Origin of the sequence: Emticicia sp. TH156 (assembly GCF_002855535.1) — a bacterium.
In the GTDB taxonomy this organism is placed as follows: Bacteria; Bacteroidota; Bacteroidia; order Cytophagales; family Spirosomataceae; genus Emticicia; species Emticicia fluvialis.
On the sequence record NZ_PKRS01000001.1, the window covers coordinates 57,672 to 115,342 of the forward strand.

The window sequence follows — 57,671 nt, forward strand, 5'->3', positions numbered from 1 at the left end:
AAAGAAGCCTCAATAGCCAATGCCACTGCACAAATGCCATAAAAATAGTTCCCGAAGAAAACTGCTTTGATAATAGACTGAAACATTAGACCGGCTAAATAATAAAACAGATAACAAATGCCTGTGCGCAATTCTGTTTCTGACCCAAACAAATGGAATACCCAGGTAAAGATAGTTGCTTTTGTAAGAAAACAAATGCCATAAACTTATAAATTGCCCATACGCTCTGTTTGCTGCTGAGGCAAACCCTTAAACCTATAACCCTGCTTCAACGGGTTTTGCTAAAGGCTTACAACAAATTATTAACCAAAAAGAGCGCACCCGAAAGCACGCTCTTTAAAACCAATTAACCCCATTGAATGCAGAAATAACTTAAGATACCGGATACTTCTTCATTATCTTGGCTACTCCTTTTTCAATCTGTCTGTCAAGTTTTTGGTTATTGATAGCAGACGAAATACTACCCTGCCATACCAGCTTATTGGTTTTGGCATCAATGGCATCAATTACCAGTGTACCCTCGGTATAGGTATATGGCGATGAATACCCACCACCCCAATACCCCATGTTATATGGCACAATGAAACGGCCAATACGGGTGTATCCTATCATTGGGTAGGCTGCGCCATAACTAAAGCCACGGTTGGTTTCTTTCTCGGCATTCGTATGAAACCTCAACAACAAATCCGGTTGGCTGGTATCAATACTCAAGCCTTTGCTTAGCAAAGCCTGGTCAACATCCGTCTGAATTTTCTTGCTAACCAGTTCATTATTATATAATGGATTATTCGTCCGTATATCCGGCTCAACCCAGGCAAAAGTTCTGAACTTACTAAAATCGGCCGAAGGGTCTTTATGTGTAATAACCTGTGCGTTGGCACCTGAGATGCCCAGCCCAATCATCCCGATCAGCAGGGCTTTGTTCAATAGGCTTTTCATCAATTTATAAATTGTTTGTTCTGAATTATTGAAAACAACTTTTAGACAGCCCACGGTAAAAAAAGTAAATTACTACCTGCATTAAAATTCGTTAAAAAAAATAAGCAGTCTCAAACATAAAAAAACAACAGATTAAACCAGTAAAATTGTTTTTGAATATACCATTTAATCAAAAATTCAGGGTGAAAGATATAAACTCAATGAATTTTTATTAGTTTTGGTTATAGTTGCCAAACCAGAACTTATATGATTTTTAAAATTCAAATTAGCACTGATTTTGATAATCATCTTGAAAAGAGCTTCACCTATAGCCGTGAGCTTTTAACTTTCGACCTCCACACTGGGCCGATTGTCAAATCCACACTAGATTCAGACACCACATTGAGTAATTACCCCGAATACGTTTCGTATAACCACACCCTTGAAGGCCAAAGGCCTTACCAGTATTCTTAAGTGATATTCCATACAACCAAAGTTAAAAATTTAAATCTGGTTTATTTTTAATTCAATTACTATGGAAAACATCTACCTTAATCACTGGGCAGTGCTGGCTTGTGCTGTCTTAAGCCTTGCCTTGGGCGCCTTATGGTATTCACCACTTATGTTTCTAAACGGGTGGAAAACAGCTAATAATCTGACAGATGAGCAACTGAGAGCTAACAATCCGGCAAAAACTTTCGGTATTACTTTTGTGCTGGCGCTGATAACGAGCTATAATCTGGCGTTTTTTCTGGGAGACGACAAAACCGATATGGCATGGGGCGCTACAGCAGGCTTTTTAACCGGTTTTGGTTTCTGTAGTGCCATTTTTACAATTGTTGCTTTGTTCGAACTACGTTCGCTTAAATACATCCTCATTAATGGTGGCTACATAACTGTTTACTACACCCTGGCCGGCCTTATTCTGGGTGCCTGGAGGGGCTAAGCATCGTTTTAAATAAGCATATTCAAAAAACACCATCGCGCAATGCAAGGGGCAAACCCAATTCAGTAATAACTTAAACCCCTTGCCTTGCGCTAAGAAACAATAACCCGGGTCTACCAAAAGCACTATGCTGGTGATTGTTAAAACCAATACTCAGCGGTACTCAAAAATTATATAAATTCCTTCCACCGATATTCCTTTCTTTTTCTGTACAAAACCACATTTTTTATAGAATGCAATAGCCGCCTGGTTGGCCTGCAGGCATTTCAACGTAATTGGGGTCTTTAATTGCTGAAGCATGGCATCAACCATCAATTTTCCAACTCCCATTTTCTGATATGACAAATGCACATAAATATGGTGTATAAAGTTATCTGGTTCATAGGCAGAAATAAACCCAACAATTACGTCACCAATAAATGCAACAAGGGTGTATTCGCCCTGGGTATCGGTGTCGTAAGATTCTAAATGATAATGGCTGGTATTTAACCAGGTAAAGGTAGCCTTTCGTACCTGCAGGTATAATTCTCTTAAAGCAGGTAAATCTTTCAATTGAAATGCTTCTATTCTTACTTTCAAGGTCTTCTAATTTTTTATTTCGGGATTCTCTCCAAAACTATTACGGTTTTCTGAATTTGCCAAACATCGCTTTCCAGTATCTAGAATATTTAATACCTGTGCAATGGCGTAGGCATAATTTTTATTAATTTAGCTTTATAACAACAGCACAACAGATATGAACGAAGAACTACTGAAAGAAATAGCAGCCCAACTGCGCCAGCCGCATGGCGAAATGGGCAATGAAATGGGCGACAGAATGAACCAGAGTAATGCCCTGATGAACCGCTTTGCCATGAAAAACCTTAATGCGGTTCCCGGCGATGCCGTTCTTGAAATAGGCATGGGGAACGGCTTTTTTGTAAATGAAATACTCAAAAATAACCACACGATTGTCTACACCGGTTGCGACTTCTCTGAAGCCATGGTTACAAGGGCTATACAACTCAATGAAACTTTGATAAACCAAGGGCAGGCGACATTCAAATTAGCCAGCGCCAACGATTTACCTTTTGATGCTGAAAGCTTTGATAAGGTTTTTACCGTAAACACCATCTATTTCTGGGATAACCCAACAAGTGTATTGAATGAAGTAAAGCGTGTAATGAAACCAACTGCCCAATTGCTGATAGCGCTGAGGCCAAGGTCTGTAATGGAACAATATCCGTTTACCAGATTCGGCTTTACTATGTATAGTGCTGATGAACTAACGGCTTTGCTACTGGCAAACGGTCTTTCGGTAATGCATATACTGGAAGAAAACGAACCAGATCAGGAAATGGCAGGAGAAGTGATTAAGTCTTCTTCAATGATTGTCTGTGCACAAAAAAACCATTGATTTACCTGTCAGCTAACCATCCATCCGACTTGCTGCATGAATGGCTAAAGCCGAAAAATTATCTGACCGATAGCCTTACAAAAACAATTATTTACCTTTGATGTAAATTTGAAGGTTTAAGCAAAAAAATATGATTCTTTACTTATTAATATCGTTACTACTTATTCACGCCGGCGAGCATCCGACTGTAAACAATTTAATAAATGTAAAGGCAAATGCAACCAGTGTGGCTATACTCCATCGGCATGCACTTCAAGACACCACCTTTACCCTTAAAATTGAAAACGATAAGCGAGTAGTTGACAATGCTCTGAAGGCCCGACTAACAAAAGAAATAAAGGCAGCTATTATGACCAATAAGCTTAAAAAACCATACAAACTGGCTATGGGCTTTACTCGAGGCGCCCGGGATGTGGAGACCTTTCTGTTTGGCGAGCAGCTTTTCTACTCTCTGGCCGAGAGTGGCTTTACAATTAATGGCAAACCCATTGAGTTACCAGATGCAAACCCAAACCCCATACCGCAGATAAAGGTCATAGACAATATAATATACGTGGTGCTGTCTAAAATGTAACCTGTCTGATACTTTACTATTTATTATCGTATATGAGAATTCTAAAAATCCTGATTTTAATGTGCCTGCCTATTGGTCTGCTGGCGCAGTCAGAAACCAGCACCCTTAAACCTTTTGTATTAGGGTACATTGATGAAATCAACTCAGTGCAACTGGGAGAGAAAAGGATTTTGAATATTTACCTGCCAGAAGGATATTCTATGACAGACACTACCCGCTACCCTGTTGTTTATCTGCTTGATGGCTCTTATGATGAAGATTTTATTCATGTAACAGGCCTTTATCAGTTCAATAACTTCTCATGGATTAACCGCGTACCAAAATCAATTATCGTAGGCATAGCCAATGTAGACAGGAGAAGAGATTTTACATACCCAACTACGATTCAGAAAGAAAAAGAAAGTTTTAAAACCGCCGGAAAGTCCGCCCGGTTTATAGGTTTCATAGAAAAAGAACTGCAACCTTATATTACAAAAAAATATAATGCCGGTGGGTCAAAAACCATTATCGGGCAATCGCTGGGTGGTTTGCTGGCAACAGAAATTCTTCTTAAGAAACCTGCCCTGTTTAATCAGTATATCATTATCAGCCCAAGTATATGGTGGGACAACGGCTCATTGCTTGAACTGGACTCAGACATTCTGAAACCTAACTTTAACCAGCCGATAAAGGTATATATCGGCGTTGGTAAAGAGGGGCTGGCGCCGTCTGAAACCCCAAGGGTAATGGAAGTAGATGCCAACCTGCTGGTTGAAAAACTAAAAAAAGCGACAAACAAAAATCTGCATGTATATTTTGATTATCTGCCACAAGAAGACCACGCCACTATTACGCACCAGGCCGTTTTTAACGCTTTACGCTTGTTTAATCCGGTTACTGATAAAAACTGAATTTTAAATCGTTGATTAATCTCTTACCTTATTTTAATCGGCAAGGAAGGTCATTAAATAGCTTATGATTTCTTTGCGCTGTGGCTCGGTTGCATCCTCGTCCATATCGTTATGAATAGTAGCCGGCAGTTTAATAACCGTTATTTTGTATTTCTTTTGTTCATCTGCTGTTGGTAAAACACCCTCATCGGCAGGTTGGTCGCTTGACCGTAATGAATAAACCCCGGGCTTTTTTGTCCGCGGCAGTTCCATTCTGCGGTTATCCAGAGTAACAATCTTGCTAATTAAATGTGGGTACTTGTGCGCAAACAAAGCTGTCATGTCTCCACCGTTAGAATGCCCCACTAAAATCACGTGCTTAAAGTCAAGATGCGGACTCCTTTTTTTAAGTTCACTTAACACAAAAAGTAGGTTAGCTGCACCCCTCTCCCAATTAGAACGTCTTACCACTTGTGGTTTACCGGTTAGTGGCAAAAGGCTGTCGGTAGGTAGTTCATGCTGTACACTAGCTACCAGGTAACCCTCTGATGCCAGATGATGAGTCAGGTAATTATACGCCAGATTAGCGCCGCCTTTGTTTTGGCCGTAACCATGGCTGAAAATAACCAATTTCTGATGTTTAACCTTAACAGAAGGCTTAAAAAATGCTATAGGAATTACCCTGCTACGGGCAGTATCAAACCATCTGACGGTGTCAATCTTTACCTCAAAATTCTTTTAAGCCAGTAAAACAGAAGAAAATGCGAAAAAAAAGAAAGCCAGGATAAATGCCACAAATCTTTGGTGATGGTTGTTTTTCATTAAGCACGTTTTTCGTGCAATTTATTAATTATCCAAAGAGTCTGCCAGAGTGCTTCAAAGAAAATTGCTAGGCAGAAACCTTGTCATTCTCCTTTCAATCTTAAATGGGCATCCATAACCGTTCAAATAATTTAACGGCACAAAAACTATTGCATGATATAGTTTTGCCAGATATTTTAATCATAAAAGTTTCACCCTATTGTTATGAAATTTCTTAGTTCGTCATTAATGCTCTGCCTTTTTGTTTTGCAGGCCATTTGCCAGCCTTTAAATACCAATAAGCTGGATAGCCTCTTCAATACACTTGCCAACAAGAAATTGGCTATGGGTAGCCTGGCCATCAGTATAAATGGCAAAGCGCAATACAAAAAAGCAGTTGGTTATGCTGATCTTAACAACCAAATTGCTGCCAATACGGGTACAAGATATAGAGTCGGTTCGGTATCAAAAATGTTTACTGCTGTAATGGTGTTCCAACTGATTGAAGAAAAAAAGCTCTCATTAACTGATAAACTAAGCCATTTTTATGGTGATGTTCCTGATGCTGAGAATATTACGATAAGCCACTTGCTCAATCACAGAAGCGGATTGCACAGTTATACAGAAGATACCGACTACTCTACATGGATGAGCAGCGCTCAATCACACGCCCAGATGCTGGCAATCATCAGAAAACTAAAACCTGACTTTGCGCCCGGTACAAAAGCCGCTTATTCTAACACCAATTATTTATTGCTCAGCTACATAATTGAGCAAATAGACCAAAAGCCTTATTCAGAAGCTCTCAAGCAGCGCATCACCTTAAAAACAGGCTTGAAAGACACATACTTCGGGGATTTAACTGATATCTCCAAAAATGAAAGCTGTTCATATAAATATAATGAAGGAAACTGGTATCAAATAAAAGAAACAGATTTGTCTATACACAGCGGAGCAGGCTCAATCGTATCAACCCCAACAGACCTGGTCAAATTTATTGAAGCGCTTTACGAGGGCAAATTAATTGGCAGTGCAAGCCTTAATGAAATGCAAACCATGAAAGACGGCTATGGAATGGGGATGTTTCCTTTCAGTTTTGAAGACAAAACTGCCTTTGGACACAATGGGCGGATAGAAGAGTTTTATGCGGCAGTCAGGTATTTTCCTGAAGAAAAAATGGCAATGGCCTATTGCACAAATGGTATTCTTTACCCCAGAGCAGATATTCTTACAGGTATTCAGCGTATATGCTTTAATAAGCCTTATGCTATTCCGTTTACTAATCTTACTCCGTTGGGTTCTCATGATTTAGACCAGTACACAGGTATGTACACTTCAGACAACAGGGCAATAGTAGTGAATGTAGGCAAAAACCAATCAGAATTGCTTATAGAAACCAGAGGTAAAGCATTTGAGGTGCAACCCATTGGAAAACACTACTTCATGCAGCAAGGTTTGGGTTATTTCTTTGAATTTGAACCTAAAAAAAACACACTCCTGATTAAAGAAACAGATAATATTTACTACCTGAAACGTCAATAGAAATTTAATGACAACAGGAACGTTTTCATTAGCAATAACAGAATCCTGTGGCATAACACCACGGGATTCTGTTAGCGGACTTCAAAATTATGCCTTTTTACGGCAGGTATTTATACCGAATATTGAATAAAGCGGACAATAGTTTATCAAAGCAGTAATCAGGAAAATACCTCCTGCTACTAATGCCACTATGCCCCAAACCCCCGTTAGTACTTTTGTAAAATAGAGTATCAGGGCCAGAAGTGCAACCAGGAATCTGGCGATACGGTCGGTGCTGCCGATGTTCTTCATGGTAAAAGAGTTTAAAGATGATATTGTACTATTGAAACTGATTATCTCCGCCGGGTTTTTCCGGTTGCTTATTGAGAAAGTCTTTCAGTAAATCGCCGAAAAAAAACCCGAAATAGCCCCCGATTGGAATCATGGTCTGCCACTGCGATTTAAGCGGGCAGGTACCTGTCAGGCAGCCTATTTCTTTCCAGTACAAGTAACCGCCCAGGGCGCCGATGGCTGTAAATACCCAGACAATGAATCTTTTGTTTTTCATACAATTTTATGTTCTGCGTCTATACCTTCGGTTATCAGGGATATTGCAGCCACCGGGGCCGCAACCAAAATTCATTACGGCCTGCACCACCAACAGCAACCCGATAACACCGAGAAGCAACTGGTTTTCAATAAAGGCCATGATAATAATACCCATGCCAGCTACCAGCCTTATGATGCGAACGGCGTTCCAGTATTTCAATAAAGTTTTCATATTACCTTTGTTTATCGCGGATAGCTTCCTATACCACCTGAAAGGTTATAAACATTTTTAAACCCCTTACCTGCCAGAATATGACAGGCCTGCGCACTTCTGGCGCCACTTCTGCAATAAAGCAGATAGGTTTTCTGAGGGTCCAGCCCATCCAGCCGCTTTTGAAAATCGCCGCTCATGATATCTGCATTAATGGCCCCTTTAATAGACCCCTGTCTGTATTCCATGGGTGTGCGTACATCCAGCAATACAGCCTCTTTATTTTCGTTCAGCAGTTGCTTGAAGGCCTGCCCTGACACATCCTGATACTGCTTTTTGGTTTTAAAGAAATCGAACATTTTCTAACTGTTTATAAATTAATTATAAATCAAATGTCCGCAAAAAATGATACACTTGCAGTGATTTTTATCACACAGAGATAATTTATTTCAGAGCAGGGTTGTTGGACAAACATAGTCTGTTACAGCTACCCTTCCGGTTTGTTTAATTGCTGCAAAACCGCCGGCCACGTCAATCAGGTTATGAAATCCTCGTGCTTTAAGAATAGAAATGGCTATCATAGACCTGTATCCTCCGGCGCAATGTACATAATAAGTGGTGCCAGGATTTACCTGAGCCATGTAATCATTCAGAAAATCAAGCGGCATATTTTCGGCACCCAAAATATGTTCCGAGTCATACTCACTTTTCTTTCTTACATCTATTATGGGTAAGGTTGTTGTAGTATTTATTAAATCCGCAAACTTTTCAGCGTCTACCTGCTGTACGCTATCGGTCTCATGGCCTGCATTTATCCATTCCTTAACACCGCCTTTTAGGTATCCAATGCAATTATCATATCCTACACGAGCCAATCTGGTAATGGTTTCTTCTTCTTTGCCTTCTTCTGCAACCAGTAGAACCGGCTGTTTTAAATCTTTGATTAGCGTACCTACCCAGGATGCAAACTGCCCGTTAAGACCAATATTTACTGACCCCGGAATAAAGGCCGTGGCAAATTCTGCCGCACTTCTTACATCCAGTATCAGGGCATCTGTTTCTTTTGCGGCAGCCTCAAACTCTCGCACATTCAATGCCCGCATGCCACGGCTCAACACATTGTCTAGGCTTTCGTAGCCTTTCAGGTTCATTAACACATTAAACGGAAAATAGGCCGGAGGCGGTACAAGGCCTGTCAATAAATCTTTAATAAACTGCTCTTCAGTAAGCGACGGGTTCAACGCATAGTTTACCTTTTTCTGATGCCCCAGAGTATCAAAAGTGTCTTTGCTCATGTTTTTACCACAGGCACTACCCGCACCATGGTTTGGATAAACGATGAGTGCGTCGCTTAATGGCATGATTTTGTTCCGAAGCGAATGATACAGATGCGAGGCCAGTTTTTCTTGTGTCAGCTCTGCTATAACGTGCTGAGCCAGGTCTGGCCGGCCAACGTCATTAATAAATAAGGTATCGCCTGAAAAAAGCGCGGTCTCTTTGCCATTTTCATCAATCAGCAAATAGCACGAAGACTCCATCGTATGCCCTGGCGTGTGCAGTAGTTTTATCTTTATGTTACCTAATGTAAATACTTCGCCGTCGTGGGCTACGTGTGCATCATAGCCCGGCTTTGCCGTAGGCCCGAATACAATGGTGGCTCCGGTTTTACTGGCCAGCTCAAGATGACCCGATACGAAATCGGCATGAAAGTGGGTCTCAAAAACATACTTTATCTGGGCATTGTCTTTCAAGGCTTTGTTCAGGTAAGTACTACTGTCTCGAAGAGGGTCAATCACTGCGGCCTCACCCGCCGACTCTATGTAATAGGCTGCCTCTGCCAGGCATCCGGTGTAAATCTGCTCTATTTTCATTGTTATTGTGTTTAAGTTTAAAATTTTAAGCTGCTGCAAATGTATTTGCCTGCCAATTACTTGTCAGTAACATTTCTCACACTTGTTATACCTTATCTTAAAGCACCTAAAATTATGAAGCTTAAACACTACAATTAATGACGGATGTCATAACGGCACAAAAAGAACGGAAACCGCCAGAGGCAATTCCCGTACAAAAAACGTATTCTTTTAACGGTATGTCAGAGTAATTCAATCCTGTTTCTGGACAGCTTTACTTTTCCGAGTTTTTCTAATTGTTTCAGCAGTCTGGACACCACCTCTCTTGACGTGGCCAGTTCATTGGCCAGTTCTTCGTGGGTTGTCAAAAAAACCTTACAATTACAGGCTTTGGCTTTCCGTTTCAGCAGCATCAGCAGGCGGTCGTCCAGCTTATGAAAAGCTATCTGGTCAATGGTGTTGAGCAAATCTTCAAAGCGTCGTTGATAAGTCATAAAAACAAATTGCTTCCACGAGTTATACCGGGTCATCCACTCTTCCACCTTTTCAATAGGTATGCTTATCAATGTGGTTGCCTCGTCAGTAACAGCAAGTATTTCGCTTTGTTTATGGCCAAGGCAACAGGTTAACGACATAGCGCAGGAGTCCATGCCCCCCAGGTAGTACAAAAGTGCCTCACGGCCGTCGTGATCAGGCCGGAGTATCTTTACAGAACCTTTTAATATAATAGGTACAAACCTGATGTAACCGCCGGGCTGCATAAGTACGTGCCCTTCTTCAAGCACAACGTAGTTACCCACAAGAGCTAATTCCTGCAATAATTCGTATTCAAAAATACCTGTGAATTTTTCCTGAAGCAATGATATACCGGGCTTCATAGTATTTGCTTTTTTGTTTTAAATTCAAAAATAAGCATATACTTTAACCGGCTATGTAACAAATGTCACATTTGTTTCTGGGAGGCAGTTTATTGTAGTTGATTATTTCTTGAAAACGGAAATATTCATAATGCCCACTTTGGGCGAGAAGGAAGAATTGTATCTTAATTTAAGCTTATCGAGTATTAAAATGAAATATTTAAGTCTGTCAAATATCTGGTCACCGTAAATCTTAATTATAAGACAAACCCTGCAGTTGCTTCTTACGATTTCCTGCGGACTGAGCTCGCTCTTTTGAATGGCTTCAAGCACCCTGGCCTGAAAAGCCTCGTTTGATTCTTCTTTGTTCATGAGAGTAATTTCCTGATGGCTATTAATATTGTTTTCCCGATTAATAATAAAGTTAGTGATTATATCAGGTAAAAACTACTCATTTGTGAATAAGAATTAAATATTGTTTATTTTCTAAGGCTATTCTAAGCAAATAAATTAAACAAACACTTCAAAAAGCCAGTATTTCTTTGGCAGCCCTTTCCCCAGACCTGATGGCGCCGTCAATATACCCATTCCAGACATCAGCCGTTTCAGTACCAGCCCAATGGATATTTCCTACGGGTTCTCTTAAAGCTTTGCCGACGGAGGTCCAGGCACCTGTAGGCATTAATCCGGCATAACAGCCGCGGGTAAACTCTTCTTCTGCCCAGCTATGGTCCAGGTACTGAACAGGTTGCCGGGCTTTTTCGCCATAAAAGCGGGCAAAGGTATTCAGCACAGTTGCTTTTCTTTCTTCGGGTGTTAGTCTCGCAAAAGCTTTGGCCTGATTGCCCAGCACAAAACCCATCATAATTCCTTTACTGGCATCTTTGGGCGAGTTATCGAAAGTTACTGTAACGTAGCCATCATTAGTGGCCGCCAAACCGTTCAGTCCATCTTCCCGCCAGAAGGGTTTGTCATATATGGCGTAGGTTTTCCAGACATTGCCCATTGGCATACGCTGCGTAAGCTGCTCTCTGTTGGCAGGCATAAGCGGGGCGTACTGTATCCTTCCGGCAAGCATGGGTGGCAATGCTACTATCACTTTTGAAGCTGCCAGCTCAAAACCATCACCCTTCACAGTTACTACTTCACCCTCCTGGCTGATGCTTCTGACAATACTGTTTAAACGAATATATTCCTTAAAAGTATCTGCAAGCCGTAATGCCGGTTGCGCGGCCCCTCCTACCAGTCGTTCTTCCTGTGCTCCGTTCTTTACATTCATCAGCTTATCTAAATCTCCGCCTGACCTGGTGTAAAAAAGTGCGTGCAGCATTGATATTTCGTTGGGGTCTGCTGCCCAGATGGCCTCTGCCGCCAGCTTAAACATAACTTTTGCCGTTTTGAACGACATCTGTTTGTCCATCCAGGCAGCCAGAGTCAGCGAGTCATAATAGGCCGCATTAGGCGTTTTCCAGGGGTTTTGCAGGTCTACTGTTTTAGACAGCTTATTCATACGCTTAATGGCCATATCCAGACTTAGGAGCGCGCCTATGGGCAGGGGCGGAATTATCCCTTTATAATATTTCAGTTTATTGTTAAAGTAAAGGGTGCTTTTCCCTTCGTCAAAAGTCGGAAAAGTCTGCACGCCAAACTCCTTTGCCAGGGCATAGATTTTGTCTTGAGTGGGCCCTACCCATGCAGCGCCCAGGTCTACGTAGCTGCCGTCTTCAAAATATTGGGTATGCACCCTGCCGCCTACGCGGTCGCGGGCTTCCAGTAAAATTACTTTTTTCCCGGCTCTGAGTAGTTCGCGGGTAGCGGTTAGTCCGGCATATCCGGCACCGACAACAATGGCATCGTAGGTTTGCATAAGAAGGTTAAAGATTAGGGAATCCTAATTTGAATATTTTATTTGTAAAAAACCAACATCTTTTATGGAAAAACTACTTTGCCTGCATCTATACTACAAAACTTAAAAACCTGATACTATGAAGGCAACTTTTCAACTCAATGTAGATAATCCGTGCCACGAGCGATGGGAATCATTTTTGCCCACCGCCACAGGTGGTTTTTGTGCTTCATGCGCTAAAAATGTAATTGATTTCAGTCAGATGTCTGAAAGCCAATTGATGGCTTTTTTCAGAGACAGGCAGGGTTCTTCAGATAAACTCTGCGGGCGTTTTAGAGATGACCAGTTGAAAAAGAATTATGCTATTAAAGAGTGGTTTCCAGAATGGAGCGAAGGAACCAGGTACGCTTCTATCGAAATTCCGCTTAAGATATTAAGTAATCAGGAAAGTTCCGGTTTGATTAAGCTGCCACACATGAAGCACACCAAGCTTATCAGGAATGTAGCTGCAGCCATAATGACTTTCTTTTGCATTGAAGATGGCATCGCTCAAAACCGATTGATTTCCGGAAGAGTAGTAGATGCAGATACAGGTGATTCCTTGTCTCACGTTTCTATTACCGTAAAAGGAACTAAACGGGGTGCAATATCTGACCTTAATGGTAGATACCAGATTTCAGCTAGTGAAAGCGATACGCTCATTTTTACCTTTATCGGTTATGCAAGTGAAAAAAGACCTGTCATTGAATCATCAGAAGTATTCATGTACCCTACCATGACTGTGCTTTCAGGCGCGGTTTCTGTAAAAGGCATAGCGCCGGAACGGCACAATATGAGTACCGGAGGCATTTCAATCAGCAAAAGTTATTGCAGTACTGAAATAGCAGCCCCACTCCCAAAATTTGCCTCAAAAGTAACCGTATGGGGCAATGCAGTTCAAAACGGAGAACTTACATTGGTACCGCAACTGTCAGCATCGCCCGATTCTGCAGGTACATCTTATGAGAGGTCGGTACATGAACAATGGTTTCAGCAAAACGGCTTTCAGGAAGTACAGAGTGTTCAGATATATGATAATTCGGGCCGGGTATTAACAGAGAGTTTTTCAAAAGTATCTGATGGCATGGTTCGGGTAGATGTAAGACATATTCCCCGGGGCTCCTATATTGTCAGAATAGTTTACCGTAACGAAAGAAGTATTGCAGAACATGAGGTTTCAACAGTACGGATTATTATTGAGAGATAAGTCAGAACCAAATTTACTTGGCACGCCCAAAGATGCAGGCAGGCTTATGGTAGCAAATGAAACAGTTAACATGGTAGTATCTTTACCCCCCTGATTCAAACCGGAACAACCGATTGCGCTTCAGCTGAAGTTGGCAAAGGTTAACTTTATAAGATTTATTCTCAGATTTCAGAGACTATTTGCCTTTCTTCCCTTGAACCAGAGATTCCAGAATTTGTGTACGCATTTCCTGGCCTAATGTAGTAAGCTACTGCCTGCAGGCAAGAAATATTTACAAAAAACAAAACCTTTTTGATTTTCTCAAAAAGTATTCATAATTTTGCACCCCGAAATACAATTCTAATATTAGCTTGGAATAAAAGTTTCTCAACAATATTGTCTGATAAGCAGACTCTTAAAAAACATTTTTTCAAAAATCTAAAAAAATGGCACGCGATTTAAAATTTACAAGAAACATCGGTATTGCTGCCCACATTGACGCAGGTAAAACAACTACCACTGAGCGTATCCTTTATTATGCCGGCGTGAGCCACAAAATCGGTGAGGTACACGATGGAGCTGCTACGATGGACTGGATGGAGCAAGAGCAGGAAAGAGGTATTACCATCACATCAGCTGCAACCACCGTTGGTTGGAATTACAGAGACCAAAAATATCATATCAATATAATTGATACTCCAGGTCACGTTGACTTTACTGTAGAGGTAAACCGTTCACTACGTGTATTAGACGGCTTGGTGTTCTTATTTAGTGCGGTTGATGGTGTTGAGCCTCAATCTGAAACTAACTGGCGTTTGGCCAACAACTATAACGTAGCTCGTTTGGGCTTCGTTAACAAAATGGACCGCTCAGGTGCCGACTTCCTTAACGTGTGTAAGCAAGTAAAAGAGATGTTGGGCAGCAACGCAGTGCCTCTTCAATTGCCAATCGGCGCTGAAGACAACTTTAAAGGTGTGGTTGACCTGGTGAACTTCCGCGGTATTGTTTGGAACGAGCATGACAAAGGGATGACTTTCACTGAAGTACCGATTCCTGACGACATGATGGAAGAGGCTACTGAATACCGTGAGAAATTGTTGGAAGCTGTAGCTGAATTTGATGATACTTTGATGGAGAAATACTTCGAAGACCCGAATTCAATCACAGAAGACGAAATCCTTGCAGCGCTTCGCCAGGCAGTTATCGCCATGAAGATTGTTCCGATGCTTTGCGGTTCTTCATTCAAAAACAAAGGTGTGCAAACCATGCTCGACTACGTGATGGCTCTATTGCCTTCACCATTGGATAAAGAAGCCATTAAAGGAACTGATCCTAATACAGGTAACGAAATTTTCCGTAAACCAACTGAAAGCGATCCTTTCGCGGCTCTTGCCTTTAAAATCGCTACTGACCCTTACGTTGGCCGTCTTTGTTTCATCCGCGCTTATTCGGGTGGTTTAGATGCCGGTTCTTATGTATTGAACAACCGTTCGGGCAACAAAGAGCGTATCTCTCGTATCTTCCAGATGCACGCCAACAAACAAAACTCAATTGAGCGTTTGGGTGCCGGTGACATCGGTGCGGTAGTAGGTTTCAAAGATATTAAAACCGGTGATACACTTTCTGATGAGAAAAACCCAATCATTCTTGAATCAATGGTATTCCCTGATCCGGTTATCGGGTATGCTATCGAGCCTAAGAAAACAGCCGATCAGGATAACTTCTCTAAAGCAATCACTAAATTGATTGAAGAAGACCCAACCCTACAGGTTGAGTCTAACGAAGAAACAGGTCAGACCATCATCCGTGGTATGGGTGAGCTTCACCTTGAAATCATCATCGACCGTATGCGTCGTGAGTTCAAAGTAGAAGTGAACCAGGGTGCACCACAGGTAGCTTATAAAGAAACCATCACCAAGTCTATCGAACACCGTGAGGTTTACAAGAAACAATCGGGTGGTCGTGGTAAATTTGCCGACATCGTATTTGAAATCGGACCACGTACAGACGAGAAAACAGGTCTTGAGTTCGTAAACAACATTGTGGGTGGTATTATTCCAAAAGAGTTTATCCCTGCCATTCAGAAAGGTTTCGAATCAGCCATGTCAAATGGTCCGTTAGCAGGTTTCCCTGTTGACTCAATGAAAGTGCGTTTGTTCCACGGTTCATTCCACGACGTTGACTCTGACTCATTGTCTTTCGAGCTAGCTGCTCGTATGGGCTTCAAAGAAGCTGCACGTCAGGCTGGCCCTAAATTGCTAGAACCAATCATGGCAGTTGAGGTTGTTACTCCTGACGAGTACACAGGTCCTATCACTGGTGACTTGAACCGTCGTCGTGGTGTGATGAGAGGTATGGATACTAAAGCTGGTTCGCAAGTAATCAAAGCTGATGTACCTCTTTCAGAATTGTTCGGTTATGTAACAGACCTACGTACAATGTCGTCTGGTCGTGCTACTGCTAACTTGACATTCTCACATTACGAAATCGTTCCGCAAAACATTGCAGATGGCGTAATTGCAAAATCAAAAGCTTAATAATAGCTTTAAGTATATTTAAAACACCTGCTTCGGTTTCGAGGCAGGTGTTTTTGTTTAATACTTACAATCATAATCTTTTCAACATCGCTCGCCTGTATTTTTACAATTATTTGTTGCGCCTTCTCTGAATCACTCCTTAACCCATTTTAGCGCCCTTAATCATCAGAATGGTTTTTACCGATTCTTCTTTTAAAGGCAAAAATTTCATGCGGCCGTCGTCTTTCATAAAGCCCAGCAAGTCGCTTTCGTGTTCAAAAGAAACAATATGAATTTCATAGGGTTTTTCTTCTTCACCAGCTATATAGGCGGTAGCATCAGGCCTTATCCGGTACAACAACTTGCCGTTATATTTCTCCATCAAGGGTATGGCAAAATTCTCAAACTCATGAAAAACTTCTTCTTTCCCCTCTTTAATAAAAATAAGCTGAGTAATGTAAATCATAGTAAATATTGATTCAGGTTCTATTTTCTGATTTTGTTTTAGCCGCAATAGGTAGTCTTGCAAGAAGTAATTTTAATGATGCTCCAGACTTGAACCAGATTTGGTATCGGTTTGAACAGGTAACACCTTTTCTTTTCTACAAATTTGCCAAAAAATAACCAGCCTATTGGCAAAACCCCATTTTTAATATTTACAAAACCAGCCTATTTATGAAAAAACGACTCATTGTCTTCTTCTTTCTTATTTCTCTGATTGCGCACCCGCAAGGCAAGCTACTGAGAGCAGACTTTAAAAATCCATCTCTCTGGCTTATTTACAACAAGCCCACACCGGTATGGAAAGATACTATAGAACTAGACAAAACAGATAACGACGGCATGATGGTGCTTAAAGATTTTGAAATGACCAACGGCACGATTGAATTTGACGTAAAAGGGGCAAACCTCTTACAACAAAGTTTTGTAGGCGTAGCCTTTAATGTGCAGGATAGCCAGACCTATGAACACGTTTATTTCAGACCATTTAATTTCATGAACGCCGACACGGCCCGCCGGAGCAGAGCCGTGCAATATGCCTCACTGCCTGATGCTCCCTGGTTTAAACTGCGAGGTGATTTCCCCGGAAAATACGAAAACAAAGTGAAGCCTGTACCAGACCCGGACGACTGGTTTCATGCCAGAGTAGTTGTAGACCGGCCGTTTATCAGGGTGTATGTCAATAATCATCCTGTTCCCTGCCTTGAAGTGAAGAGTCTTGCCCCTGCAAGGCCGGGCAAAATTGCAATTTGGGCCGGGCCGGCTACATACGCTAAATTTAAAAATCTGGTAGTAACACCAAGCTTTAATCATTAATACAAATTCCTATCGGCAAGCATACCAATCAGGGCTGGTTTCCTTTCCACCACCAGGTTGGTATCCTCAAAACACCTCAGACTTATAAATACTAACCATACCGGGGGGCAGTCTTCTACTGCTTCATAAATACTTACCAGGCCAGGGTATTACTATTCTTAGATATTTTATTACTAATCCGGCATACTTTTTTATTCCATTCAGCAGCCTGGCCAGCCGCCTGTAAACCTCACAGCAACTACCTGTAATTCAATTAAGACACTCATCGGTTAATATCAAGTATTCATCATCCTAAATGATACACTTATCCATTTTTGGTTTCAGTATTAGCTTTTCTGAACCAACTTTGTAACGTTAAAAACTAAATCATGAAAAAAAGTAATTTACTAATCATTCTAATCGCATCTGTTTTCACCTCATTTACGGCAGCTCAGGCTCAGTTCCCGATGGGCGGTGCACCAGCCGCCAAAGCATTGCCGGGTACAGCAGGAGACCAGACACCCAAAGGTAATAGCAAAATTTCGGGTATTGTGGTAGACTCAACTACCAGTAAAACTGTTGAATTTGCCAGTGTTGCCCTTCTTGATAAAACCACCGGCAAACCTGTAGATGGCACGATGGCCGACGAAAAAGGGAAATTTACCCTCAGCAAAGTGGCTGCCGGTTCGTTTAAATTACAAATTACATTTATTGGTTATACTACCAAAGATATCAATGTAACCCTAAGCAAAGGACAAGAACTTGACCTGGGCAACATTCTGATAGCCAGCAGTGCCAAATTGCTGAATGAAGTTACCGTAACCGGCCAGTCTGCCCTGATTGAAGAAAAAGTTGACCGTCTGGTTTACAATGCAGAAAAAGACATTGCAGCCAAAGGCGGCGATGCCTCAGACGTATTGCGTAAAGTACCTCTATTGACAGTAGACCTTGACGGTAACGTTTCGTTGAGAGGTAGCCAGAACATCAGGGTTTTAATTAACAATAAACCCAGCACCATTGTTGCCAGCAGCGTAGCCGATGCCTTGAAGCAAATACCGGCCGACCAGATTAAAACCGTCGAGGTTATCACCAGTCCATCTGCTAAGTATGATGCTGAAGGTTCTGGTGGTATAATTAATATTATTACTAAAAAGAACAGCCTGCAAGGTTTAAGTCTGAATGTAGACGGCGGCGTTGGTAACAGGGGCTCATTACTTAGCCTGAACGGCAGCTACAGAAAAGGTAAAGGCGGTGTAACGCTGGGTGGTTTTGGCCGTGGGATGTATAACACTATTACCAAAACTTCTCTCGACCAGACAAGTATCGTAAATGGAGTTTCTACGCTTACCAAACAAACGGGTGATGGTTCAAGTCACGGGTTGTTTGGCCAGTATAACCTGGGATTCGATTATGACCTGGCCAAAAACCAAAGCCTGACAGCCGGTGTACGTTATGGCGTTCGTAACTTCAGCACGCAGCAAGACCTTGTAACCAGGTTATTCCGTAATGGCAGCCTTGACGCCGACGCCAGCTCAAGAAGAGACGTTGACGCCGACAACCTGTCAGGAACAGTTGATATGAACATTGATTACCTGCACACTTATAAAAAGCCCCAACAGGAATGGAGTATTTCTACACTTTATAGCCGTAATGACCTTAAAAATAACTTTGACGCCAACCTGATGACCCAAAGCGGTGAGTTATTGAACCGTCAGCGTAATATTAACTCAAATCTGAATCAGGAATTTACCCTGCAAAGTGATTACCAGACCCCAATCAGAAAAAACCAGATGCTTGAATTTGGCGGAAAGGGTATCTTCCGTGAAGTAACCAGCGATTACAAGTTTCTGATTGCAGGGCCAACCGGCAATTTCTCAACTGAAATCAATCAGCCTCAGGGCGCGCTTACCTACCATCAGAATATAGCAGCAGCTTATAGCTCATATACTTATACCACCAAAAAACGTTATACCTTTAAAGGTGGTTTGCGCTACGAGCATACATTTATAGATGCCAGCACAAAAGAAGGCGGGCAGATTGGCGTAGCAGATTACGGGGTATTGGTGCCAAGTGTAAATGCCTCAAAAACCATTAAAGGTACTACCTTTAAGCTGGCTTACAACAAGCGCATTCAACGCCCGGGTTTGCAACAGTTGAACCCGAACTTTAACTCGGCTAACCCTCAGAATATCACCGTGGGTGACCCTACTCTGAAACCAGAGATAACCGACAACTTTGAATTAACATTGAGCAAGAACATTAAGAAAACCTTTGTGAATGCTTCGTTTTTTGGTAGAGTAACCAATAATGCCATATCGCAGGTTCGTATTCCTTCAGATACCCTGCCCGGTGCAATTGTTACTACTTACAAAAATATCGGGCGCCAACATGCGTATGGTTCCAACATTTTTGCTAATGTTGCAGCAACATCGAAAATTAACGTAGGTTTGTTTGCCAATATCATCTATAATACACTTGAAGGACAAGTATTGGGCATAAACAATGTGTCAGAAACCATAACTAACTCAGGCTGGAATATCAGTGGTGGTTTGTTCTCTCAGGCTACCTTTAAAAACGGATGGGGTGCGCAGGCCTTCGGGTTTCTACAAGGAAACCAGGTTCAATTACAGGGTAACCAGGGTGGATTCGGCTTCTATACCATTGGTATCAAAAAAGACTTTAAAAACAAAAAAGGAAGCCTTGGCCTTGCCGGCGAAAACTTCCTGAACAAAAGTTTCAATATTCGTAGCGAGTTGAAATCGGCGCAGTTCAATCAGGTAAACAATATTTATATGTATAACAGAGGTGTGCGCCTTACATTCAGCTACAAAATAGGTAAAATGACAGTAGATGCACCTAAGAAAAAAGCCCGCTCAGTAAACAACGACGACGTAAAAAGCGATGGCCAAAGCGGCGGACAAACCACAGGTGGCACTACAGGCGGCGGGCAACCAAGACAATAACCAGCCCCTCCGGCTTTAAAACCTGAAGTATTTACAGATAAGCCCCTTAATAAACTAACGAATAAACTTAATTCAAATCGAACAATGAAAATGAACAAACTTTTTGCAACAGCATTTGCAGCTTTTGTTTCAATAAGCAGCTTTGCCCAGACTGTCGATGAAATAGTAGACAAGCACATTGCAGCCCTTGGCGGAGCAGACAAATTGAAATCGGTAAATACCCTTTACATTGAGCGCTCGTTGTCTGTACAAGGCATGGAAATACCAAGCACCAGCACAATGGTAGTAAACAAAGCGGTACGCTCTGAGTCAACCGTGATGGGTAACTCTATGGTTCAGGCTTATGATGGTACATCAGCCTGGATGGTTCGCCCGACAATGATGGGTGGTACAGGCGAGCCGGAAGATATGCCAGCTGAACAGGCAAAACAATTAAAAGGCCAGCTAGACCCTTTCGGTCCGCTTTTCAATTATAAAGAAAAAGGCAATAAAGTTGAGCTGGTGGGCAAAGAAAAAGTAGACAAAAAAGACAACTATCATCTGAAAGTAACTTCAGCAACAGGTGATGTGGTTGATCAGTATATAGACGCCACCACCTACTTATTGACCAAAACAAAGGCTTCAGCCAATGGTGTGGAAGTGGAAATCAGTTTCTCTGATTACAAAGATGTAGACGGCATTAAGTTTGCCTATTCTATGGACATGGTAAATCAGATGGGTAATCTGGCATTTATAACCAACAAAATCAAAATTAACCCTCCGGTTGATGCTGCGGTTTTCAAAAAACCTAAATGATAGTCATTCGCATCTAATTGAACAAAGAGGCGCGCCTGCAGGCGCGCCTCTTCTGTTTTACAGGTACCGGTAAATAATTTTTTTTGCTACATTAAAAAAAAAAAATAAAATTGCAGCACGACTGCTACTATGTATTCAATAAACTAAACCAAGCTGTGACTCACCGAATGAAAAAGACAATCGCTTTTGCCTTATCTGCTATATGCCTGGGCCTGGTTGTTGCTTACTTTATCGGGTTATATCCATTTTTTATTTTCGATAAAAACCCCATCTCTCAGGCCTCAATTGTAGCAATCAAAGACGAAAACAAGCCTTTTCAGCAATTTAATTTTCAGGAGGGCAACTATACTGCCTACGTAATTATAAGTGTTACCGACCTCATGAACTCCTGGGCCGGTATACCGCGCAACAGGGTATTAAAATCATCTGATAAACAAATACTAAGCCAGCTGAAAAACTGCGAGTTTATAAGCAATGGCAGCGACTCACTTAAAATTGAAAGCCGTATATATCTGCTAAAAAACGACTCGCTTATTTATCAGAGTGGGCTGGTGCTTGATCAGGACTTTGAGGGAATCCATAATAATGATTCTGGCTGGGCCGAAAGCAAACAAAAAGGGCAGTTACTGCGTATTCTTCGGCAGTTTGAAGCCGAAACAAAGCCGGTAGTATTCATACAGTAAATGACCGGGCCGGGCATACCGGCCACGCCTTAAACCATTATCTGGCCATATCTGCCAAGCCAGCTACAAAGCCCCAATTCTGATGCTGTTTTCTTCCCATTGCATTAAAGCCTTCACCCAAAAAAGAGGCATCGCCCTCAATAATAAATACAAGCTCATTATCACCTTTTTTCAGTTCAAGGGCTGTGCAGTTCTGATAAAGCTCCAGCCTTTCCAACTTAAATCTGGCGTAATTATAAACCTCTTTTCCGTTCAGAAAAACTTTTAGCTTACCAGTAAAATCAAAGTACATCAATTTGGGCTTATCAGCTTCAGAAACTATGTTACATCTGGCAAAAACCGTTCCGTTAGGGTATTCATAATATCTTTTCAGATTCACCACTTCATCTCTTCTTTCGTTAATTTTTGTCCAGTTCTTAATTTTCTTCATATCTGTATATTCGTAAGTCTTGTCTCTAACCAATTGCTCTGATACAGACCATTCATAAAGTATTTTTGGTAACTCCTGAATGTAAACATTGGCAAAGTAGGATTCTCCGAACATACTTCTCAATAAAATACTTCCATTGTCAGTATCAGTATCCAGCAGGCTCACAATTAAATCGGGTTCTTTTTTATAGTTCACAAACACTTTCATAATGCTGCCGCGTACCTCAATAGTGGCATGAAACCACTCCAGTTGCGAGATGGCTGCTTTGGCCTCATAAATTGGATAATGGTACATTACCCAACTTAAGCCCCCATTATAAATAGGTACATACTGAATTGCTTCCTGCGTGCCACCATAGCCGGGTCTGAAATACAGAAACTGGTAGTTCTGTTCGTTCTTTACATGGAAGCCGATTCCGCCCATCACACGGCTGGCGATATCGAGGTCTATTCTGAAATTTTCATATTTTTTATCCTTTTTAATAATGATAGCCTCATTTTTACCATCTAATTTTATGCAGCTTTTATCTTTATAAGTTTGCTCGGTTAAAACGGCTGGCGTGTTGTTTTCAGAGAATCCCTGCCAGTCTTTAAAAGCGTTCTGTGCCGAAAGACTATAAGAAAGGCCAAGAAAAAAAGTAACCATTAAAGATATGATTCTGAGCATTTTCATGATAATTTGTTTTAAATTTTGAGTAATGATTTGAGGCAGCAATATGCCATACACCCGGATAATTATCTTGTGCAAGATTGAACTGTTTTACAACTGTTTTGCGATTGTTTTTTAACCCATCTGATTATGAACGACATCAACCCTATCGATAAAGAACTTCTGGATAGGCTAAAGCAACAAATTGAGGAAATGGCAGGGCTTAGCCTGCACGAAAGCCGGGGGCAAAAAGATTATGAGTTTCTTACATTTTTTATTGAAGAGAAATCGGGTGTAAAAATCAGCCTTACCACAATTAAAAGAATCTGGCGCAATGAGTTCAACCGTTTACCGCATTTGTCAACACTTGATGCCCTCAGCAAAATTGCTTATCATAAAGACTGGCTCACACTCAAACTTGACCTGGCCCAAATACTTACAGGTAAAACCGTACCGCCTACTGAGCGTTTTTTACCTTACCCCGATAAACCCTTTGAAAAAATCAGACCTCGGTCTACCCATACAAGACTTTTCGCCATTACCGGGATTATTCTGGTTCTGGCCTTACTGGTGTTTAAAAACAAACTTTTCAAAAATGGTATTCGTACAGGAGACGTTCAGTTTTCTGCCAAAACCTCTGTTTCTAATACCGTACCTAACACAGTTGTTTTTACTTACAATATCGATTCTGTTAATGCCAGGAAGTTTTATATTCAGCAATCGTGGGATAAAAAACGAAGAGTAGAAATTACCAAAGGCAATTATCAGCAAACGGATATTTATTACCTGCCCGGCTACTACATGGCCAAAATCATTGCAGACGACTCTATCATCAGAGAGATTCCGGTACATATCAAGACCGACAACTGGGTAATAGCGGCACACCAGCCACCAATAGAGAATAAAATACTACCGCAGACCGATTGGGTATCAAAAGACATCATCGGCGTAAAGCCCGATATTTTGGTCAGTAACAAGCTGGATACCAAAGAACCCTTTATGCTCACTTTTCATAATAGCCGTGATTTTAATATTGATGGAAACAGATTTGTTTTCAGAACTGATTTCAGAATGGATTCAACAGGCGTAGTTTGCCCTGCAGTGGCAGTACTGATTAAAGGAGAATATGAATATATGTATGTTAACCTGGCCCATAAAGGCTGTGAAAGTAACATAAACGTGAGTATCAGTAACCGGAGGTTTGACGGCAAAAAAACAGATTTAACCGCTTTTGGTACTCAAATGTACGGGTGGCAGCATGTGAGCATAATCAACAGAAACAAATTTGTGAGTATTGCATTAAACAATCAAACGATTTTTGAAACACCCTATAAAAAGCATCTGGGTAAACTCAAAGAAATTGGCTTTATTTTCAGGGGGAATGGTATCATAAAAAATACACAGATCAACAGACTTTAAGCGCGGTCGCTATTTTTAACATTTTCGACAACCTAAATAATGATACATATTACCACGCCAGAAGCATTTAGTTATCAGGAATTGCTGAGGTTTTTATCGCGTAATGAAAAAGAGTGCCTGCATACCATAAAGGGAGATACTATCTACAAGGTTTTAGACATGGGCAATAATCTGGTGCTGTTTTCTATTGCATATCACAACGGCCTTGCCGTTCATATCCATACCGGAAACGCCACGCCAGAAGTGCAGCAGCGCATAAAAAACTATATTGAAAACTGGTTTGACCTGACCGCCGACCTGAACGTATTTTATAAAGCCGTGCAGGCTGACCCTATAATGCAGCAGCTTTGCCAGAAATACTATGGCCTGCGCATGGTAGGTATGCCCGATTTATTCGAGTCGCTGGTTTGGTCGGTTATCGGGCAACAGATCAATCTTAACTTTGCTTACGCGCTTAAACAAAGGCTGGTGCACAACTTTGGTAAAAGTGTAACTTTTGATGGTGAAGCATTTTATGCACTACCCACACCACAAACACTGGCGGCACTTAAGGTAGAAGACTTCCAGCCATTTCAGTTCAGCAGAAGTAAGGCACAATATATTATAAATATTTCACAGGCATTTGCAGAGGGTATTCTGGCGCAGGAGAAACTATCCCGGTTAGGGTATGAAGAAATCAAGCAGCAATTAACTGCCATTAAAGGAGTAGGAAACTGGACAGCCAACTACTCAATGATGAAAAGCCTCAAAAGCTACGATGCGTTTCCGGTTGAAGATGTAGGCCTTCATCATGCGGTAAAAAACCAATATAAATTACCGGCCAAACCCACTATTGCCGAATTGCACCAGATGGCTACCCTGTGGCCGGGCTGGCGTGGTTATGCTACATTTTATTTCTGGCACTCATTGCTGGAATAAAAAAATAGCAGATGCTTCAGGCAACTGCTATTTTTTTGTAGTCAATAGTTAGCACTATAAAAGTTCTACCGGCTCAGCCTCTTTCTTTTCTTCCGGCAGAATAAACTTCATGGCATTGGCAACTTTGCCGGGCAATAATGCTATTTCCAGCACTTCCTGCACGTAGTCAACATAATGGAAAGTGAGGCCTTCTGTATACGTGGCACCTACCTCCTCTACATCCTTGCGGTTTTTGTAGCACATTACAATCTCTTTTATACCCGCACGCTTGGCAGCCAGAATTTTCTCTTTTATACCGCCCACAGGCAGTACTTTTCCGCGAAGGGTAATCTCGCCTGTCATGGCCAGATTCGGCTTCAGTTGTCTTTGGGTATAGATAGAGGCCATTGATGTAACCATGGTAATACCTGCAGACGGGCCATCTTTTGGCACAGCCCCCTGTGGCACGTGAACGTGCAAATCGTAATTCTGAAAAATGCGGTAATCAATACCTATTTCATCGGCATGCGATTTAAGGTAAGAAAGCGCCGTAACGGCCGATTCTTTCATGACGTCTCCCAGTTGGCCTGACAACGTCAGCTGGCCTTTACCCCTACTCAGGCTCGACTCTATGAAAAGTATATCTCCACCTACCGAAGTCCAGGCCAATCCGGTTACCACACCCGGCAACTCATTGCCTTCATATAGGTCATGGTCAAATATAGCTCCGCCCAATAGTTTCTCAACGTGTTCAACTTTTATCAGTTTCGGATATTCCTCCTGCATGGCAATAGACTTGGCAACTTTTCTTATCAAAGTTCCAATCTGCTGTTCAAGACGACGAACCCCAGATTCTCTGGTGTAGCCTTCAATTACCCGTTGAATAGCCTTATCTTCTATTTTCAGGTCTTTTACCTTTATACCGTGTTGCTCTAACTGCTTAGGCACCAGGTGTTTTTTAGCGATTTCTATTTTCTCCTCAACCGTATAACCTGAAATCTCAATTATCTCCATGCGGTCTCTTAACGGCGCCTGAATAGTATCTAAAGAATTAGCAGTGGCAATGAACAGCACCTTAGATAAATCATAGTCAACCTCCAGGTAATTGTCTTTGAAGGACGAGTTTTGTTCGGGGTCCAGAACTTCCAGCAGAGCCGATGAAGGGTCACCTCTGAAATCGCGGGAAACCTTATCTATTTCGTCTAAAACAAATACCGGGTTTGACGATCTGGCTTTTTGCAGATTCTGAATCACCTTGCCCGGCATGGCACCGATATAAGTTTTTCTGTGGCCGCGTATTTCTGCCTCATCATGTAGTCCACCTAACGCCATCCGTATGTAATTACGACCCAGCGATTTGGCAATTGAGCGCCCCAATGATGTTTTACCAACACCCGGAGGCCCATAGAGGCACAGAATAGGTGCTTTCATATCGCTTCGTAATTTTAATACGGCCAGATACTCAATAATACGCTCTTTTACTTTCTCAAGACCCGAGTGGTCGGCATCCAGTATTTTTTTAGCCCTTTTCAGGTCAAAATTATCTTTTGTGTATTCTGCCCAGGGCAGCTCAATCATGGTTTCGGCATAGGTTAATGAAACCCCATATTCCGGCGCCATTGAGTTCATGCGCAGAATTTTGTTCAGTTCTTTATGAAAATGCTCGTTGGCCTCTTTAGACCACTTCTTTTTGGCGCCTTTGGCACGCAGCTTTTCTACCTCCTGATCAGGCGTTTCCATGCCCAGTTCTTCCTGCAACACCTTTATCTGCTGGCGCAGGTAATATTCTCTTTGTTGCTGGTCAATATCAAGGCTGGCTTTGCTCTGTATATCTCTTTTGATTTCGAGCACCTGAATCTCTTTCATCATGTGTTCCAGCAGTTTGTGTGCCTGCTCGCTACCGTCGTAAGTCTCCAGAAGCAATTGTTTCTCGCTAATCTCAATATTCAGGTTAGAAGACAAAAAGTGGGTCAGGAAACTAGGGCTGTCAATATTACTGATAGCCATCTGCGCATCTTTCGGTATCTCCGGATTCAGGCTCAGAATTTTATAAGCCGCCTCTTTCAGGCTCTGTATCAGGGCTTTCACCTCTTTTTTCCGTACACTCGGAAAATTATCAGCTATATACTTAACCGTAGCGCTAAGGTGCGGTTCGGTCTGAGTATAGTTAACAACCTCAAAACGGCGGCGCCCCTGAATAATAACCGTCACATTTCCATCAGGCAGCACAATCATTTTAAGAATGGTTGCAATCGTACCAATTTTATATAAATCTTCGGGTGTAGGTTCGTTGGGCGTATGGCGTATCTGTGCAACCACACCAATGGTTTTATCAGTGCGATAAGCCTTTTTTACCATTTTAATAAATTTGGCCCTTGTAACAGTAACAGGTATAACAATACCCGGAAACAGAACGGTATTTCGAAGCGGAAGAAGCGCTAGTTCGGTTGGAAGATTATTCTCATTCTCCATCACTTCATCCGGTGAAGCGATTTCAATCATTTCCACATTTTCTACGTCTTGGCGTCCCATCATAAGGCTGGAGATTAGTTCACGATTCATGTACCACAAATTTAGGTTCTTCTATCAGGCTTTTTCTTAAAAAACCCGTTTTATTTAACAGCAAACATTAGTTAATTATCTGGTAAAAACCTGCTGAACACCCTTCTAAAAAACCATTAATGACTCGTATTTATCTGCCAGAATGTCAGAGTGAATGTACAAAACGTTTTGTATAATTAAAATATTTCTGTGCTTTTTTTATTGTTCAAACCAAGTGCCAATTTTACATACATGGCATAGTGGCAGTAAAATCATTAAATATGCTCAGGTTTTTGAAACCATACCGATTTATTGTCTATTTTTGATTTCTGTTCCGACAAAATCTTAAACTCATGAAAAAAGTATTCCTGCTCTGTTTTCTGTTTTTCAGTCTGCTATCTTCCTTTGCTCAAAAAAGCCCCGATTTCCTCAATAACTATAACCAACGCTGGGTAGATTCTGTTTTCGCGACCCTGTCGTTAGACGAGAAAATCGGTCAGTTATTGATGCCACGGGGAAATACTTCAGGCCAGGGATATAACGTTGAAAAACTCAAAAAATGGGTACAGGATTACAAAGTGGGCGGTATGGTATTCTTTGCAGGCCAGCCAACCACACAGGCTCGCATTGTAAATGAGCTGCAGGGGATGTCTAAAGTACCCATGCTGATAGGAATGGATTTAGAATGGGGATTAGCCATGAGGCTGGATAGTACCGTTCGGTTCCCTTATCAGATGACCCTCGGCGCCATCAGAGGTAAAGAAGCAGATATACGTGAGATGGGTGCTGAAATAGCCCGTCAATGTCGCAGAATGGGCGTGCACATCAATTATGCCCCTGTAGTAGATGTCAATAATAACCCCAATAACCCGGTTATCAATTTCCGCTCGTTTGGTGAAAACAAATACGATGTGGCCTCTAAGGCCATTGCTTATATGCAGGGCATGAACAGCGAGCGTATTCTGACGTCGGCCAAGCACTTTCCGGGGCATGGTGATACAGGCGTAGACTCTCACTATGATTTACCCCTGATAAGCCACGACAAAAAACGGCTGGACTATATTGAGCTTTACCCTTACCGTATGCTCATGAACAGCGGCCTCAGCGGTGTCATGACAGCCCACCTGAGTATTCCGGCTTTAGACAGCACCAAAAATCTGGCCTCTACGCTCTCAAAAAATATAGTTACTGATTTGCTCCGTAATGATTTGAAATTTAAAGGTCTTGTATTTACTGATGCCATGGATATGCAGGGAGCAGTAAAATACTTCCCTAACGGGCAAGCCAATGTAAAAGCTATTCTGGCAGGCAATGATATCCTTGAAACCTTTGAAGATGTGCCGGCAGCCATAGCAGCCATTAAAGCAGCCGTTGCCAATAAGGAAATAACCCAGGAAGAAATTGATTTCAGGGTTAAGAAAATCCTGATGGCTAAATCATGGGTAGGTTTAGATAAATATAAGCCAATAGAAATTAATAATCTGATACAAGACCTGAACACCACGAAGTCAGACGTGCTGAACCGTCAGTTTGCAGAAGCAGCCCTTACGCTCATAAAAAATGAAGAAAGTGTTTTACCCGTTAAAGACCTGACAGCCAAAATTGCCGTGGTTTCTGTTGATGCTGTTCAGCCAACGGCTTTTCAGAAAATGGCGGCTAACTATACTGCTGTTGATAATTTCAATTTACCGGCCAATGCCACCAATGCCGACATCAGCAAAATGCTGGAGCAAGTCTCAGGATATGACCTTATACTGGTGGGTGTACACCTGAATAATATCCGTCCGGCTGCTAAATATGGTGTTACCGATGCCAATAAAAAGGCTGTAAAAGCCCTGGTAAATACCGGCAAAGCCGTAGTAACGCTCTTTGGCAACCCTTATTCGTTGGATAAATTTGAAGACCTTGACAAAGCTAAAGCCGTTGTAATGGCCTATCAGCTAACCCCCTACATGGAAGAGGCCTCGGCACAAGCCATTTTCGGGGCTATTCCGTTTATTGGCAAGCTACCTGTTACAGTTAATGAAAATTATCGCCTGGAATCTGGCAAACAAACCCAGTCAATCGGTCGGTTAGCTTATGGTGTACCCGAAATGGTTGGGCTTGACAGTAAGGTTTTCAACGCCAGGATGGACTCGGTAGTAAATCTGGGTCTGAAAGAAAAAGCATACCCCGGTGCGGTACTTGAGGTAGCCAAAGACGGAAGGGTTATTTACCAAAAAGCATTTGGATACCATACTTACGAAGCCGCCAAAGCAGGCCTGAATACAGCCAATGAAATGGTATTAAGCGCCGGTAATAAAAATGATGTGATGGACGAAAAAGTAAAAAGCGCGGCTTCTATACAGGCAGGGCCGGCACAAACCAATGCGGTATCAAACGGCAAGGTAAAATTAACCGACCTCTATGACCTGGCCTCAGTTACCAAAGTAAGTACATCATTACTGGCTGTAATGCAGTTAATGAGCGAAAACAAATTTGACCTCGACAAAACCTTTAAGGACTACTATACAGAATTTGATAATTCAAATAAGGCAAATCTGCGGTTCAGAGATATGCTTACCCATAAATCAGGTCTGAAAGCCTGGATTCCGTTCTGGATGGACTGCATAGACTCGGTAAAGACCGTGATGAACAGCCCCGTATTTAAAGCTAAATACGCACAGAAATACAAAAGGAAATTTTTAATGAGCAAAAAGAAATACTTTGCCCTGCTCATGAAAGCCATTAAAGAAGATAAAAATCTGTGGAAAGAAACGCTGTCGCCTGTTACATTGGTTTGGAAAAAGAATACGATTGCCAATGAACCGTCGGACGATTACACTGTTCAACTCACAGACAGCCTGTGGCTGCACAAAGATTACAGAGAGAAAATTTTCAATGCCATTAAAGATTCGCCTGTTAAACCCGATCAGGGCTATGTGTATAGCGATTTACATTACTACGCCTACCCGACTTTTATGCCGCGCATAACCGGCATGCCCTGGGAAGACTACCTAAAAAAAACTTACAAACAACTCGGGGCAAACAGCCTTACCTATAATCCGCTGCGCTTTTATGCTAAATCTCAGATTGTACCCAGCGAGCGCGATACATTATTCAGGCATACACTCATACACGGGCGTGTGCATGATGAAGGCGCCGGTATGCTTAACGGCGTTTCGGGGCACGCAGGTTTGTTTGGCAATGCCAACGACTTAATGAAACTGATGCAGCTTTATCTGCAAAAAGGAACTTACGGCGGCAAGCAGTTTATTAAGCCCGAGGTGGTTGATGAGTGCACCCGTTACCAGTTTCCTGAACTAAAAAACAGAAGAGCCATTGCATTTGACAAAATAGACTTTAACCCTAAGGTGGCCAACGGGCCAACACTGGCAACACCTGAAAGCTATGGTCATTCAGGCTTTACAGGTACTTTCGTTTGGGTAGACCCTAAATATAATTTTGCCTACGTTTTCTTATCAAACCGTGTTTACCCAACCCGTGATAACACGAAGATAAGTACGCTGAACATCAGAACAGCTATTGGCGATGAGATTTACAAAACCGTAAAATAATACAGGTGGAGTAAATTAATGTTTTACTTCTTAGAAAAATGCAATATCTGAAACATAGAAAGTTTGCCGATGTTGAGCTTTTCCGTTTTGGTTATGCTCCTATCGGCAAACCCTGGTTTAATGTGTACTGTTTTGTTTTTGACCACGTATTAATTGATACCGCTCAGGCGCACTGCCGAGAAAAAGTAAAAGCCACATTGAAGGACAAAAGAATTGAAAAAATTCTGCTGACGCATTTTCATGAAGACCACTCAGGTAATGTAGCTGCTCTGGCCATTGAGCATCAGGCTGAAGTATTTGCCCACGCAGCAACCCAAGAAAAAATAAAAAAAGGCTTCGGTCTGCATCCTTATGAGAAGGTGCTTTTCGGGCATATTACACCTTATGAAAGCCATATACACAACTTCCCGGCCATTATTGAAACGCCAAACCACCAATTAGTACCTATTTATACACCGGGGCATTCAGACGACCACACGGTTTTTCTCGAGCCCAACAAAGGCTGGCTGTTTTCAGGCGACTTGTTTGTGGGTATCCGGATCAGGGTTTTCAGAAAAGGTGAGAAATTCTGGCAGCAGGTAGCGTCTATGAAAAATATACTCCAATATAATTTTGATGTACTTTTTTGCGGGCACCACCCCCGGTTAAAAGATGGTAAACAGCAATTACGGGCCAAATTACAATATTTTGAAGACTTTGGCGGGCATGCACGCAGCCTGCACCAAAAGGGTTTGCCGGTTAAAGACATCATGCGAACCATGAAACTGCGTGAAAATCATCTGATGCGGCTTTTGCTATCCAACGACGTATCCGTCAGATACATGGTAGAAGCTGCTTTGGAAGACGAATAAGCAGATAAAGCATAACAACCTGTTTAGTAACACATTAGCATACAGAACCTTTAATCTTTAGACCCATGAACCGCAGAAATTTTGTACAAACCACAGGCCTTACTCTTGGGGCATTTGCTATTTCCGGCAAAGAATTACTGGCCAGTATTATGGCGCAGAATCCGTATAAACTGAAAGATTTACGCGGTGGCGTAGGTGTTTTTACTGAACGCGGTGGCACTATAGCTTATCTGGTTACAACTAAAGGCCTGGCCGTGGTAGACTCTCAGTTCCCTGAGCAGTCGAATCACCTGATTGGTGAACTGAAAAAAATATCAGAGAAACCAATACATCTGCTTATCAATACCCATCATCATGGCGACCATTCGGGTGGCAACATTGCTTTCAAAGGCATTGCTGAACATGTAGTTGCCCATAGTAATTCACTGAAAAACCAGAAAGTAGCCGCAGAAAAGGCCAAAACTGAAGACAAACAGTTATATCCTGACATAACCTTTACCGACACCTGGAAACAAAAAGTTGGTAAAGAGACCATTAAAGCCCATTATTTTGGACCCGGACATACCAATGGCGACAGCATTATACATTTTGAGCAAGCCAATGTGGCTCACATGGGCGATTTGCTTTTTAACCGCCGATACCCTTTTGTAGACCGTGCTGCCGGTGCATCTGTCAAAAGCTGGATTACCGTGCTTGACAAAACGCTATCTACTTTTGATAACCAAACGCTTTTTGTTTTCGGCCATGCCTTCGACCCTGAAAAAATAACCGGTAATAAAGAAGACATCAAGGTGTTTCAGGACTACCTGGCAAAGCTATGGAGTTTTGTAGAAGGCGAAGTAAAAGCCGGTAAAACGAAAGACGAAGTTTTAAAGTCCACGGCTATACCGGGCGTAACCCAAATGCAGGGCGATGGCATCCAGAGAAGCATTCAGGCCACCTACGAAGAGGTCGCAGGGGCATAAAAAATCTTTGAATTAGCCTAAAGGCAACTTAGAAAAGTGCAAAAAAATGGAAATTCTGAAATTTTATTTTAAAAAATTTGGAATTAAAAAATCCTTTCACCTACATTTGTATAGAATATGATTCGCACTTAGCGAATTTTCGCAAATAGAGAAGTTTATTCATGAGTCAATATAGAGTCATTATCGTTCTAATTATTCACCTGCTCGCCTAGCGAGTGTGAAGGAGGACGCATGACCATAGCCTGACGACCTTCTTCACTGTGTGAAGAAGGTTTTTTTATGAACAAAATATTATTTAAGACTTAAATCACCCCATTCAATTTCAATGACCACGCTTAATAAATACAGTCGAACACTTACACAGGAAGTAACAAACCCTGCCGCACAAGCCATGCTTTATGCCATTGGCCTTACAGAGGAAGACATGGAAAAACCCCAGATTGGTATAGCCAGTACCGGTTATGAGGGCAACCCCTGTAACATTCATTTGAATGGGCTTTCGGTGCATGTAAAAAAAGGCGTGCAGGAAAACGGAATGGTTGGGCTGATTTTTAATACGATTGGTGTTTCAGACGGAATGACCAACGGAAACGACGGCATGAGTTACTCATTACCCAGCCGCGATATCATTGCTGATTCAATTGAAGACGTGGTTTCGGCCCAATGGTATGATGGTGTAATTGCCGTTGTAGGTTGCGATAAAAACATGCCTGGCGCCATGATGGCCATGGCACGCCTAAACCGCCCTGCCATTTTGGTTTATGGCGGCACTGTGAAATCAGGTTATTACCATGGCCAGAAGCTGGACATCGTTTCGGCTTTTGAGGCATTGGGTAAAAAGTTTGCCAATAATATATCTGACGAAGATTATAAAGGCGTTATCCAGAACTCAATTCCGGGCCAGGGTGCCTGTGGTGGTATGTACACAGCCAATACGATGGCGTCATCTATTGAGGCAATGGGCATGAGCTTACCGAACAGCTCATCATACCCGGCCACACACGAAGGCAAAAAGGCAGAATGCCTTGCCATTGGTGCCGCCATGAAAGTGCTTCTTGAAAAGCAGATACTACCGCGCGACATTATGACACGCAAGGCATTTGAAAATGCGCTTACGGTAGTAATGGCATTAGGTGGTTCTACCAACGCGGTGTTACACTACCTTGCCATTGCCTCTTCGGCAGGTGTAGAGTTTACATTAGATGACATTCAGGCCATTTCAGACCGCACACCTTTATTGGGCGACCTGAAACCTTCAGGTAAATATTATATGGAAGACATGCACCCCATTGGTGGTGTACCGGCAGTAATGAAATATCTTTTACAAAACGGTTTGTTGCATGGCGACTGCATCACCATTACAGGTAAAACCGTTGCCGAAAACCTGCAGGATGTACCAGACCTTGATTTCAGCACACAAAGCATAATTCGCCCGGTTACCAGTCCGCTCAAAGCCACTGGCCACTTACAGATTTTATACGGAAACCTGGCCGAAAAAGGGGCGGTAGCAAAAATAACAGGAAAAGAAGGCGAAAAATTTGAAGGTATTGCAAAAGTATGTGAGCGTGAAGAAGAAGTAATTGAGTTTTTGAGCAAAGGCGAAATAAAAGCAGGGCATGTAGTGGTAATCCGCAATGAAGGCCCCAAAGGCGGGCCGGGTATGCCAGAAATGCTCAAGCCTACCTCAGCAGTAATGGGTGCCGGTCTCGGCGATTCAGTAGCCATGATTACCGATGGCCGTTTCTCGGGTGGTACACACGGTTTTGTAGTAGGCCACGTAACACCTGAAGCCTATGATGGCGGCACAATTGCCCTGGTAAAAGATGGCGACAAAATTACTATTGATGCCATTGACAATAAGCTGATTCTGCACGTGTCAGACGAAGAACTGGCCGAACGCAGGGCAGCCTGGCAACCGAAAGAATCAACATTTAAAAGAGGAGTACTTAGAAAATACATCAAAAATGTAAGTTCGGCTAGTGAAGGTTGCGTAACAGACCTGTAACTGACAAAGCCGGAAAACCGTAACAGTGGCTTCGGCAGTATTTACAAAAGATAACCGGCGAAAAGACTTACAACAATATAAGTATACATTAAAAACCACTCTGACATGGGAAATTTATTAGAAGTAGAAGCCAAGCAGGAGGTATTAACTTTACCCCTTGAAGAGCCCCAAAAGAGAGAATATCTTACAGGTGCACAAGCCATGATGGAGTGCCTGCTGGCCGAAGGCGTAGAAACCATTTTCGGATACCCCGGTGGCGCTATTATGCCTACTTATGATGCCCTCTATGACTATATAGACCGTCTTAACCATATACTTGTCCGTCATGAGCAGGGTGCCGGCCATGCCGCGCAGGGTTATGCGCGTGTCAGCGGCCGCCCTGGTGTTTGTCTGGTAACATCTGGTCCGGGTGGCACAAACCTGATAACACCCATAGCAGACGCCATTATTGACTGCACCCCGTTGGTTTGTATTGTAGGCCAGGTTAAATCTACTTTATTGGGTACCGATGCATTTCAGGAAACTGACATGATTGGTGTAACAACGCCAGTTTGCAAGTGGAATTACCAGATTACCAGCCCCGATGAAGTACCAGAGGTAATGGCCAAAGCATTTTACATTGCCCAGGCTGGCAAGCCCGGCCCGGTTGTGATAGATTTCACCCGAGACGCACAGGCCGGTAAAATGACAGACAAGTTCAGTTACCAAAAGGTAAATAAACTGGTAACGTATCGCCCTCGCATTGTGCCTAAGCAAGAGCAGATTGAAAAAGCCGCCGAGCTGATTAACAAGGCTAAACGCCCCTATATATTGTTTGGCCACGGCGTATTAATTGCTGATGCCGTACAAGAGCTGCTTGAGTTTATTGAAAAAACAGATATGCCTTGCGCCAGCACCTTATTAGGTTTGTCTGCCGTACCGATTGACCACCCCAATTATATGGGCTGGCTGGGTATGCATGGCATGTATGCACCTAATGTAATGACAGACCAGTGCGATGTGTTGATTGCCATTGGGATGCGCTTTGATGACCGCGTAACGGGCGATGCAACAAGGTTTGCCAAACAGGCGCGAATCATTCATATAGAAATTGACCCTTCTGAAATAGAGAAAATAAAGAAAACCGAAGCGCCTGTAGTTGGCGATGCCAAAGAAGCATTGAAAATGCTGATGCCGCTGGTTAAGAGAGGAGAATTTACTGCCTGGAAAAACGAATTCAGGAAACTGGATGCCAGAGAACACCAGAAAGTAACGCTACGCGATTTGAAAGGTGAAGGCAAGATAAAAATGGCAGAAGTAGTTGCCATGCTGTCTGACAAAACCAAAGGTGAAGCCTGTATTGTGGTAGACGTTGGCCAGCACCAGATGGTAACGGCACGGTATTACCAGTTCCGTAAGCCTAATTCTTACATTGCATCCGGCGGATTAGGTACTATGGGATTTGCTATTCCGGCTTCATTCGGCGCCAAAATGGGAGCACCTGAACGCGAAGTGGTAGGCATTATTGGCGATGGTTGTTTTCAGATGACCATCCAGGAGCTGGGAACCATTGCGCAAAGCGGGCTGGCAGTTAAAATGATTATCCTGAACAACAATTACCTGGGTATGGTACGCCAATGGCAGCAATTGTTCTTCGATAACCGCTACTCATTCGTAGAACTAAAGAATCCTGATTTCATTACCATAGCCAAAGGATTTGGCATTGAAGGCCACACCTGTGCTGAAAGAGAAAACCTCAGCGAGTCGCTTGACAGGCTACTACAGTCAGACAAAGCCTATCTGCTGGAGGTATTGGTAGAAAAAGAGGAAAACGTATTCCCGATGGTTCCGGCAGGTACAAGCGTAGCCGACATACGACTGGAGTAATAGTGAATGGCTAATGACGAATGAGCGAATCAAGCAGTTTGTCATTCAAATTATTCGCTAATCCGCTAATTCACTAATTCCTGATTATTAATGACAACATACACTATTTGCGTATTTACCGAAAATAGCATCGGATTACTCAACAAAATCACAATAATTTTTACCAGAAGAAGAATCAACATTGAATCTTTGACTGTTTCTGAAACCGAACGAAAGGGTATCTCACGCTTTACGATTGTCATCAAACATGACAAACGTGAAGAGGTAGAAAAGCTGGTACGCCAGATTCGTAAGGTTGTAGAAGTTTTAGCTGTTTTCGGTTATCTGAATGAAGACATCGTTTACAACGAAATTGCCCTCTTTAAGATTTCAACACCCATTGATGGCAAAGTAATAGATGTTGAAAACATCAATAAGGTATATAAGGCCTGGGTAGTTTACTGGGGGCTTGATTACGTTGTGATTGAAAAAACCGGTACAGAAAGAGAAATATTTGATTTCTTCCGGTATATCAAACCACATGGTATTATAGAGTTCGTTCGCTCAGGAAGAGTAGCCGTAGGCAAAACCCCGCAGGGGCTGATTGAATACCTGCCCGAAGAAATTACTGAATGGGAGTATTATTTATAGTAGTATCATATTTTTATCGCATAAACACAAAACAAAAACAATAAAATGGCAAAGTTAAATTTTGGCGGTGTTGAAGAAGAAGTAGTAACCCGCGAAGAGTACCCTCTTGAAAAAGCAAGAGAGTTTTTGAAAAACCAAACCATCGCAGTAATTGGCTACGGAGTGCAGGGGCCTGGTCAGGCAATGAATATGCGTGACAACGGCTTCAACGTAATTGTTGGACAACGCCCCGGCAAAACATACGACAAAGCAGTTGCAGATGGTTGGGTACCGGGCAAAACACTTTTCAACATTGAAGATGCATTGAAAAAAGGTACTGTTATCTGTTTCCTTTTGTCTGATGCAGCTCAAATTCAATTATGGCCAACCGTTAAACAACACCTTAAAAAAGGTAAAACTTTGTACTTCTCTCACGGTTTCGGCATCACTTACAGCAAAAAAACCGGCATCAAACCTCCGAAGAGTGTTGACGTCGTATTGGTTGCCCCTAAAGGCTCTGGTACTTCACTTCGTCGCCTGTTTGTAGAAGGTAAAGGTTTGAACTCAAGCTTTGCCGTGTATCAGGATGCCTCAGGCCATGCCCGCGAAACAGCCATTGCCATGGGTATCGGTGTAGGTTCAGGATACCTGTTTGAAACTGACTTCTACCGTGAAGTAACTTCTGACCTTACAGGTGAAAGAGGTACTTTGATGGGCGCTATTCAGGGTATCTTTGCAGCTCAGTACGAAGTACTACGTGAAAACGGGCACTCTCCTTCTGAAGCTTTCAACGAAACTGTAGAAGAGCTAACACAATCATTGATGCCATTGGTAGCAGAAAACGGTATGGACTGGATGTACGCCAACTGTTCAACAACTGCTCAACGCGGTGCGCTTGACTGGTGGAAGCCTTTCCGCGATGCCAGCAAACCGGTGTTCAAAAAACTATATAACAGTGTAAAAACACAAAAAGAAGCCGCTCAGTCTATTGAACGTAACTCTCAGCCTGACTACCGTGAAAAACTGGAAGTTGAATTGGCCGAACTACGTGATTCAGAAATGTGGCAGGCAGGCGCTACTGTACGTAGCCTGAGACCTGAAAGAAACTAATTCTTGCATTAAATAGAATTAAATCATTCAATGAGTAGGTATTTTGCCTACTCATTTTATTTTTTATTACATTTGGCAAAAAATTCTTTCGGGTATTTATCTACCGCCCGAAGGGGTTCTTATAATTATTTCAGGTTAAAAACAGATTTAACCAATGACCAGCATCAACAAAACAGTGCCAGAAAAACAACTGACTCTTCCGGATATTGACAATATGTATGTAGCAGCCGAAAGGCTGGAAGACGTAGCTACGCACACACCTTTAATGCATAATCTGAATCTGTCAGAACGTTACGGAGCCAATGTGTATCTGAAACGTGAAGATTTACAGGTAGTGCGTTCTTATAAAATCAGGGGCGCTTACAACAAAATGGCCAGCCTGCCCAAAGAGCAACTAGATAAGGGGGTGGTATGCGCCAGCGCGGGTAATCATGCCCAGGGCCTGGCATACGCCTGCCGTAAAATGGGTGTAAAAGGCACTATTTTTATGCCTACCACTACCCCTGCCCAAAAAATAAAGCAGGTAGGTATGTTTGGCAAAGAGTTTGTAAAAATAGAGTTGGTGGGTGATACCTACGACGACGCCTACTTTGCTGCCAAAAACTTTTGTGAAGAGCAGAAAGCCACGTTCATCCATCCGTTTGATGACCTTCAGGTAATTGAAGGACAAGGAACCGTAGGCCTTGAAATATTTAAAGATGCCAATTTCAAGATAGACTACCTCATTTTTGCCATCGGTGGTGGCGGACTGGCCTCAGGGGTTTCTACGGTTTTTAAACAACTGTCGCCACGAACAAAGCTGATAGCGGTTGAACCGGAGGGTTCTCCTACCATGAAAAAATCGTTGGAAGCAGGCCATGTTGTTACACTGGAAGAAATCAATAAATTTGTTGACGGCGCTGCCGTAAAAAGAGCAGGAGACCTGACCTTTGAGGTGTGCAAACAAAACCTTAATCATGAAATTATCCTGATTCCGGAAGGGAAAGTGTGTTCAACCATTCTGGAATTGTATAATGAAGAAGCCATAGTTGCCGAACCCGCCGGTGCTTTGTCGGTTTCAGCCCTTGATTTTTTAAAAGATGAAATCAAAGGCAAAAACGTCGTGTGTATTATAGGCGGTGGTAATAATGATATTACCCGTACTGAAGAAATCAAAGAACGTTCACTGCTATATGAAGGGCTTAAACATTATTTCATTATCCGTTTTCCTCAGCGCGCCGGTGCGTTTAAAGAATTTCTGAACGATGTACTGGGTCCTACTGACGACATCGTATATTTTGAATACTCAAAGAAAACGTCTCGCGAGCGCGGCCCAGCCCTGGTGGGTATAGAGTTGAAACAGAAATCAGACTACCAGCCATTGATTCAGCGTTTGGAAGAACACAATATACCATTTGAATACATCAATAAAAAGCCTGATTTGTTTGAGTTTTTGATATGACCGTAGGACAAACTGACATAACGTCTTACCTTTGCACCCAACGAAACCACCATTTTTGAATGTATTGGATATTTCTGTTCCTCTTTTTGGGTTTTATATGGCAAATCCATCGAAATTCAGTTTATATCTCTGAAAGCCTGAGTGATTACTCCCTGAAACTGTTTCTTGGGCTGGTTTCCTGCATTATTCCCTCTGGCTTTATCTTATCTGAGTTCAATCTTATTAACCAGCCCTGGGCCTGGGGGGTGTCTGTAAATCTGATTTCCCTGTTGTTTTATGTTGTTTTCAGGCAGGTTAGTAATCAGCAGAACTTTACTCTGGCTCAAGGATTCAGCCAGTTAAACAACAAATCAAAAACTGCCTGGGCAGGTCTTTCGTTTACAAATAAGGTCTCATTTGGGGTACTTATATTCGCGGCAGTAGCTACGGCAGTTGTTAATCTTGTTATTTTCTTTGTTACCTACCCCAATGAATGGGATAGCATGACAGGCCATCTGGTAAAATGCGCACTTTACCTGCAAAACGGCAACATGAACAGGTTGCAAGGCACCACCTGGACCATCGATTTTTATCCTAATTCCCTGCCAACTTTGCAGATGTTTTTCTTCCATCTGATAGGCGAAAAAGGATTTAAAGTAATACACTATCTGTCTTACTGGATATTTGCTTTGTCAGCTTATGCCCTGGCGTTTAAAATCTCTAAAAACTTTGTTGCTTCTGTTTTTACTGGCTTGGTAACACTTTTATTACCAACGGCATTGATACAGGCCACCACTACCGAATCGGACATCGTACTTACAGCTTATCTGGGTATTCTTGCTTATTGCTTATTTGCATTCAGGCAAAAACCAACACCGCTTAACATACTATTAATCAGCCTGATAGCCGGTGTCTGGATAGGCCATAAAGTTACCTTTCTTTTAATAGCACCTGCTGCCTTTGCAGTAGCAGTTTACACGGTATTAATCAAAAAAGAATTCTATAAGAATATCAATCTGTTCCTGATTAGCTTTATGCTCAGTGTTGGTATTTATGCGCTCCCGACAGGATACATCGGCAACATAAAAGAAGTAGGCCGGTTTAGTCTGGGCAGCCTTTCCGCCCCGCCGGTAGTAATGAAATGGCATGGGATAGAAGATTACAGCACAAAAGATAAAGTAAAAAATATGGCTCTGAATGCCGGGCGTTACTCTTCTGATTTCCTGAATTTAGATGGCTTGCGCAGCACCCCTGCAGGCAAACGGGTTAATGATGTATTCAGAGTAATACCAGACAAAATGCTTGGCCGCCTGCATCTTGAAGGAGAAAGATTTACTGTCGTATCTTATTTTTCTTTCGACCACCCCATCCGATTCTATATCGAACGCCCTTACTGGGGAATCATCAGTTTTGGTATGGTGCTTCCTGTATTGGTTATTTTACTGTTTAGATTTACAGGCCGTTACCACGCCATTACCCCGCTTGAGAAGGGCTTAGGAATATTAGCAATTGCTGCCCTGTTGCATTTTTTATCATTATGCTACTCAGCACCCTACGACCCCATCAAGGCGCGTTATTTTCTAAACATGGCTGTATGGTGTATGCCCTTACTTGTTGTGTTCTATTTATTTAGCATAAAACGCAAGCTATGGCAGTACTGGCAAGTGGTGTGTTGTGTTTTAATAGCGGTTTCGGCCATTTGCACCATGTTGTTTACAAGGATTCATCCGGTATTCGGAAAGAAAAACATCTTCAATATGAGTAGGATGGAACAGCTGACGGTTGCCAGACCAGACATTTATGAAGCCTATCAGAGGTTTGATGAAATAGTACCCGAAAATGCCGTGGTTGCCTTAGGGACGCAGCAGGAGCATGAAGATTTTGAGTATCCGCTATGGGGAAAAGACTTTAAACGCAGGTTAATACCGATACACCCTTTCCGCAGCAGACTAAAACCGATTCCGGCTGAGGCTGAATATCTGTTCTACTCAGAAGGAGTATTGCCATTTGAAGAAGGAGACATTGAATTGAGTAAAAAAGATGAACACAATGATACACCTGTTAAAGAAAGTTCGTTTTTTCTTAGAAAACTAAAAACTAAAGCCGCTGACAAGCCATGACAATCGGAATCATGCAACCTTATATTTTTCCATACATTGGTTATTTTCAGTTAATCAATGCGGTTGATAAATTTATTGTGTATGACGACGTGGCCTATATCAATAAGGGTTGGATTAACCGCAACAATATATTAGTGGCGGGCAAGGCATCACTCTTTACACTGCCATTGGTTAATGCCAGCCAGAATCGACTCATCAGAGATATAGCAGTTGATAACCTGCCGGTATGGTCAAAGAAATTTCTAAGAACCATAGAGCAATCATACAAAAAAGCGCCTTTTTATAACGAAACAATTGCGATTCTGGCGGAAGTGTTTCAGTCAGAACCGGCTAATATTGCCGAGTTATGCACCAAAAGTCTGAAAACAACCAGCTGTTATTTAGGCATTACAACCGAATTTGTAGAAAGTTCGGTTGTTTATAATAATCAGCATCTGAAAGCACAGGAGCGGATTCTTGATATCTGCAAGCAGGAAAACGCCGGCCATTACATTAACCCGATTGGAGGAATGGCCATCTACGACAAGCAATTATTTGCTGATAATAAAATCTTACTTAATTTTATCAAGGCAAAGCCAGTTCGGTACAATCAGTTTAAAAATGAATTTGTGCCGTGGCTTTCTATGATTGATATCCTGATGTTTTGCCCGGCAGATGCAATTCAGCAATATTTAAAAGAATTTGAGTTGGTTTAAAATAAAAACACCAAAATGGCAAAAGTAGTAGTTTTCGGTACAGAATTAGTGGCAGAACTGGCCCATTATTATCTTACTCATGACTCAGAACATGAGATAGTAGCCTTCACAAAAAACAGAGATTACATAAAAGAAGGTGAAACTACTTTCTGTGGTATTCAGCTGGTAGCATTTGAAGATGTGCCTGCTTTGTTCCCTCCTGCAGAATACAAGTTCTTTGCCCCCTTGAGCGAACGTAAAATGAATCAGATCCGGGCTAAAATCTACGGAGAAATAAAAGCGCTGGGTTATGAGTGTATCTCTTACATCAGCTCTAAAGCCACCGTTTTAACCGACCAGATTGGAGAAAACTGCTTTATACTGGAAGATAACACCATTCAGCCTTTTGTAAAAATAGGCAATAATGTGGTGCTTTGGAGCGGTAACCACATCGGGCATCATGGCGAAATCAGAGACCATGTCTATTTCACTTCTCACGTGGTGTTATCGGGTAGATGTCTGGTCGGAGAATACTCATTCTTTGGTGTCAACGCTACCATCCGCGACGGCTGTACATTAGGCGAAGGTACACTGATAGCCATGGGAGCCAACCTGACCAAAACCAAAACTGAGCCGTGGAGTATCTGGAAAGGAAATCCGGCCGTAAAAGCGGAGGTTTCCAGTAAGGATATTAATTTGTAATTACTATTTAGTGCCATTTACTTGTTGGCCTTTCTAACAGGTTTTTACAGATAAACCGCCCAATAGAATAAACCGGTTATACATGGTTTTTTCATTAAAAATCTTGAACTTTGACGCTTTAAATCAGAATATACATCGATAATGACTCAATTTTTTGACCAGCTTATTTGCCCGAAAACCAGAACCAAACTTGTTGTATCGGCCGACGGCAAAACCCTTCACAATACCTCTCAGGAAGAACCAATCTCTTATGATATAAACAACATTGTAGACCTGGTTTATCCGAAAGAACTCTTCGAGCAAGACCGCAAAGAACAGGTAGCCTATAATGGTGCCCACTTGCGTTACGACCGTGGGGTTTCATGGGTTTTTCAGTCTTTACATGCCAATGAGGCCGCCACACGTAAACTCATGATTGGCTTGTTGAAATTGAAACCCGGCATGAAAGTTCTGGAAGTGGGCGCTGGTACAGGAAAAGATTCAGCCTTTATTATTGACAAAATCACTCCTGGGGGACACGCCGTTTTATCTGACCTATCTCCTGCCATGCTTGGGCATGCTAAAGAGAAGTTTGCTGATAAAAAGGATGTAAAAATTGATTACTTCATAGGTAATGGCTCCTATCTGCCGTTTGAAGACAATTTCTTTGATGCCGTTTTTCATTTTGGTGGCATCAATACCTTTGCTGAAAGAGCCAAGGCATTTGAAGAGTTTAACCGTGTAGTTAAAATTGGTGGCAGAGTAGTTGTAGGTGACGAAAGCGTAGGTGCCTGGCTGAGAGACCAGAAAACCTATCAGATTCTGATGGATGCTAACCCCATGTTTGCTGACCAGGTGCCTTTGCAGGACTTACCTAAAAACGTAAAAGATGTAAAACTGCAATGGATTTTCGGTAACGGCTATTATGTGCTGGAGTTCAAAAAGACCAAAAAAGCCCCGACTGTAAATGTAAATCTGCAAATACCGGGCAAAGACTTTAAAGACAACTGGAGAATTAGGGCGGAGAGGAATAGGAAAGCGAATAAGTAATGCATACACGAACTATCAATATCATCAGAAACTATTTTCGTAACAAACCGGTACGAAAGGCTTATATTTTTGGCTCTTATGCCCGAAATGAACAATCAAAAGATAGTGATTTAGATATATTGGTAGACATTGATTCAAATGAAAATGTAAGTCTTTTTGAGTTTGGGCGGATGCTTGAAGACCTGAAAGAACTACTTAAAGTTGATATCGATTTAGTTGCTGAAGACGGCTTATCAAAGCACATCAAACCTTTTATTGATAAAGATAAAATCTTGATTTATGAAAGGTAGATTTGGAGACGTACAAAGAGCGCAGCATATTTTAGATGCTATTAAAGAAATAGAAAGTTTTGTAGGGACACTCAATTATGAGGAATTTCAGGCAAGCTCTCTTATTCGCTCTGCTACTGAACGTCAATTAATAACAATCGGTGAAGCATCCTGGCACTTATCTGATGAAGTAAAAAATAAGTACGACGAAATAGACTGGCGAGGTATTAAAGGCTTTAGGAATATTATAACACACGAATATTTTGGTATTTCTGTTAAAATGGTTTGGGTTGTTCTCATTAACGAACTACCAAAATTGAAACAGGTCGCCGAGAAAATAATAAAAGAAATAGGGGAATAAACATGGCTAACGCAAATATCTGGCAAAAAAAAGGAGTAATATACAAACCCGACGGAACATTGGTTCATAGCCGTTCGCATGCGCAGGTGCCGTATGCTTATAAACATAATGACTTTTTAAGAGTTTACTTTTCATCAAGAGATGATCACGGCCAATCACGCCCGACATTCATTGATGTGGACTATGACGACCCGACGAAGATTCTCTATATACACGACACCTTCGTTCTTGATTTAGGCGGGCCGGGCGAATATGACGAAACAGGTGCCATGCCTTCATGGTTTGTGCCGCAAGCCAATGGTGATATCTGGTTATATTATACCGGCTGGAACCGTACCCATAATTCATACCGGCTGTCAATGGGTTTGTCAGTTAGTACTGATGGTGGCATAACGTTCAAGAAAATGTTCCGCGGGCCTATTATGGACCGCTCTATTCATAACCCTATCTGGGCAGCACAGCCATCGGTAATGTATGTAAATGGCCGCTGGATGATGTGGTACATATCAGGCCAGAAATGTGAGTATATTCACGGATACCCTGAGCCCTATTACGATTGCCGCGTGGCGGTTTCAGATGATGGCATTAAATGGGAACCAACCGGCGATGTGGCCTTGCCTTTTGATGATTTTCTGCATGCCGTTGGCCGCCCGAGTGTATTTTTTGAAGATGGTATTTTTAAAATGTACTACTCTTATCGCCACACCCGCGATTATCGCACAGACCGTAACCAAGGCTATCGCTTAGGTTATGCTGAGTCAAAAGACGGATTCAAGTGGGACCGCAAAGATAATCTGGTTGGTATTCACAAGTCTGAGAACCCCGATGATTTCGACTATCAAATGATAGATTATGCCTATTGCTACGAACACAATAACAAAAAATATCTGTTATATAACGGCAACGGTTTCGGAGCCGCAGGTTTTGGCTATGCCGTTCGGGAAAAATAATGATTTTCTGATGAGCATCATTTTTGGAGCTTACCACAGCATCTAATTTTGCCCTGTTGTTTTATTTTTGATGTTTAAAGCGAAGGTTACCATGAAAGAACAATTCAATAAAGACGGTTATATAATAATCAAGAATTTCTTTAATAAAGAAGAAATAGCACTTATATATACCGAAGCCCGTAAACTCTTTGCCATACAAATAGAAAGAGTATTGGGTAAAAAAGTAGATATCAATAACAAAGATGAGTTTGAGCAGGCCATGTTTGATTTTTTTGAGGCCGATTTCACCACTTTTGTTAATACGGGTAAGCAGGTGCAACATCTGATTTCTCTTCACCGGCTGGGTACTGACCCTAAAATTGTTGATTTGTTAAAGTCAATTGGTTACGACTTCCCCATTATCGGTGTTCGCCCGGCCATGCAGTTCAACAGCCGTTATTTGTCAAAAGGTGGCAGCCACTGGAAACTGGGCGCGCATCAGGACTGGCGTACGGGCCAGGGTTCGCTTGACAGCATTGTGATGTGGTTCCCTTTGGTAGACTGTGGAGAAGCCCTTGGTTCATTGCAAATTCTGCCTGCCAGCCATAAAGATGGTTTGCTGAAAGCCGATACCTCCGGCTATCTGGGTAGTATACAGGAAGACCTGCCCGAAGAACAATATGTACAAACTGAATTTGAAGTAGGCGACCTACTGGTTTTCTCTGCTTTTCTGGTTCACCGCTCGGGCGAAAACATTACTAAAAACATCCGCTGGTCGGTTCAGTTGCGTTATAATAACATTGCAGAGGGCACATTCCAGGAGAGAGGCTTCCCGATGCCGTATATCTATAAGCCGGAAGCTGATTTGGTTACGCCGAATTTTCCGGAAAAGCAACACCTGGAAACAGTTTTCGCTTAAAGGCAATCAACCGGCGGTAAGTTTAATACCGTTTAATCATATTCAGTGTTATTTTTGAAGAATAACTGCTAAAAATCGTTCTTGAAAAGGAACGATTTTTTTTATCGGTGTCTCCTTTATTCTGATATTAAATTTCATAAAAACCGTTTGTCTATTTCTGAAAATTATCAGATATTTCATACATTTGTTTTACAATCGTGCTTTTATAATAAAACCATAAATACTACCGGAATGGCAACTAATACTTTTCGCCACCGTCCTGCTCCGTCTGTGCCCAAGGCTGCGCCTAAGGCCGGGCTGTTCGATAATATCAATTCATGGCTAAAAAATCGGCTGCATTTAGGAGACGCGCTCCCTACCGAAACGCTCAAACGTATTGTATGGCTGGGTGCATTGGGTATTTTTTATATCTATATTCAGCATAGCTATGAAGGTTTTATTAAAAAAATTGAGAAGACCCGCCTGGATATGGAAGAAAGACGCGCCGAGTATATATCGCAGAAATCGCGTTACATGTATGCCAGCAAGCAGTCGGAAATTGCCAGGAAACTATCAGACAAAGGCTTGGAAGACAACATAACGCCGCCAAACAAAATAGTAGTAAAAGAATAACAGGCCGATTACAACCATCAATAAAGTCATGTCAGCTAAGCCCTCTATCCGTGAAGAAATTCAATGGCGAGCCAAACTTACGTTTGGTTTGGTATTTGTAATTGGCACATTGATAGCCGCTCAGATATTTGTGGTACAGAATTTCCAGAAAAAAAAATGGATGGATAAAGTTGCCAAAGTGCAACGCAAACCCATGAAAATAAAAGCTACCCGCGGCAATATTTATGCTGCAGATGGCAGTAGCCTTCTGGCCACCTCTGTTCCCCGATACAGGGTAGGTATTGATGTAACCCGCGCCAAGCCCAAATACCTGAATGCCCAGCTTGATTCTCTTACCCATTTAATGGCCGGTTTTTTTCAGGACCGCACCGCAAGGCAGTATCGTGAACTGATAATGAATGCCCGCAAAGGCGGCAAAGTACACTTTGTTGTTTTGGGTGACCGACTGGTAGATTTTACGGAAATGGAAAAAATAAAAAAATTTCCGTTTTTCCGTGAAGGGCCTATGAAAGGCGGTGGCAAGTTTGAGCAACTCAACCGGCGGGTAATGCCTTTTGATGACATGGCCCTGAGGTCTATTGGTAAACTAGACCGCGATACCCAAACCAAAGGAGATTTCGGTATTGAGTTCAGCTTTAATAATTATCTGGCCGGTCGAGACGGCGTAGGCCTTTTTCAGCGTTTGGCAGGGGGTGTATGGAAACCGGTTGAAGACTCTCCGGATGTACGTCCGGAATCAGGCCAAGACGTAGTAACTACCATAGACATTAATTTTCAGGACATTGTAGAGAGTTCATTACGCAATCAGGTAATGAGTACCAATGCCAAGTATGGTTCAGCCATTGTAATGGAAGTAGCCACAGGGCAAATCAAGGCCATTACCAACCTATCGCGCAGAAATAAAAACGACCAGACCTATTACACAGAAGACTTTAATTATGCCGTAAAAGGAGGTACCGACCCGGGTTCTACATTTAAACTGGCAACTATGGTGGCCATTCTTGAAAAAAGTCATTTAAACCCCAATGATTTTGGTGCAACCTGCGATGGGTCTGTCAGACATAACAATATTGAACTAACCTGCGACGCCAAACATGGCAGCCAGACGGTGCAACAGATTTTTGAAAATTCTTGTAATGTAGGCATTTATAATCTTGTAAAGCAGCATTTTGGGTTTTCAAGAGCTAATAATTTTGTTGCCTACCTGAGCAGGCTGAAGCTGGATAAACCGGTAGGGTTTCAGTTAAGAGGCGAAACCGACCCGATTATTAAAGACAGTAAAAGCTCTACTTTCAGCTCTACAACAATACCCTGGATGGCCATAGGCTATGAAAGCCGCCTTACCCCCTTGCAAATGCTTACATTTTACAATGCCATTGCTAACGGAGGCAAATGGGTACAACCCTATATTGTAAAAGAAATAAGAGAAGCAGACAGGGTTCTTGAACGGTTTGAGGGAAAAAAAGACGGACAGATTTGCTCTGACCGCACGATTAAAATAGTGCACCAGATGATGAAAGGCGTGGTTGAAAACGGAACAGCCCAAAACATTAACACGGGTTTTTGTAAAGTGGCAGGTAAAACCGGCACTTCGCAAAAAAGAGAAAACGGATACGTTAAAGGGCAGTATTATACCGCTTTCATAGGCTTTTTTCCGGCAGACAACCCCAGATACAGCTGTGCCGTAATTATTGACGAGCCACAGGGTATTAACGTGCATGCCCGGGATGTGGCCGCTCCGGTGTTCCGTACTATTGCCGACAAAATTTTTGCCTATGACGTGGCCATGCACCCTCCTAAAAACAAAAATGCGAACGTACAGAACATAACATCGCACGAGCAAAGTGGATATTCGGAGGATTTCAGAGCAGTAAGCGAGACCCTCGGGCTTGAAAATGTGCCTGCCAGCGCCGGATGGACAAAGGCCGTAAAAAACGGCAGCAACATCACCTGGCGCAAAATCAATGAAAATGAGGACATCCCCAATGTATCTGGTATGACCCTGCGAGACGCCATTTATCTTTTAGAAAACAAAGGCTTTAAAGTACAATATACTGGGTTGGGCAAAGTAGCCGACTATGCCATTATCCAACCAAAGGTGGTGTCATTAATACTTCAGTAATCTATATTAAAAACCCCGGCTTACAAGGCAGGGGTTTTTAATATCTTCTGAACAATTTTCTCAGCATGTATTCTTGAGTTTTCAATGAAAAGGCTGTGGGTGTCCATTCCTCCGCATATTACCCCGGCCAGATACACATTTTTCATATTGGTTTCCATTGTGTCATCATTATACTCAGGTTTCATAATTTCATCTGCCGAAAGGTTAATACCTATTTTTTTCAGAAACGGCAGGTTAGGCTGGTAACCAGTCATAGAAATCACCCAGTCGTTTTCAATGGTCACAATTCCCTCAGGAGTTCTGATATCTACCTCATAATCACGTATTTCTTCAACCTCAGCATTAAAAAACGCTTTTACTGACCCCTCCTTAATTCTGTTTTCAATATCCGGCTTTGCCCAATACTTTACTCTTTTGCCTATTTCATCCTTCCTGATAACCATTGTTACCTCGGCTCCCTTCCTCCATGTTTCCAAAGCGGCATCAACGGCCGAATTATTTGCACCAATCACAAGCACTTTCTGAAATGCATAAAAATGCGGGTCTTTATAATAATGCGTTACCTTTGGCAACTCTTCGCCTTTTACCCCCAACTTCTGCGGAATATCATAAAACCCCGACGCAATAATAATATGTTCGGTTTCATAAGTATTCTTTTTACTGATTACCATGTAAGTACTTCTGCCTGCACCGGGTACTACCTCCTGCACCTCTTCAAAAAGTTTTATATTCAGCTTTTTATGCGCAGCCACCCGTCTGTAATATTCCAGCGCTTCGCTACGGGTAGGTTTGGCATTGTTTGATACAAATGGCACCTCTCCTATCTCAAGCCGCTCAGAGGTGCTGAAAAAAGTCATGTTTGCCGGATAATTATATAAAGAATTAACCAGACAGCCTTTTTCCAGAATCAGGTACTTCAAACCTGCCTTTTGCGCCTCTAATCCGCAAGCCAGCCCAATAGGGCCACCACCAATAATTATTAAATCGTACTGTAACGGGTTCATGTATGGTAAGCTAAATTTGTATGTACTGTGTATTCTTAACAAAGTTTTAATTAAAAAACGTTCTTTTCAATAATAAGTATGCTATTTTTGAACTTACTTTCGCTAGTACAGGCAAAGCTAATCTGGTCTTTTGATGTAGCTGGCGATTATGGAACCTATCAACCCGAAATTTACGTTTGCAAAAAAGGATATTTTAAGACCGAATAACCTATATTATCTATAAAAATTATTAAATTTTCTAATGGCAGTTTTAACAATGATCGGGCAACTTTTGCTTGCCTTAACTATTCTGGTCGGATTACATGAATTTGGACACTTCATCTTCGCTCGTATTTTTGGTATTAGAGTAAATAAGTTCTATATATTTTTCGACTTCCTTTTCCCGCTTCCGAATGTGCTCAATTTTGCTTTATGGAAAAAGAAAAAAGGTGACACCGAATATGGGCTGGGCTGGTTTCCGCTGGGTGGCTATGTAGATATAGCAGGTATGATTGACGAAACCAAAGATGCATCGCAACTATCGGCAGTACCAGAGCCTTACGAGTTTCGCTCAAAACCGGCATGGCAACGTTTATTTGTTATGTTGGGGGGTATTATTGTTAATATTATTCTGGGTATTCTTATTTTCTGGGGGGTAAAATACGTTTGGGGAGATGAATACTATTCAAAAGCTGAAGTTAACAAACTGGGTATTTATGCCCACCCGCTTGCACAGGAGATAGGCCTTAAAACCGGCGACAGAATTATTAAAATAAACAATCAGGATTTTACCGATTTCAGCGAGGCACGTGCCGCTTTAATGCAGGAGAACACCTACTTTACAGTTGACAGGGGCGGGGTAATTAAAGAGATTCCAGTTCCGAATGAGCTGATAGATAAAGTTGCCAGTAAGGTACCTTTTATTGAGCCTATTATGCCGTTTACGGTTGGGCAAATTATGAAAGACTCGCCCGCTGAAAAAGCAGGATTGAAAGAAGGAGACAGAATTGTAAAGCTGGACAGCACCCCTATTACTTTCTTTCAGCAGCTACAGAACGAACTGAAAAAAGTACCCGGCAAAAAAGTGGAGTTAACCGTTGAAAGAAACAAACAACTGGTTAAACTGACCCCAACGGTTTCTAAAGAATCTACGCTTGGGTTTGGAGCCATTTCAGACCTTACTGCCAGCACCCAGAAATACAATTTCGGAGAGGCTTTCGGCGAAGGAGCCAGAGAAGCGTTATCGGTTATACCTAATCAGATAAAAGGCTTTGGCCGTATATTTAAAGGGCATATTTCTGCCGGCAATGCTGTAAGCGGCCCGGTTGGTCTTGCACGTTACTTTGGTGGCTATTGGGACTGGCAGAGATTCTGGGGTCTAACAGGCTTGCTTTCTATGGGGCTGGCATTTATGAACGCCCTACCCATACCTGCTCTTGACGGTGGGCATGTAATTGTATTGTTATACGAAATGATTACCCGACGTAAGCCGTCTGAAAAGTTTATGGAGCGCACGCAACAGGTTGGCACATTCATTCTGCTAACCCTGATGGTGCTTGTACTCTTCAACGATACTTTCAAGGCATTGTTTAAATAAAATCATTCAGCCCGGGCAGGTAACTACCCGGGTTTTCTTTCATTTATACACATGCAGTTTTTAATACACTTCATACTTACACTATCAGTACTGTTGGTTCCGTCAGAAATTCAAAAAAACCGGAAGGCTACTACCCTGCATGCTTTTCATACCTCATTAACTGAAATACAGTACAATGCCAGAGAGAAATCGCTTGAGGTAACTATCCGTATGTTTACCGACGACCTCGAAAGCGCACTAACCAAACTTAACAATGGCCAAAAAGTTATGATTGGGGGTAAAAACGATAATAGCGATGCCCTGCTAAGTAAATATGTGCAACAACATTTTGCCATTATAAGCCCACAGAAACAGAAAAAATCCATGCAGTATCTGGGCAAAGAGCCTGAAGGCGATGCCACCTGGGTTTATATTGAAATACCCGAAGGGCAAACGCTTAAAGACCACACCATTTATAATGACCTGATGCAGGAGTTATTTGACGACCAGACCAACCTGATTAACTTATTCTACGGCAGCCATAAAAAAACCTTTCTCTTCAACTCAAAAATCAAGAGTGCAGCCATTGAGTTTTGATTTTTAGCATACACTTTAATACCTTTAAGGAATCAACCTTATCTGTAATAATATCTATGAAAAATCCACTCCTACTCTTGATTTTTGCCACCATTTGTCTGGCTGCTACTGCGCAAAAAAATAACCCCAAAAAAGAAGAATGGGAGCAAATGTTTAATGGCAAAGACCTGAACGGTTGGGACATTAAAATTGCAGGCCAACCGCTAAACGATAATTACAAGAATACTTTTAGAGTAAAAGAGGGTATTCTTCAGATAGCGTATGACGAATACGAAGCCTTTAACGGAAAATACGGCCATTTATACTACAATAAGCCATATTCTTATTACAAACTTCGTTTTCAGTACCGTTTTGTAGGTAACCAGACCAAAGGCGGTGCCTCATGGAATGTCCGGAACAGCGGTGTGATGTTGCACTCACAATCAGCAGCCAGTTTGTCTTTCGGACAAGACTTCCCCGTTTCTCTTGAACTACAAATGCTGGGAGGCTTAGGCAAAGGCGAGCGTCATACGGCTAATCTTTGTACGCCAGGCACGCAGGTTTATATAAAAGGCAAACTGAATACCCAACATTGCATTGACTCGTGGTCTAAAACTTATGACGGCGACCAATGGGTAACCATAGAAGCGCTGGTGCTGGGTGACTCGCTGATACAACACCGGATAGATAATAAAGTTGTTTTTGAATATGAAAGGCCTCAGATTGGCGGTGGCTTTGTAAGCAACGATTATAGCTGGAAAGACGCCCACGTGGATGAGGCCGCGGCTCAGGAATGGATTAAGAAAGATGGAACACCTTTAACCGAAGGTTATATAGCTTTGCAGGCAGAAAGCCACCCTATTGAGTTTAAAAAAGTTGAAATACTAAACCTGAAAGGCTGCATGGACCCAAAGGCGGTCAATTACAAATCTTATTATATCAAAGCTGATAACACTTTGTGTGAGTATAAGAGATAAGTACTTAGCACATAGTTTTTCATTGTTTTCATTTTTCCTGATAGTTATTCAAAGACAAACAACTAACGCTTAAACATACCCTGGCGGATTATATACATAGCCGATTTTTCACCTTACTGGTATCTTGCTTATGAGGTACAAAATAACAATCTGCTATGAATAGCGGTATTTGCCATTATACCAAACATATACTTATGCCACTTGCGGCGGGTTTATTACGTATAATCAAAAATACCTAAGTATATAATAATCAGGCGTTTAGTTGTTGAAATGTAAAATTTTACGTTTATTCGCTCTATAATATTTCAGGTTGGAACCTGAAATATTTAAAAATTGCTCAATATCATTGAATACTGGGACGCCAGGGTTATGAAAACTAAACTATTACTAACACTTCAGTTTGTTATTATTGCCGGGATTAGCCTTGCCCAGAGGAATTTTGTTAGGGGCAGGCTGATAACCGCCAAGAACGATACCCTGAGCGGATATATTGATTATAAAGAATGGATTAAGAGCCCCCTTGAGATATTTTTCAAGCGAGAACTGAACCAACCCAGTTTTGTTTACAGCAGCGCAGAACTGGACGGATTTATCATAGATTTTAATCAGGAAACTTACGCTTCATTAAGTTTTTATATCGAAAAATTCCCCCGTAACGGTAGCAAAGAGGTGTTTCCAAGCCTGGCAGCCTATGCCAACCGCAATAAAAAACTAACCCGGAGAAATGCTTTTGTAAGAGTGCTGGCATCTGGGAGAGCTATGCTTTATTACTTTGTAGATAAAGACTCGGAAGAACATTTTCTGGTAAAAGTTCATAACAGACTTGAGCCTTTGGTGTACCACATCATAGAAACCGGAAACCAGACCGCCAAATTAAAGCAGTATCAGATTCAACTGGAAGAAATGCTGGCAGATGCCTGCAAAAAGTTGCCCATTATGAATACTGATTACTATGCAAAAGACCTCAAGAACCTGATAGATAGTTATAATGATTGCTTCAGGATTGTTACACAGCCAGAAATGGGTCTCAACAACCATGGAAAATGGGAATATGGCCCCGTAGTGGGTGCCGGATATTCTCAGATTATGCATATTGTTTCAACCTCTGTGCCGCCTAATTATGTTTACGTAAAGGGTAATGGCAATTTAACGCCAGCCGGAGGAGTTTTTCTAAACTACGTATTCGGGCGTGGCCGTGGCAAATTTGCAATTGTTAATGAGTTACATACATACGCCCTGAAAAGCACAGCCACCGATGCCGAAAGTCGTTTCCGATACGATATCCGGTATCTGGGGCTTCAGAATCTGTTCAGATATACATTTTATATTGGCAAGCCTTCGGTTTATGCACTTGCAGGAATCTCAAATGCAGTGATTATTGCCGACAGAAGTGTGATTGAAGACAAAGACAGAGGTCGCACAGACCTCAACAACGCCTTTGACCGCAAAACCGAACAGGGCATAATTGCCGGTATAGGTGTAAGCAACAAGAGGTTGATACTTGAAGCACGTGGCTGCTGGGGTAACGGCTTCTCGGCGCAGGTGCTTAGTTCGGCGCCAACCAATAGATATGAGTTACTGGCCAAATGGAACTTTGGTCATGTACGCCGCTAGCCGTCCATTTCTTAAACCAGCAAACCGTCGGTCAGGCTCTTCCATTGTAATTTACTGGCGCCTAAAATGCCACCAAAAGCAACAAAGGTATTTCTGATTTTATCTATTAGCCCCACACCTTCAATATTGGGTTTCTCGTTACGGCCATGCACTTCTGCTTTTAGCTTCATTTCTTTACGTTTCACAATAAAAGTATTGGTGGCGGTGTCATCAAAAAAATGGGCGGTTTCTTCTTTCCTGGTTTTTTTCTGCGGATTAGCCGAAGGCCTTATGGTTATGGAAATAAATTCCTCATGCACGCGCTCATCTTCCACGATATCTTCAATTATTACCCAATCGTACCCCTCGCCTGAGGTGTTCGTAGGGCCAGGTATTTCTATTTTTATATAATCACCTACCATGGGTAAACGGTCTGCCGGTTCAGCACGGGCGTCTAAGAGTTTAAACTTCAGATTATCGCTTCCTATTACTTCATGCCAATGGTTCACAGCCAATAGTCTTTGTTTTGAAATCTGAAATTGTGCCTTTGCCTGCTTTTCAGTTGAAAAACTCTCTTCTGATACGGTATCGTAAGATGTTCCTTCTCTTTGTGTGGGGATGACGGATTTCATAGTATGTCTATTTTAATTCTCTGTTTCAGGCATTTGATAAAACTTACCATACTTACGATAAAAACCTGTGCCAGTGCAGCCTGCGCATTGTTCAGTATCGCCATTTCACTTAAATAATGTTAAATAGCTGCTGATGCCACTGTGTTGACTTTGAGATGGAACCAATATATCCGACTTTAGCAAATGAAACCTGATTTATAAACCGACACCATGCGCAAAGTACAATTACATGCCATCTGGATTTACTATAAGGGAACAAGCCCCTTTACTTTAATGGTTAGCCTGGGGCTTTTATACACCTATCATCAGTTTAAGGATGGCGCTTCACTGTTTGTCTTTTCAAAAACCATTACGCTTGTTTTAACGGCAATTCTATTGAAATTTTATTATAAAACTGATGCGTTTCTGTTTTATGAGAACCTGGGTATCAGACAGAACCAACTTATACTTTTTACCTTGATTTTGGATTGGCTTTTATTTTTGACCGGCCTGTATTTAACTGCATTGATATGACGAAAAATCTACTTGAAGCTGACAGTATCTATCTTGAATTTGGAGCACGCAGCATTCTCTCAGATGTATATGTAAGAGCCGAAACCGGCAAGGTGACGGGTTTTCTGGGCCGTAACGGCTGCGGCAAAAGCAGCCTGATGAGAATTATATTCGGCTCGGTTCGGGGTAATTTTCAATCGGTTCGTATAAACGGCCAGTATAAACGCACGCTGTTAACTTCGCCGGGGGCTATCCGGTATCTGCCGCAAAAAGCATTTATACCCAAACATTTAAAAATTGAGCAGGTATGTAATTTGTATGAAGTGAATCTGAAAGATATTATAGAAGATTTTCCAATATTTGATAAATATAGCAAGCAGAAACTGGGGGCTCTTTCCGGTGGAGAAATAAGGCTCTTTGAGACAATGGTTATTCTGAAGTCAGCAGTAGCATTTGTTATGCTTGATGAACCCTTCTCTCATCTAATGCCTCTTCATGTTGAAAAACTGAAAGAAATAATTGCAAAAGAAAAACTTAAAAAAGGGATTATCCTTACTGACCATCTGTACCGGCATATTATGGATATGAGCGATGATCTGTATTTAATAAGAGAAGGAAAAACCTTTCAAATAAATTCACAAGATGACCTGCTACGCCACGGGTATATGCTTGAAAAGGATAACTAAAGTATCAGAAATATCGTAGGTTTTTTATGCAAATCTGGCTTTTGCTTTTTCCATTCTTTTACTGGTAGTGTTCTAATCAGTTCGTCTTCAGCTGTAATGTTGGCAGCAATGCACAGCAATGTTTCCGCACCCAGATTTTGCAGCACGTCGTCCAGCATCTGGTTGTTACGGTATGGGGTCTCCATAAATATCTGTGTCTGGCTCTTACTCTTTGCTGTTTGTTCCAGACTTTTAATGGCTTTCACTTTGGCAGCTTTTTCAATAGGCAGGTATCCATGAAAAGTA

At 42.0% G+C, this 57,671-nt stretch carries 55 protein-coding genes (2 of these 55 cut by a window edge); 37 read left to right on the forward strand and 18 right to left on the reverse strand.

The genetic code is table 11. From position 1 onward, the window contains the following. Together C0V77_RS00240 and C0V77_RS00245 are read right to left on the reverse strand one after the other, a co-directional pair. Positions 1-86: the beginning of a UbiA family prenyltransferase gene (locus C0V77_RS00240; RefSeq protein ID WP_101724308.1), read on the reverse strand. Its footprint begins 832 nt before the window's first position; only the first 86 of its 918 coding nucleotides appear in the window; the start codon lies at positions 84-86; its stop codon lies off the left edge, out of view. Between the two features lie 286 nt (positions 87-372). Beyond that, positions 373-939, reverse strand: coding sequence for a DUF4136 domain-containing protein (locus C0V77_RS00245; RefSeq protein WP_101724309.1), 567 nt, complete (start codon positions 937-939; stop codon positions 373-375). A 514-nt stretch (positions 940-1,453) separates the two neighbouring features. On the opposite strand from C0V77_RS00245, the gene C0V77_RS00250 reads away from it, so the two are divergent. Further along, complete coding sequence (locus C0V77_RS00250; RefSeq protein WP_101724310.1) at positions 1,454-1,864, forward strand: DUF1761 domain-containing protein; 411 nt, start codon at positions 1,454-1,456, stop codon at positions 1,862-1,864. 153 nt (positions 1,865-2,017) lie between these two features. Here C0V77_RS00250 and C0V77_RS00255 read toward each other — a convergent pair whose 3' ends face one another. After that, entirely contained in the window at positions 2,018-2,443 is a 426-nt protein-coding gene (locus C0V77_RS00255; RefSeq protein WP_216824385.1) for a GNAT family N-acetyltransferase, read from the reverse strand. 157 nt (positions 2,444-2,600) lie between these two features. On the opposite strand from C0V77_RS00255, the gene C0V77_RS00260 reads away from it, so the two are divergent. The 3 genes from C0V77_RS00260 (at position 2,601) to C0V77_RS00270 (ending at position 4,724) form a co-directional block, all read left to right on the forward strand. Next, the gene (locus C0V77_RS00260) at positions 2,601-3,260 is read left to right on the forward strand and encodes a class I SAM-dependent methyltransferase (RefSeq protein WP_101724311.1); all 660 of its coding nucleotides are present in this window, start codon (positions 2,601-2,603) and stop codon (positions 3,258-3,260) included. 130 nt (positions 3,261-3,390) lie between these two features. After that, on the forward strand, positions 3,391-3,834 hold the full coding sequence (locus C0V77_RS00265; RefSeq protein ID WP_101724312.1) for a hypothetical protein: 444 nt from the start codon (positions 3,391-3,393) through the stop codon (positions 3,832-3,834). A gap of 32 nt (positions 3,835-3,866) precedes the next feature. After that, positions 3,867-4,724, forward strand: coding sequence for an alpha/beta hydrolase (locus tag C0V77_RS00270; RefSeq protein ID WP_101724313.1), 858 nt, complete (start codon positions 3,867-3,869; stop codon positions 4,722-4,724). A 33-nt stretch (positions 4,725-4,757) separates the two neighbouring features. Here the strand turns inward: C0V77_RS00270 and C0V77_RS00275 are convergent, their stop codons facing one another. Next, positions 4,758-5,333: an alpha/beta fold hydrolase gene (locus C0V77_RS00275; protein ID WP_101724314.1), complete on the reverse strand. Its 576-nt coding sequence runs from the start codon at positions 5,331-5,333 to the stop codon at positions 4,758-4,760. Positions 5,334-5,729: 396 nt separating this feature from the next. Here C0V77_RS00275 and C0V77_RS00280 point away from each other — a divergent pair, with 396 nt between their 5' ends. Continuing rightward, the gene (locus tag C0V77_RS00280; protein WP_101724315.1) at positions 5,730-7,046 is read left to right on the forward strand and encodes a serine hydrolase; all 1,317 of its coding nucleotides are present in this window, start codon (positions 5,730-5,732) and stop codon (positions 7,044-7,046) included. A gap of 87 nt (positions 7,047-7,133) precedes the next feature. Here C0V77_RS00280 and C0V77_RS00285 read toward each other — a convergent pair whose 3' ends face one another. The 8 genes from C0V77_RS00285 to C0V77_RS00320 all read right to left on the reverse strand — a co-directional run bounded on the left by C0V77_RS00285 (position 7,134) and on the right by C0V77_RS00320 (position 12,359). After that, positions 7,134-7,337: a DUF2892 domain-containing protein gene (locus tag C0V77_RS00285; RefSeq protein WP_101724316.1), complete on the reverse strand. Its 204-nt coding sequence runs from the start codon at positions 7,335-7,337 to the stop codon at positions 7,134-7,136. A 28-nt stretch (positions 7,338-7,365) separates the two neighbouring features. Further along, positions 7,366-7,593: a hypothetical protein gene (locus tag C0V77_RS00290; protein ID WP_101724317.1), complete on the reverse strand. Its 228-nt coding sequence runs from the start codon at positions 7,591-7,593 to the stop codon at positions 7,366-7,368. Between the two features lie 6 nt (positions 7,594-7,599). Next, positions 7,600-7,806: a DUF2892 domain-containing protein gene (locus C0V77_RS00295; RefSeq protein WP_101724318.1), complete on the reverse strand. Its 207-nt coding sequence runs from the start codon at positions 7,804-7,806 to the stop codon at positions 7,600-7,602. A gap of 11 nt (positions 7,807-7,817) precedes the next feature. After that, complete coding sequence (locus C0V77_RS00300; RefSeq protein WP_101724319.1) at positions 7,818-8,144, reverse strand: rhodanese-like domain-containing protein; 327 nt, start codon at positions 8,142-8,144, stop codon at positions 7,818-7,820. Between the two features lie 90 nt (positions 8,145-8,234). After that, positions 8,235-9,656, reverse strand: coding sequence for a rhodanese-like domain-containing protein (locus C0V77_RS00305; RefSeq protein ID WP_101724320.1), 1,422 nt, complete (start codon positions 9,654-9,656; stop codon positions 8,235-8,237). 221 nt (positions 9,657-9,877) lie between these two features. Next, positions 9,878-10,513, reverse strand: coding sequence for a Crp/Fnr family transcriptional regulator (locus C0V77_RS00310; protein ID WP_101724321.1), 636 nt, complete (start codon positions 10,511-10,513; stop codon positions 9,878-9,880). Positions 10,514-10,615: 102 nt separating this feature from the next. Then, entirely contained in the window at positions 10,616-10,864 is a 249-nt protein-coding gene (locus tag C0V77_RS00315; protein ID WP_101724322.1) for a hypothetical protein, read from the reverse strand. Between the two features lie 151 nt (positions 10,865-11,015). Beyond that, complete coding sequence (locus C0V77_RS00320) at positions 11,016-12,359, reverse strand: flavin monoamine oxidase family protein (RefSeq protein ID WP_101724323.1); 1,344 nt, start codon at positions 12,357-12,359, stop codon at positions 11,016-11,018. A 118-nt stretch (positions 12,360-12,477) separates the two neighbouring features. On the opposite strand from C0V77_RS00320, the gene C0V77_RS00325 reads away from it, so the two are divergent. After that, positions 12,478-13,584, forward strand: coding sequence for a carboxypeptidase-like regulatory domain-containing protein (locus C0V77_RS00325; RefSeq protein ID WP_101724324.1), 1,107 nt, complete (start codon positions 12,478-12,480; stop codon positions 13,582-13,584). 425 nt (positions 13,585-14,009) lie between these two features. Further along, entirely contained in the window at positions 14,010-16,100 is a 2,091-nt protein-coding gene (fusA, locus tag C0V77_RS00330; RefSeq protein ID WP_101724325.1) for an elongation factor G, read from the forward strand. A gap of 139 nt (positions 16,101-16,239) precedes the next feature. Here the strand turns inward: fusA and C0V77_RS00335 are convergent, their stop codons facing one another. Then, on the reverse strand, positions 16,240-16,545 hold the full coding sequence (locus tag C0V77_RS00335; protein ID WP_101724326.1) for a DUF1330 domain-containing protein: 306 nt from the start codon (positions 16,543-16,545) through the stop codon (positions 16,240-16,242). A gap of 209 nt (positions 16,546-16,754) precedes the next feature. Between C0V77_RS00335 and C0V77_RS00340 the strand changes: the two genes are divergently transcribed. The 4 genes from C0V77_RS00340 (at position 16,755) to C0V77_RS00355 (ending at position 21,816) form a co-directional block, all read left to right on the forward strand. Further along, the gene (locus tag C0V77_RS00340; RefSeq protein WP_101724327.1) at positions 16,755-17,396 is read left to right on the forward strand and encodes a family 16 glycoside hydrolase; all 642 of its coding nucleotides are present in this window, start codon (positions 16,755-16,757) and stop codon (positions 17,394-17,396) included. A gap of 368 nt (positions 17,397-17,764) precedes the next feature. Further along, a complete protein-coding gene (locus C0V77_RS00345; RefSeq protein WP_101724328.1) occupies positions 17,765-20,338 on the forward strand; it encodes a TonB-dependent receptor domain-containing protein in 2,574 nt (857 codons plus the stop codon). A gap of 90 nt (positions 20,339-20,428) precedes the next feature. After that, positions 20,429-21,133 carry an outer membrane lipoprotein-sorting protein gene (locus tag C0V77_RS00350; RefSeq protein WP_229236166.1) on the forward strand — a complete coding sequence of 235 codons (705 nt, stop codon included), beginning with the start codon at positions 20,429-20,431 and terminating at the stop codon, positions 21,131-21,133. 167 nt (positions 21,134-21,300) lie between these two features. Continuing rightward, the gene (locus tag C0V77_RS00355; RefSeq protein ID WP_143705978.1) at positions 21,301-21,816 is read left to right on the forward strand and encodes a hypothetical protein; all 516 of its coding nucleotides are present in this window, start codon (positions 21,301-21,303) and stop codon (positions 21,814-21,816) included. A gap of 37 nt (positions 21,817-21,853) precedes the next feature. Here the strand turns inward: C0V77_RS00355 and C0V77_RS00360 are convergent, their stop codons facing one another. Beyond that, positions 21,854-22,918 (reverse strand): family 16 glycoside hydrolase, encoded by a 1,065-nt coding sequence (locus C0V77_RS00360; protein WP_101724331.1) that lies wholly within the window; start codon positions 22,916-22,918, stop codon positions 21,854-21,856. Positions 22,919-23,044: 126 nt separating this feature from the next. Between C0V77_RS00360 and C0V77_RS00365 the strand changes: the two genes are divergently transcribed. Together C0V77_RS00365 and C0V77_RS00370 are read left to right on the forward strand one after the other, a co-directional pair. Next, a complete protein-coding gene (locus tag C0V77_RS00365; RefSeq protein ID WP_101724332.1) occupies positions 23,045-24,313 on the forward strand; it encodes a hypothetical protein in 1,269 nt (422 codons plus the stop codon). 39 nt (positions 24,314-24,352) lie between these two features. Beyond that, positions 24,353-25,231: a DNA-3-methyladenine glycosylase gene (locus C0V77_RS00370; RefSeq protein ID WP_101724333.1), complete on the forward strand. Its 879-nt coding sequence runs from the start codon at positions 24,353-24,355 to the stop codon at positions 25,229-25,231. A 54-nt stretch (positions 25,232-25,285) separates the two neighbouring features. Here C0V77_RS00370 and lon read toward each other — a convergent pair whose 3' ends face one another. Beyond that, on the reverse strand, positions 25,286-27,772 hold the full coding sequence (gene lon / locus C0V77_RS00375) for an endopeptidase La (protein ID WP_101724334.1): 2,487 nt from the start codon (positions 27,770-27,772) through the stop codon (positions 25,286-25,288). Positions 27,773-28,104: 332 nt separating this feature from the next. On the opposite strand from lon, the gene C0V77_RS00380 reads away from it, so the two are divergent. The 18 genes from C0V77_RS00380 to C0V77_RS00465 all read left to right on the forward strand — a co-directional run bounded on the left by C0V77_RS00380 (position 28,105) and on the right by C0V77_RS00465 (position 49,871). Next, positions 28,105-31,308 (forward strand): glycoside hydrolase family 3 N-terminal domain-containing protein, encoded by a 3,204-nt coding sequence (locus tag C0V77_RS00380; RefSeq protein WP_101724335.1) that lies wholly within the window; start codon positions 28,105-28,107, stop codon positions 31,306-31,308. Positions 31,309-31,346: 38 nt separating this feature from the next. Next, positions 31,347-32,159 carry an MBL fold metallo-hydrolase gene (locus C0V77_RS00385; RefSeq protein WP_101724336.1) on the forward strand — a complete coding sequence of 271 codons (813 nt, stop codon included), beginning with the start codon at positions 31,347-31,349 and terminating at the stop codon, positions 32,157-32,159. Positions 32,160-32,224: 65 nt separating this feature from the next. Continuing rightward, the gene (locus C0V77_RS00390) at positions 32,225-33,124 is read left to right on the forward strand and encodes an MBL fold metallo-hydrolase (protein ID WP_101724337.1); all 900 of its coding nucleotides are present in this window, start codon (positions 32,225-32,227) and stop codon (positions 33,122-33,124) included. Between the two features lie 325 nt (positions 33,125-33,449). Beyond that, entirely contained in the window at positions 33,450-35,129 is a 1,680-nt protein-coding gene (gene ilvD / locus C0V77_RS00395) for a dihydroxy-acid dehydratase (RefSeq protein ID WP_101724338.1), read from the forward strand. A gap of 105 nt (positions 35,130-35,234) precedes the next feature. Further along, positions 35,235-36,995, forward strand: a complete 1,761-nt coding sequence (gene ilvB, locus C0V77_RS00400) for a biosynthetic-type acetolactate synthase large subunit (RefSeq protein ID WP_101724339.1) — start codon at positions 35,235-35,237, stop codon at positions 36,993-36,995. A 90-nt stretch (positions 36,996-37,085) separates the two neighbouring features. Next, positions 37,086-37,625, forward strand: coding sequence for an acetolactate synthase small subunit (gene ilvN / locus C0V77_RS00405; RefSeq protein ID WP_101724340.1), 540 nt, complete (start codon positions 37,086-37,088; stop codon positions 37,623-37,625). Positions 37,626-37,670: 45 nt separating this feature from the next. Continuing rightward, entirely contained in the window at positions 37,671-38,714 is a 1,044-nt protein-coding gene (gene ilvC / locus C0V77_RS00410; protein ID WP_101724341.1) for a ketol-acid reductoisomerase, read from the forward strand. Positions 38,715-38,868: 154 nt separating this feature from the next. After that, the gene (ilvA, locus tag C0V77_RS00415; RefSeq protein WP_101724342.1) at positions 38,869-40,155 is read left to right on the forward strand and encodes a threonine ammonia-lyase; all 1,287 of its coding nucleotides are present in this window, start codon (positions 38,869-38,871) and stop codon (positions 40,153-40,155) included. 59 nt (positions 40,156-40,214) lie between these two features. Then, on the forward strand, positions 40,215-42,254 hold the full coding sequence (locus C0V77_RS00420; protein ID WP_101724343.1) for a hypothetical protein: 2,040 nt from the start codon (positions 40,215-40,217) through the stop codon (positions 42,252-42,254). Next, a complete protein-coding gene (locus C0V77_RS00425; RefSeq protein ID WP_101724344.1) occupies positions 42,251-42,949 on the forward strand; it encodes a WbqC family protein in 699 nt (232 codons plus the stop codon). Before C0V77_RS00420 ends, C0V77_RS00425 begins: the two co-directional genes overlap by 4 nt. Before the next feature lie 15 nt (positions 42,950-42,964). Next, positions 42,965-43,630 carry an acetyltransferase gene (locus C0V77_RS00430; RefSeq protein WP_101724345.1) on the forward strand — a complete coding sequence of 222 codons (666 nt, stop codon included), beginning with the start codon at positions 42,965-42,967 and terminating at the stop codon, positions 43,628-43,630. Between the two features lie 141 nt (positions 43,631-43,771). Next, a complete protein-coding gene (locus C0V77_RS00435) occupies positions 43,772-44,659 on the forward strand; it encodes a class I SAM-dependent methyltransferase (RefSeq protein WP_101724346.1) in 888 nt (295 codons plus the stop codon). Beyond that, a complete protein-coding gene (locus tag C0V77_RS00440) occupies positions 44,659-44,949 on the forward strand; it encodes a nucleotidyltransferase family protein (RefSeq protein WP_101724347.1) in 291 nt (96 codons plus the stop codon). Before C0V77_RS00435 ends, C0V77_RS00440 begins: the two co-directional genes overlap by 1 nt. Further along, entirely contained in the window at positions 44,939-45,289 is a 351-nt protein-coding gene (locus C0V77_RS00445) for a DUF86 domain-containing protein (protein ID WP_101724348.1), read from the forward strand. The genes C0V77_RS00440 and C0V77_RS00445 overlap by 11 nt, the downstream gene beginning before the upstream one ends. Positions 45,290-45,306: 17 nt before the next feature. Continuing rightward, positions 45,307-46,239 (forward strand): sialidase family protein, encoded by a 933-nt coding sequence (locus tag C0V77_RS00450; protein WP_101724999.1) that lies wholly within the window; start codon positions 45,307-45,309, stop codon positions 46,237-46,239. A 91-nt stretch (positions 46,240-46,330) separates the two neighbouring features. Further along, the gene (locus C0V77_RS00455) at positions 46,331-47,137 is read left to right on the forward strand and encodes a phytanoyl-CoA dioxygenase family protein (RefSeq protein WP_101725000.1); all 807 of its coding nucleotides are present in this window, start codon (positions 46,331-46,333) and stop codon (positions 47,135-47,137) included. A gap of 231 nt (positions 47,138-47,368) precedes the next feature. Continuing rightward, complete coding sequence (locus C0V77_RS00460; protein ID WP_143705979.1) at positions 47,369-47,749, forward strand: FtsL-like putative cell division protein; 381 nt, start codon at positions 47,369-47,371, stop codon at positions 47,747-47,749. A 28-nt stretch (positions 47,750-47,777) separates the two neighbouring features. Further along, the gene (locus C0V77_RS00465; RefSeq protein WP_101724350.1) at positions 47,778-49,871 is read left to right on the forward strand and encodes a penicillin-binding transpeptidase domain-containing protein; all 2,094 of its coding nucleotides are present in this window, start codon (positions 47,778-47,780) and stop codon (positions 49,869-49,871) included. Positions 49,872-49,891: 20 nt separating this feature from the next. On the opposite strand, the gene C0V77_RS00470 is transcribed toward C0V77_RS00465, so the two are convergent. Further along, positions 49,892-50,875: a YpdA family putative bacillithiol disulfide reductase gene (locus tag C0V77_RS00470; RefSeq protein ID WP_101724351.1), complete on the reverse strand. Its 984-nt coding sequence runs from the start codon at positions 50,873-50,875 to the stop codon at positions 49,892-49,894. Between the two features lie 241 nt (positions 50,876-51,116). Between C0V77_RS00470 and rseP the strand changes: the two genes are divergently transcribed. The 4 genes from rseP to C0V77_RS00490 all read left to right on the forward strand — a co-directional run bounded on the left by rseP (position 51,117) and on the right by C0V77_RS00490 (position 55,597). Further along, on the forward strand, positions 51,117-52,451 hold the full coding sequence (rseP, locus tag C0V77_RS00475) for an RIP metalloprotease RseP (protein ID WP_101724352.1): 1,335 nt from the start codon (positions 51,117-51,119) through the stop codon (positions 52,449-52,451). A 51-nt stretch (positions 52,452-52,502) separates the two neighbouring features. After that, positions 52,503-53,027 (forward strand): DUF6702 family protein, encoded by a 525-nt coding sequence (locus tag C0V77_RS00480; RefSeq protein WP_101724353.1) that lies wholly within the window; start codon positions 52,503-52,505, stop codon positions 53,025-53,027. 56 nt (positions 53,028-53,083) lie between these two features. Beyond that, a complete protein-coding gene (locus tag C0V77_RS00485) occupies positions 53,084-53,983 on the forward strand; it encodes a DUF1080 domain-containing protein (protein ID WP_101724354.1) in 900 nt (299 codons plus the stop codon). Between the two features lie 333 nt (positions 53,984-54,316). Beyond that, a complete protein-coding gene (locus C0V77_RS00490; protein ID WP_158237854.1) occupies positions 54,317-55,597 on the forward strand; it encodes a hypothetical protein in 1,281 nt (426 codons plus the stop codon). Between the two features lie 11 nt (positions 55,598-55,608). Here the strand turns inward: C0V77_RS00490 and C0V77_RS00495 are convergent, their stop codons facing one another. Further along, on the reverse strand, positions 55,609-56,208 hold the full coding sequence (locus tag C0V77_RS00495; RefSeq protein ID WP_101724356.1) for a hypothetical protein: 600 nt from the start codon (positions 56,206-56,208) through the stop codon (positions 55,609-55,611). Between the two features lie 210 nt (positions 56,209-56,418). On the opposite strand from C0V77_RS00495, the gene C0V77_RS00500 reads away from it, so the two are divergent. Then, entirely contained in the window at positions 56,419-56,721 is a 303-nt protein-coding gene (locus tag C0V77_RS00500) for a hypothetical protein (protein WP_101724357.1), read from the forward strand. Then, on the forward strand, positions 56,718-57,386 hold the full coding sequence (locus C0V77_RS00505; RefSeq protein ID WP_101724358.1) for an ATP-binding cassette domain-containing protein: 669 nt from the start codon (positions 56,718-56,720) through the stop codon (positions 57,384-57,386). Before C0V77_RS00500 ends, C0V77_RS00505 begins: the two co-directional genes overlap by 4 nt. Here the strand turns inward: C0V77_RS00505 and C0V77_RS00510 are convergent. Then, on the reverse strand, positions 57,383-57,671 hold the end of the coding sequence (locus tag C0V77_RS00510) for an SAM-dependent methyltransferase (RefSeq protein WP_101724359.1). Its footprint extends 401 nt past the window's final position; 289 of the gene's 690 nt are visible here — the last part of the coding sequence; its start codon lies off the right edge, out of view; the stop codon is at positions 57,383-57,385. The two genes, C0V77_RS00505 and C0V77_RS00510, sit on opposite strands and share 4 nt — an antisense overlap.

What these genes read in the sequence shown, in the direction of transcription:
- C0V77_RS00245 (WP_101724309.1), bottom strand. Translation starts at nt 939, where the DNA reads ATGAAAAGCCTATTGAACAAAGCCCTGCTGATCGGGATGATTGGGCTG.
- C0V77_RS00250 (WP_101724310.1), top strand. Translation starts at nt 1,454, where the DNA reads ATGGAAAACATCTACCTTAATCACTGGGCAGTGCTGGCTTGTGCTGTC.
- C0V77_RS00260 (WP_101724311.1), top strand. Translation starts at nt 2,601, where the DNA reads ATGAACGAAGAACTACTGAAAGAAATAGCAGCCCAACTGCGCCAGCCG.
- C0V77_RS00265 (WP_101724312.1), top strand. Translation starts at nt 3,391, where the DNA reads ATGATTCTTTACTTATTAATATCGTTACTACTTATTCACGCCGGCGAG.
- C0V77_RS00270 (WP_101724313.1), top strand. Translation starts at nt 3,867, where the DNA reads ATGAGAATTCTAAAAATCCTGATTTTAATGTGCCTGCCTATTGGTCTG.
- C0V77_RS00280 (WP_101724315.1), top strand. Translation starts at nt 5,730, where the DNA reads ATGAAATTTCTTAGTTCGTCATTAATGCTCTGCCTTTTTGTTTTGCAG.
- C0V77_RS00285 (WP_101724316.1), bottom strand. Translation starts at nt 7,337, where the DNA reads ATGAAGAACATCGGCAGCACCGACCGTATCGCCAGATTCCTGGTTGCA.
- C0V77_RS00290 (WP_101724317.1), bottom strand. Translation starts at nt 7,593, where the DNA reads ATGAAAAACAAAAGATTCATTGTCTGGGTATTTACAGCCATCGGCGCC.
- C0V77_RS00295 (WP_101724318.1), bottom strand. Translation starts at nt 7,806, where the DNA reads ATGAAAACTTTATTGAAATACTGGAACGCCGTTCGCATCATAAGGCTG.
- C0V77_RS00300 (WP_101724319.1), bottom strand. Translation starts at nt 8,144, where the DNA reads ATGTTCGATTTCTTTAAAACCAAAAAGCAGTATCAGGATGTGTCAGGG.
- C0V77_RS00305 (WP_101724320.1), bottom strand. Translation starts at nt 9,656, where the DNA reads ATGAAAATAGAGCAGATTTACACCGGATGCCTGGCAGAGGCAGCCTAT.
- C0V77_RS00310 (WP_101724321.1), bottom strand. Translation starts at nt 10,513, where the DNA reads ATGAAGCCCGGTATATCATTGCTTCAGGAAAAATTCACAGGTATTTTT.
- C0V77_RS00315 (WP_101724322.1), bottom strand. Translation starts at nt 10,864, where the DNA reads ATGAACAAAGAAGAATCAAACGAGGCTTTTCAGGCCAGGGTGCTTGAA.
- C0V77_RS00320 (WP_101724323.1), bottom strand. Translation starts at nt 12,359, where the DNA reads ATGCAAACCTACGATGCCATTGTTGTCGGTGCCGGATATGCCGGACTA.
- C0V77_RS00325 (WP_101724324.1), top strand. Translation starts at nt 12,478, where the DNA reads ATGAAGGCAACTTTTCAACTCAATGTAGATAATCCGTGCCACGAGCGA.
- fusA (WP_101724325.1), top strand. Translation starts at nt 14,010, where the DNA reads ATGGCACGCGATTTAAAATTTACAAGAAACATCGGTATTGCTGCCCAC.
- C0V77_RS00335 (WP_101724326.1), bottom strand. Translation starts at nt 16,545, where the DNA reads ATGATTTACATTACTCAGCTTATTTTTATTAAAGAGGGGAAAGAAGAA.
- C0V77_RS00340 (WP_101724327.1), top strand. Translation starts at nt 16,755, where the DNA reads ATGAAAAAACGACTCATTGTCTTCTTCTTTCTTATTTCTCTGATTGCG.
- C0V77_RS00345 (WP_101724328.1), top strand. Translation starts at nt 17,765, where the DNA reads ATGAAAAAAAGTAATTTACTAATCATTCTAATCGCATCTGTTTTCACC.
- C0V77_RS00350 (WP_229236166.1), top strand. Translation starts at nt 20,429, where the DNA reads ATGAACAAACTTTTTGCAACAGCATTTGCAGCTTTTGTTTCAATAAGC.
- C0V77_RS00355 (WP_143705978.1), top strand. Translation starts at nt 21,301, where the DNA reads ATGAAAAAGACAATCGCTTTTGCCTTATCTGCTATATGCCTGGGCCTG.
- C0V77_RS00360 (WP_101724331.1), bottom strand. Translation starts at nt 22,918, where the DNA reads ATGAAAATGCTCAGAATCATATCTTTAATGGTTACTTTTTTTCTTGGC.
- C0V77_RS00365 (WP_101724332.1), top strand. Translation starts at nt 23,045, where the DNA reads ATGAACGACATCAACCCTATCGATAAAGAACTTCTGGATAGGCTAAAG.
- C0V77_RS00370 (WP_101724333.1), top strand. Translation starts at nt 24,353, where the DNA reads ATGATACATATTACCACGCCAGAAGCATTTAGTTATCAGGAATTGCTG.
- lon (WP_101724334.1), bottom strand. Translation starts at nt 27,772, where the DNA reads ATGAATCGTGAACTAATCTCCAGCCTTATGATGGGACGCCAAGACGTA.
- C0V77_RS00380 (WP_101724335.1), top strand. Translation starts at nt 28,105, where the DNA reads ATGAAAAAAGTATTCCTGCTCTGTTTTCTGTTTTTCAGTCTGCTATCT.
- C0V77_RS00385 (WP_101724336.1), top strand. Translation starts at nt 31,347, where the DNA reads ATGCAATATCTGAAACATAGAAAGTTTGCCGATGTTGAGCTTTTCCGT.
- C0V77_RS00390 (WP_101724337.1), top strand. Translation starts at nt 32,225, where the DNA reads ATGAACCGCAGAAATTTTGTACAAACCACAGGCCTTACTCTTGGGGCA.
- ilvD (WP_101724338.1), top strand. Translation starts at nt 33,450, where the DNA reads ATGACCACGCTTAATAAATACAGTCGAACACTTACACAGGAAGTAACA.
- ilvB (WP_101724339.1), top strand. Translation starts at nt 35,235, where the DNA reads ATGGGAAATTTATTAGAAGTAGAAGCCAAGCAGGAGGTATTAACTTTA.
- ilvN (WP_101724340.1), top strand. Translation starts at nt 37,086, where the DNA reads ATGACAACATACACTATTTGCGTATTTACCGAAAATAGCATCGGATTA.
- ilvC (WP_101724341.1), top strand. Translation starts at nt 37,671, where the DNA reads ATGGCAAAGTTAAATTTTGGCGGTGTTGAAGAAGAAGTAGTAACCCGC.
- ilvA (WP_101724342.1), top strand. Translation starts at nt 38,869, where the DNA reads ATGACCAGCATCAACAAAACAGTGCCAGAAAAACAACTGACTCTTCCG.
- C0V77_RS00420 (WP_101724343.1), top strand. Translation starts at nt 40,215, where the DNA reads ATGTATTGGATATTTCTGTTCCTCTTTTTGGGTTTTATATGGCAAATC.
- C0V77_RS00425 (WP_101724344.1), top strand. Translation starts at nt 42,251, where the DNA reads ATGACAATCGGAATCATGCAACCTTATATTTTTCCATACATTGGTTAT.
- C0V77_RS00430 (WP_101724345.1), top strand. Translation starts at nt 42,965, where the DNA reads ATGGCAAAAGTAGTAGTTTTCGGTACAGAATTAGTGGCAGAACTGGCC.
- C0V77_RS00435 (WP_101724346.1), top strand. Translation starts at nt 43,772, where the DNA reads ATGACTCAATTTTTTGACCAGCTTATTTGCCCGAAAACCAGAACCAAA.
- C0V77_RS00440 (WP_101724347.1), top strand. Translation starts at nt 44,659, where the DNA reads ATGCATACACGAACTATCAATATCATCAGAAACTATTTTCGTAACAAA.
- C0V77_RS00445 (WP_101724348.1), top strand. Translation starts at nt 44,939, where the DNA reads ATGAAAGGTAGATTTGGAGACGTACAAAGAGCGCAGCATATTTTAGAT.
- C0V77_RS00455 (WP_101725000.1), top strand. Translation starts at nt 46,331, where the DNA reads ATGAAAGAACAATTCAATAAAGACGGTTATATAATAATCAAGAATTTC.
- C0V77_RS00460 (WP_143705979.1), top strand. Translation starts at nt 47,369, where the DNA reads ATGGCAACTAATACTTTTCGCCACCGTCCTGCTCCGTCTGTGCCCAAG.
- C0V77_RS00465 (WP_101724350.1), top strand. Translation starts at nt 47,778, where the DNA reads ATGTCAGCTAAGCCCTCTATCCGTGAAGAAATTCAATGGCGAGCCAAA.
- C0V77_RS00470 (WP_101724351.1), bottom strand. Translation starts at nt 50,875, where the DNA reads ATGAACCCGTTACAGTACGATTTAATAATTATTGGTGGTGGCCCTATT.
- rseP (WP_101724352.1), top strand. Translation starts at nt 51,117, where the DNA reads ATGGCAGTTTTAACAATGATCGGGCAACTTTTGCTTGCCTTAACTATT.
- C0V77_RS00480 (WP_101724353.1), top strand. Translation starts at nt 52,503, where the DNA reads ATGCAGTTTTTAATACACTTCATACTTACACTATCAGTACTGTTGGTT.
- C0V77_RS00485 (WP_101724354.1), top strand. Translation starts at nt 53,084, where the DNA reads ATGAAAAATCCACTCCTACTCTTGATTTTTGCCACCATTTGTCTGGCT.
- C0V77_RS00495 (WP_101724356.1), bottom strand. Translation starts at nt 56,208, where the DNA reads ATGAAATCCGTCATCCCCACACAAAGAGAAGGAACATCTTACGATACC.
- C0V77_RS00500 (WP_101724357.1), top strand. Translation starts at nt 56,419, where the DNA reads ATGCGCAAAGTACAATTACATGCCATCTGGATTTACTATAAGGGAACA.
- C0V77_RS00505 (WP_101724358.1), top strand. Translation starts at nt 56,718, where the DNA reads ATGACGAAAAATCTACTTGAAGCTGACAGTATCTATCTTGAATTTGGA.